The following is a 57671-nucleotide window of genomic DNA, read 5'->3' on the forward strand; positions in this document are numbered from 1 at the left end:
CAAAGGAACCTTGAACCCACAACCGTGGGCACGAGGTAAAACATCTGGCACTAACTTTCAAACACACTGTTGAGTTCTCAAACAACACACGCGCATCAGACCCGCCCGCTAAGGCTTCGCTGGGGCTTGCTTCTTCTTGGTTGGCTGCACTCGGTCGGATTCGCGTCGCGCTGGACTATCGTCCGCGCCGCTCCGCCCGCAGCAACCCCTCCAACCTAGCTCGGTCGGTCTCGCTTCGTCAACCCCGAACTTCGAAGAAGTTTTGGGGTGCTTCCGCAACCGCCCGATCCGGACCAGATTTCTACTGCTGTAGGTTTCCGATCCGCGTCGCGCTGGTGAATCTTGCGATTCGCTCCCGGCGACGGGTTGAACTTTAGGCAGGCGCCGTAGCGATCTGCAAATCGGCTGCTCAGGGCGGTGCGGGTCTCCTGTGGATAGCCTTCGGGGATGGCTGACCTACGCCCGTACGTCGATAGCGAAGTCGGACGGCTCCGCACGGTGATGCTGCACCGCCCCGGTCCGGAGCTGCGCCGGCTCACCCCCCGCAACAACGGATCACTGCTCTTCGACGGCATCCCGTGGGTTGCCCGAGCACAGGAAGAGCACGACGCGTTCGCCGAGGCGCTCCGGGCGCACGACGTGGAGGTGCTCTACGTCGATCGACTGCTCGCCGAGGCGTTGGCCGATCCGGGAGCACGCAAGGACATCACCGAGGTACTGCTGGCCGACCGCCGCTGGGGCGACACGCTCCGACGTCGGGTCGCCGCGTACCTCGACGACCTGGACGCGGAACACCTCGCCGAGGTGGTCATCTCCGGACTGGCCCACGAGGAGCTCCGCAACGGCGCCGGGCTCACCTACCGCCTGATGGATCAGCTCGACTTCGTGCTCGACCCGCTTCCCAACACGCTCTTCACCCGTGACTCCAGCGTGTGGATCCGCGACGCGGCCACGGTGACGAGCATGGCGATGCCTGCCCGCCTCCGGGAAAGTGCAATCACCGGGACGATCTACCGCTGGCACCCCCGGTTCGCCGGCTCCCCGACCCTGTACGGCCGTGAGCTCGAGCCGCTCGAAGGTGGCGACGTCCTCTTGCTCGCCCCGGGCGTTGTCGCGGTCGGCGTCGGCGAGCGGACGACGCCCGCCGGGGCCGAGCGCCTGGCGTCGCGGCTGTTCGCCGACACCGAGGGCGGCACCCACACGGTGCTCGCCGTCCCCATTGCTCAGCAGCGCGCGACCATGCACCTCGACACCGTCTGCACGATGGTCGACCTGGACGCGGTCGTCGCCTATCCCGCCGTCGCCGACACGCTCATGGCCTACCGGCTGACCAGAGGCGAGGACGGCGAGCCGAACGTGGCCGGGCCGACGACGTTCCTCACCGCGGCGGCCGAGGCCATGGGGCTGGAGCGCCTGCGCGTCATCCCCACCGGCCTCGACCCGGTCACCGCCGAACGCGAACAGTGGGACGACGGCAACAACACGCTCTGCCTCGCACCCAGGCTCGCCGTGGCCTACGAGCGCAACGTCGAGACGAACGCGCAGCTCGAGGACGCCGGGATCGAGGTGATCCGGATCCCCGGCAGCGAGCTCGGCTCCGGCCGCGGCGGACCCAGGTGCATGAGCTGCCCGATCGTGCGGGACCCGCTCAGCGCAGGGTGAGCTGCCGGCCCCGCAGGCCGTCACGGGCCCGGCGCTCGGCCGCACTCAACGGGTCGGTCACCGCCACCGCGTCGGCGTAGCGCTTGGCCAGGTCGGCCAGCGGCTGCTCGTACTCGGCCGCCTCCGGTTCGCGCGGCAGGTCCCAGACCGGGGCGAGCAGACCGTGGGCCCGGAACGCGCCGACGTACCGGCCGGTGGAACCGAGCGCGAGGTCACCCGCGGCTTGCAGCCGCGCCAGCGCGTCCAGAGCCGTGTCTTCCGGTTCGGGAAGCACCCATCGGAGGTGCGCCTTCTCGGTGACCTGGCACCAGTAGGCGGCCGGTGCCGAAGGCACCGCCACGGTCGGCAGGATCGACGCGTTCGCCTGCTCGAGGCTCGACGTCACTTCGGGGTCGTCCGGCCTGGGGTCGTCGAGCCAGTAGTCGAACGTGTCGTGGACGGTGACGTCGAGCGCCCCGCTGTCGGCGAGCAGATCCTGCAGCCGCGGCCCCGGCCCGGGCAGGCCGGCCGCGCCGACGTAGTTGCCCGGCTCGACCTGGAGCGTGTCTTCGAGTACCGCCGCCAGGTCACGGCTGAGGTCTCCCGACCGAGCCGGCAGCTGCACGGACAGGAAGATCCGGCCGTCCGGCTTGACCAGCGCGGGAAGCGCCATCGGCAGCACGGTCGTCAGGATCACCGGCCGATCGGGGTGCTCGGCGAGCTTGAGGGGTGCGGTCGCCGCCGGAACGAGTTCGCGCAGCGCCACCCACTCGGCTTCTCCGGCCAACCCCTCGAACGGACGCCCGACGAAGACGTCCCTGGTCTTTTCACGCCGCTCGCCGCGGCGTCCCCGCTTGCCCACGTCCCACTCCTCGTTGCTGACACCTGGGTCGGCAGCGAGCCTACGACGCCGCGTCCCGCGCCTCGATCCCGTCCACCCGGATTCGGTCAGAATCCTCGGCGCGGCGCAGACGGACCTCGACCACGGAGCCGCCCCCCTCGCGGGGGCGCAGCGACACCCATCCGCCCTGTCGGTCGAGCAGCTGCCGGATGATGTACAGCCCGAGTCCGACGCCGCCGAATCGGCGCTGATCACCCCGGTCGACCTGCCAGAACCGGCTGAACACCGACTCGACCTGATCGAGGGGGACGCCGATACCGCGGTCGGCCACCCGGAACCAGACCGCCGAACCGTCGGAGCCGGCCAGCACGTCGACCTCGCCGCCGTCCGGCGAGTACTTGTAGGCGTTCGTCAGCAGCTCGGTGACGATCGTCGGGATCGTGTCGGGCTCGCCGACCGCGGCCGGGAGCGTCGCCGGGATGCGGGTCCGGAGCCGATGACCGGCTTCGCTCGCCGGTGCGGAGGCCAGCGCGGAGGCCAGCGCCGACCGCAGGTCGAACGCGTTCGTCGGAGCCGGTCGGGTTCCCACCGCGCGGTCGCCGCTGAGCAGCCGGTCGACGAGTACGGCGAGCTGCCTGCTGCGGGCGACGATGACCTCGGCGGCCGCACGGCGGCCGCCGTCGTCGAGCTGGTCCCAGCGGGTGACGAGCGTTTCCGCGTAGCCGCGGACGATCGTCAGCGGGGTGCGCAGCTCGTGGCTGGCGGTGGCGAGGAACAGGTTCTGCGCCTCGTCGGCCTGCCGGGCCTCGCTGACGTCGTAGAACGTGACGACGCGGCGGGCGGCGTCGAGCGCGGCGCACCGCGCTTCGACCCAGCGGCCGTTGTTCAGCCGGTGCCGGCGGACTTGGCCGGGCACCGGGATCCCGAACGGCAGCGGCTGGTTGAGCATCTTCCCGGCGATGCCGTCGGTGATCTCCTCGGCGGCCGGGTTCCAGGCCTGGACGAGACCGGCCGCATCCACGACCGCGAGGCCCTCGGGCACCGCGGCCGCGACCGTGCCGATCGGCTCGGGTAGCGCGTCCGGACGCATCACGGCCAGCGCGCCGAGCCCGGACGCCAGACACTCCAGCACGGCACGCTCGGTCTCGTGGCCCTCGTCGCGGGGGGCGTCGAGCGCGACCGCGAGCGCGCCGAGCGGACCGAACCGGCGGGCCACCCGCGTCATCAGGATCCAGTTGCATTCGTATTCGCGCAGATCGTCGCGGACCACCGGGGTGGCGTCCCGGCGGGGGAACTCGATCGTCCGGTCGGCGCTGCCGAACAGCCGCGTGAACGACGATCCGGAGAGCGGTAACCGGCGGCCGGCCAGCCCGCCCAGCCGCTCGCTGGTCGCGACGATGCGCAGCGCGCCGGGCTCAGTGAGCAGGAACGCGGCGCCGACGCCGCCGACCAGTTGCGCGAGCGCGTCCAGCACCCGCCGGAGCGCCGGCTGTTCGACCGGCCGGCCCGCGATGTCGTCGATGATCCGCGTGACCGCCCGGAACGCCTCGGCCGCGTTCGGTGGCGGTAGCTGCATGCCCTCCATCGAACACGGTCAGGTCGTGCGCCGCAGGTGGTCGAGCAGGCGGGCCGGACGGTTCGTCGCGATGATGTCCGCGCCCAGGCTCGTCACGAACTCGATGTCCTCGGGCTCGTCCACCGTCCAGACGTAGAGCTTGTTGCCCGCGGCGTGGATCCGCTCCGCGAATCTGGGCCGCGAGCGCAGCACGTGGACGCCCGGACCGGCGATCGTCGCTCCGAACGGGAGCGTGCCTTCCCGGTAGAGCCGAGGGAGCCCGTCGAAGAGCATCACCGCGGGCAGCGACGGCGCGAGTTCGCGCAGGCGTCGCACGGCCATCGGCGAGAACGACATGACCACGACCCGTGACGTCTCGAGGTTGGGCGTCCGGGCCTCGTCGAGCAGGCCGAACCGGCGCAGGCTCGCGACGACCCGTTGCTCGACCAGGCCTCCCCACCGGGTGGGGTGCTTCGTCTCGACGTACAGCTGGACCTTCCGCCCGGAGTCCACGAGCAGTTCGAGTAGCCGGTCGAACGTCAGCACCCGCCGTTGGGCGTCCCTGACCTTGTCGTCGACCGGGTAGACGAGTGCGTCGGCCGAGTCCGGCAGCTCGACCTTCCAGGCACCGAAGTCGAGCGAATGCAGGTCCTGCAACGACCGGTCGCTGACCGCTCCGCGTCCGTCGGACGTCCGTTCCAGACGACGGTCGTGGACGCAGACCAGGTGCCCGTCGCGGGTCAGCCGGACGTCGCACTCGAGCCCGTCCGACCCCTCGGCGAGGGCCTGTTCGTAGGCCGCCAGGGTGTGTTCGGCGAGCAGATATGAAGAACCGCGATGGGCCACGACGAGTGGGCCGCCGACGTGCACGGAGGAAAGATAAACCGAGCAGGCGAGCCAGACCTAGCGGTGAACGGAAACGCTAGGTCATTTTCTGGTTAACGGGTCGGTTCACAGCACGCGGGCCGGTAGCCCGGTGTCAGCGACGACCGAGCGGCCGGAGGCCTCCCAGGCGAGCATGCCGCCGTCGAGGTTCGCGACGTTCTCCCAGCCCTGGGCGACCAGGTACGCGGCGACCTGGGCCGAGCGCCCGCCGACGCGGCAGACCACGATCACGTCGCCGACCGTGGGCACCTCGGCGAGCCGGCCCGGGATCTCCCGCATCGGGATGTGGTGGGCGTGCGGTGCGTGCCCGGCGTCCCACTCGTCCGGCTCGCGGACGTCGAGCAGATAGACGTCGTCACCGATCGAGTCGGGGCGGACGTCGGGGACATCGGCGGGAAGCGGCTGCACCATGGCGCCGACTTTAGCGGTGGATGAGCTCGCTGCCCGCACTGCTCGGATCGGCCTGCTGGCCCATCGCGTAGGAGGCGGCGAGACCGCCGAACCCGACGACGAGCAGCACGGCGCCGAGCACCAGGCAGACCTTCGTCCACATCGGGAGGCTGAGTTGCACCTTCGTCAGGCTGCTGGGCACCCGCACCGTCGGCGGCTCCATCGGGCCGGGCCGCTGCATCGGGCCGGGGCCCATCGGCCTCGGGGGGCCGGAGCGCGGGGTGGCCGGCATCGGCGGGGCGCTGCGCGGCATCGGGGGCGCCATCGCCACCCGGACGGCGGCCCGCGGCGCCGGGGCGGTGCCGGCCATCGCGGGTTCACGGCGCTGGGCCGGGATGACCGTGGTGCTGTCGGACGAGGGAGCGGCCGCCGTGGCCGGGAGGAACCCGGTATCGGCCGAGGGCGCGATCCGAGGGATCTTGCCCGTCTTCCGTCCACCTGCAGCCCGTCGGAACTTGGGGTCGTCAGGCTTGGTGAAAAGAACTCCGGTCGGCGTATCGCCGTTCGCGTGCCTACCCACGATTGACTTCGCTCGTCCTCTCAGGCGACTGTCAGCTGCTTGCCAGGACGGCAGTACTGTAACGAATCGGGTAACGGCGAGTACAGCTTTCGCTGAGACATCTGGCAGTTAGCTGGGCTCAGCTAGGCGAACGCCCGAATTGTCGATGCGTTCGGTTGATTAGTTGAACCGACAGGGGCCCACGTACGTGGGCCCCTGTCACGGTCAGCTACCGCGGGTTGCGTTGTTCCCGGGGTTGGCGGCCAGCCAGTCGCCGACGTCGTCCTTCTCCACCGCGCTCCAGAGCCCGATCGCCTTCTCCTTGTCGGAGACCACGACGCTCTGCCCGTCGACGTTCTGCGAGCCCAGGTGCGGCGAGGTGATGAACGAGATGTCGCTCGGACGCAGGGACCGGAACTCCAGCGCCATGTCCTTGAGCGAGAACGCGTTGTCGACGGTGAGCGACTCGGTCGCGGCGTCGAGGAACTTCTTGAGCTTGACCGGGTTCGTGAGCGTGCCGGTGTCGGTGGCCTTCTGCGCCAGCGCCCGCAGGAAGATCTGCTGACGCTGCACGCGGTCGAAGTCACCGCGGGGCAGCCCGTAGCGCTGGCGGACGTAGTCGAGCGCGGCGTTGCCGTCGAGGTGGTTGACGCCGGCCTTGAACGTCCGCTTGCTGCGCGGGTCCTTGACCGTCTTGTCGACGGTCACGTCGACGCCGCCCACCGCGTCGGTCATCGCCTTGAAGCCGTTGAAGTCGATCTTGGCGACGTGGTCGATCTTGACGCCGGTGAAGTTCTCGACCGTCTTCACGGTGAGCGGGATACCGCCCCAGGCGAACGCGGCGTTGATCTTGGCCTTCTGGCCGCCGTGCCCGTTCAGCTCGGGCACGAAGACGTAGGTGTCTCGGGGGATCGAGATCAGGTACGCCTTTTTGTGGTCCTTCGGGATGTGCAGGACCATGATCGCGTCGCTGCGCTCGTTCTTGACTGTGCCCTCTTTGGCGTTCGGCTTCGCCTTCGGGTCGTAGGCGCCGCCGTCGCGGGAGTCCGAGCCCAGGAACAGGATGTTCTGGGTGCCGTCCACGGTCTTGCCGGGCCGGTCGCCGAGGCCGGAGAACGCGTCGGTGCGGTGCAGTTTGTCGTCGAGGTTGCTGATGTAGGCCAGGCCGCAGCCGGCCGCCAGCAGCACGATCAGGGCCACTACGCCACCGACGACGAGCACGATGCGGCCCCAGCGCGGCTTGTTCTTCCGCGGGCCGCCGGGAGCGTAAGTGGTGCCGGCGCCGCCGGGGGTGCCGTACACGCCTTTCGAGCCGTAGACGTTGCCGCGCGTGACGCGTGGTTTCGACGCGGGGGGTTCGGTGCGCGCCACGGGGTTCGCTCCTCGCTGTGGGGGGTCGTCTTACGTGTTCTCGTCGGTATCGGACAAGATTCAGCGTATAGACGGACGTCGAGCGCAACTGTTGTGGTGACGACGTTCTGCTCTCGCCACCTGCCGCATCACCCCAGCTCAGAGACCTAGGGTCGGAGACCGGACAGTCTGCTCGGCGAACCAGTCGAGCGTGCGGCGCAGCCCCTCGGCCGGGCCGACCGACGGAGCGAACCCGAGCAGCTCGCGGGCTCGGGTGAGGTCTGGCCGGCGCAGTTCCGGGTCGTCGGTGGGGCGGGGCAGGTAACTGATCGTGGACCCGGAACCGGCCAGCCCGGCGATCGTCTCCGCGAGCTCGCGCATCGTCAGCTCGTGCTCGCTGCCCAGGTTGATCGGGCCCGGCTGGTCCGAGTCGAGCATCGCGAGGATGCCGTCGACCAAATCGGAGACGAAGCAGATCGACCGGGTCTGCGCACCGGTGCCGTGCACCGTGATCGGTGCACCAGCCAGCGCCTGCGACGCGAACGTCGGGATGGCCCGTCCGTCGTCGGGGCGCATCCGCGGACCGTAGGTGTTGAAGATGCGGACGATGCCGGTGTCGACGCCGTAGATGCGCCGGTAGCCGGCCGTCGCGGCTTCACCGAACCGCTTGGCCTCGTCGTAGACCGAGCGTGGGCCGACCGGGTTGACGTTGCCCCGGTAGGACTCCGGCTGCGGGTGCACCTCGGGGTCGCCGTACGCCTCGGACGTCGACGCCATGACGAACCGGGCACCCTGCTCGCGGGCGATGTCGAGGCAGTGGAACGTCCCCGCGGAATTGACCTTCATGACCTCGAAGGCGAGCTTCTCGAAGTCGGTCGGGGACGCCGGCGACGCGAAATGGAGCACGGCGTCGAAGTGGCCGCTGACCGGGATGCCCTCGGCGACGTCGGCCTCGACGAGCGTGAACCTCGGCTCGTCGATCAGGTGTGCGACGTTCTGGCGGCTGCCGGTGACGAAGTTGTCGACCGCGACGACCTCGCCACCCCGTGCGAGCAACGCGTCGCAGAGATGGGAGCCGACGAATCCGGCACCCCCGGTCAGCAAAGTCCGGTAGCCGGTTCCGTACCGCTGTGCCATCTGCGTGCGACCGCCCCGGGTGTGTCAGCTGTGGTTCCAGCAAGGGTACCCAGCGACGTCAGAGGTCAGACCTAGAGGCCGCCGACCGGCCCGGAGGGGTGGAGGGCCGGTCGGCGGCTGGGGGGAGGTTGGTCAGACGGCCCCGGACCCGGTCAGCGACCGGACCTCGAGCTCGGCCCACTTCTCCTCGTCGCGTTCCTTGGAGAGGTAGGTGCCGATGATCGCGCAGGCGAACCCGATCGGGATCGAGACCAGACCGGGGTTGTCCAGCGGGAACCAGTGGAAGTCGACGTCGGCCGGGAACAGCGACAGGCTCTTGCCGGTCGTCGGGCTGACGCCCTTGCCGGAGACCACCGGGGAGAAGAACACCAGCACGACGGCGGCGATCAGACCGCCGTAGATACCGGCGGTCGCTCCGGTGGTGTTGAACCGCTTCCAGAACAGCGAGAGCAGGATCGCCGGCAGGTTCGCCGACGCGGCCACCGCGAACGCCAGCGCGACCAGGAACGCCACGTTCAGCTGCTGGGCGAAGATCGCGAGGACGATCGAGATCGCGCCGATCACGAACGCGGCGATCTTGGCGACGTTGACCTCCTGCCGCTCGCTGACCTGCCCACGCTTGACGACGTTCGCGTAGAAGTCGTGCGCCAGCGAGGAGCTGGACGCGAGCGTCAGGCCGGCGACGACGGCGAGGATCGTGGCGAAAGCGACCGCGGCGATGACCGCGAGCAGGATCGCCCCGCCGCTGTTGCCCCAGTACTCCTTACCGAGTTCCTCGGCCAACTGTGGTGCGGCGGTATTGCCGGCCGCGTCCTGAGCCGCGATGGCCTTGCCGCCGACCAGTGCCGCCGCACCGAAGCCGAGCGCGAGCGTCATCAGGTAGAAGATGCCGATCAGCGTGATCGCCCAGTTGACCGACGTCCGGGCCGCTCGCGCCGTGGGCACGGTGTAGAAGCGGATCAGGATGTGCGGCAGACCGGCGGTACCGAGCACCAGCGCGAGACCGAGGCTGATCAGGTCGAGCTTGCTGGTCAGCGTCTTGCCGGCATCTCCGGCGGTGTCCACGCCGTAGCGCAGGCCCGGTTCGAGGAACGCCGTCCCCTTGCCGGACTTCTCGGCCGCCTGGCCCAGCAGCGACGAGAGGTTGAAGTTGAACTTCCACAGCACCAGGACGGTCATCAGCGCGGCGCCGGTCATCAGCAGCGCGGCCTTGACGATCTGCACCCAGGTGGTGCCCTTCATGCCGCCGATCGTGACGTAGACGATCATCAGCGCGCCGACCAGGACGATCGTCAGGATCTTCGCGGTGTCGGCGGTCATCCCGAGGAACGTCTCACCCTGCTTGATGCCCAGCAGCAGCGCGACGAGCGCACCGGCACCGACCATCTGCGCCAGCAGGTAGAAGATCGAGACGACGATCGTGGAAAGCGACGCCGCGGTGCGCACCGGACGCTGGCGCATCCGGAACGAGAGCACGTCGGCCATCGTGAACCGGCCCGAGTTCCGCAGCGGCTCGGCGACCAGGAGCAGCGCGACCAGCCACGCGACCAGGAACCCGATCGAGTAGAGGAAGCCGTCGTAGCCGTAGAGCGCGATGATGCCCGCGATGCCCAGGAAGGACGCGGCGGACATGTAGTCGCCGCCGATCGCCAGTCCGTTCTGGAACCCGGAGAAACCGCGTCCACCGGCGTAGAAGTCGGTGGCGGTCCGGGTCTGCCTGCTGGCCCAGATCGTGATCCCGAGCGTCGCGGCGACGAAGATCAGGAACAGGACGATCGTCAGCGTCCGTGCGCCGGAGCTGGTACCGCTCGCCTCGGCGGCGAGAAACGTTTCGATCCTCACTTCTTGGCCTCCGCGTCCGTGTCCGGCTCGGTCGAGGCCGGTGCGGTCGCCGCCGGCTCCGTAGCGGCCGTCGTGCTCGCCGCCGGCTCAGTGGCGGCCGGCGGCTCAGTGACGGCCGACGCCGGCGCGGGCGCGACCGGCTCGGACGCGGCGGGCGCGGCCAGGCCGGCCTCGGCGTCGAGTTCGGCCTTGATGCGCTCGGCCAGCGGGTCGAACCGCTGGGCCGCGTAGCGGGAGTACAGCCAGGCGATCAGGAACGTCGAGACGAACTGCAACACGCCGAAAACGAAGGCGATGTTGATGTTCCCGGCGACCTTCGTGCCCATGAAGTCACGCGCGTAGGCGGACATCACGACATAGAGCAGGTACCAGACCAGGAACGCCGCGGTCATCGGGAAGATGAAGCGGCGGATCGTGTGGCGGAGCTCGGCGAAGTCGTCGCTCGCCTGGGTCGCGACGGCTCGTCGGCCGCGCTCGTCGGGAATTTCGGCGTCCGTCTGATGGACATCGGTGGACATGCGGGCACCTCCCCTGAGGTCGATGGGGTGCCCGCACGCTAAGGGTGCTTGACCGTTCCGGACGCTCCGTGTGCAGCTCGCTGCGATGAGCGGTTGCCGAGGTGCGCTCAGTGGTGTACGTCACAGCGCCGGACGGTCGGTGGATTACCCGGAGCTCAAACCGGGAGCTTCTCGCGGGCCGACTTCGCCGCCTGCTCGGCGCTCTTCCGCGCGGATTTGGTGGTCTTGCGGGCGGATTTGGCCGCGTGTTCGGTGGCCTTCCGTGCGTCTTTGGCCGCGCGGCGGGCGCGCCAGGAGATGCTCGGGCGGCCCTGGGTGTCGACCGCGGCCAGCACCAGGCCACCGAGTACCGCGAGGTTCTTCTCGAGTTCGGCGCGCTGGCGGGCCTTGGTCTCGGGCGTCGCGTCGCCGCGGTGCGGCAGCAGGCCCCCACCGGGGATCAGCGTGCCGGCGAGCAGGAGCGCCGAGAGCCGCGGTGCGCGGCCGGTCGCGAGCGCGGCGCCGGCCAGGATCTGCGCGGCGGCGGTGGCCCGGACGATGGTCGCGGGATCCTTCGGTACCTGCGGGAACCGGGTGGAGACGCGCTCCACCAGCGGGCGGACGGCATCCGCCGACTCGCCCGGCTTGCGCAGCGCGGAGTAGCCGCCGCGCACGAACGTGTAGCCCAGCAACGCCCGGGCAGCGAACCGTACTGGAGTCATGCCCACCAGGATGCCCGCGAACCGGGCAGTTGAAGCACCCACCGGCGCTTCTCCTCAGCGAGCCGTGCCGTGGAAGAGGCCGGTATCGGTGGTCAGGGAGAAATGGCCGTCACGTTCGATCACGGCGGCCACCTCGGCGCGGATCTCGGCGGCGTGCGCGGCGGAGAGCTGCGCGCCGCACACCGCGATCAGCAGCCCGACGACCGCATCGGCGTCGGCGAGCCGGAAGCCCTCGGAGAACCGTTCCATCCGTACGCCGGCGAAGCGGTCGGTCAGCATCGTCGTCGCGTTGCCGAGGTGGTAACGCGGCACGTCCAGCGGACGCCAGCCCTCGACCCGCCCGGCGAGCAGCCGGTCGAGCTCGATCAGGTGCGTCGGGCCGTCGGCCGCGAGCAGGATCGAGCCACCCGGACGCAGCACCCGCTCGAACTCCTCGAGCGCGGGCGACGGGTCGTCGGTCATCTCGAGCAGGTAGTTCGCGACCACGGTGTCGAACGCCGAGTCACCCAGCGGCAGGTCGACGAACTCCCCCTGGGTCACCGTGACCTGCGGCGCGCCGTCGACCGCGTTGCGCAGCTCGGTCACGACGTCGGGCGAGAGGTCGGTGAGCCAGACCCACCACGCCATCGGCAGCCGGTCGTAGTTGTAGGTCCAGAGCAGGCCCGCGCCCGCGCCGACCTCGAGCACCGCCGCGACGTCGGGGGTGTGGGCGAGGATCCGGTCGAACAGCCAGCCGTACCAGGGCAGCCCGGCGGTCATCGGATCGTGCTGCGCGCGGATCCCCTCGGACAGATGGGAACGGCCGGTGCGCCGCACGGATCCACCCTGGGTGGCATCGCGGAAACGGTGCATTGTTCCCGTCCTCTCGGGTCGCGCGTCGCCACGACGTGAATGGTTCGGGTATAGCGTCTGCTCGCCGCGGTGCGGAAGAGGCTGCCCCGGACCGAGAACTCCATTTTGGGGTACAGGTGGCAATTACTCGAAACGATCCGGCAGATCGTGGAGCGTCGATAACAATTCGTAGATTGTCGATGACAATCAGTGACGTAAAGACTCTGGCGCGTGCAGACGAAGCATAGTTGCCCCTACGTCCGACGGAATGCGTCGGCGAGTCAGCATGGAGACCGTCACCATGACCGCGAACGCGAGCGGCACGGTCCAGGCGGCCGGCTGGGCCACCAGCGCGGCCGGCCACCCGGTGAACGGGGGGCCGGCGACGGCGAGCAGCACCGCGACGGCGGCCGCACCGCCACCGACCAGGAGCCCGGCCGCGGCGCCGACGTCGGTGAGCCCGCGCCACCAGATTCCCAGCACCAGCAGCGGGCAGAAGCTCGACGCGGCGACCGCGAACGCGAGCCCGACCACCTGCGAGACGTCCAAGCCGTGCAGTTGCAGCGCGAGCGCGGTAGGCACCACACCGGCCACCACCGCGGCCCAGCGGAAGGCGGCCACCGACCGGCCGGAGTCGGTGTGGCCGGCCCCGAAGACGTCGGTCGCCAGCACGCCGGAGATCGAGACCAGCAGCCCGGACGCGGTGGACAGGAACGCGGCGAACGCACCGGCCGCGACCAGGCCGCCGACCAGCGGCGCCGCCACGCCACCGAGCATCGCGCCGGGCAGCACGAGGATGACCGCATCGGTGTTGCCGGTCATGAACAGCTCCGGCGTGTAGATCCGGCCGAGCGCGCCGTAGATCGCCGGGAACAGGTAGAACGTGCCGAGCAGCGCGAGCACGACCAGCGTCGTGCGGCGGGCGGCCGCGCCGTCGGGGTTGGTGTAGAAGCGCACGAGGACGTGCGGCAGGCCCATCGTCCCGAGGAACGTCGCCAGGATCAGCGAGTAGACGCCGAACAGCGCGGTCTCGCCGGTGGTCGACGGGCGTAACCAGGAGGCTCCTTCGCGAGCGGCGAGGCCGACCAGGTGGGGCACCGGCGCGCCGGCCGGGAACGTGATCGTGCCGGGCCCGATCTCGTGTTCGCCGACGCCCAGCGCAACCGTACCGTCGCGGTCGGCGCCGTCGATCGAGCCGTCCATCCGCACCGACACCGGTTCCGCGACCTGCACCCGCACCGGCGTCCGGACCTCGACGTCGGTCGCGGCGCGGAACGTCGGTGCGCCCGGCGGGGCGAGGTCGGCACGCTGGTCGTGCTGCCAGGCCGTCAACAGGACGATGACCGGGAACACGATCGCGGTCAGTTTCAGCCAGTACTGGAACGCCTGGACGAACGTGATCGAGCGCATCCCCCCACCGGCGACGTTCGTCGTCACGACGATCGCGACTCCGACCGCACCGACCCAGTACGGCGCCCCGGTCACCGTGCCGAGCGTGAGGCCCGCACCCTGGAGCTGCGGTACCAGGTAGAACCACCCGATGAAGACGACGAACGCGGTGGTCAGCGACCGTAACCGGGGGCTGCGCAGCCGGGCTTCGGCGAAGTCGGGCAGCGTGTAGGCCCCCGACCGGCGCAGCGGCGCGGCGACGAACAGCAGCAGCGCGAGGTACCCGGCCGCGAAGCCGACCGGGTACCAGAGCATGTCCAGACCGTTCTTCATCACCAGACCGGCGATGCCGAGGAAGCTCGCGGCCGACAGGTACTCGCCGCTGATCGCGGCGGCGTTCCAGGTCGGGCTCACCGCGCGGCTGGCGACCAGGAAGTCGCTGGTGGTCCGGGCCAGCCGGACGCCGTAGAGGCCGAGCGAGATCGTCGCCAGCGTGACCGCGACGACCGCGACCAGCCCCGTCGGGTTCATCACGACCGTTCGACGAGTTCGACGAAGTCTCTCTCGTTGCGCTCCGCGCCCCGGGTGTAGATCCAGCCCGCCACGACGAACACCGGGTACGCGGCCACTCCCAGCAGCAGCCACGGCAGCCGCACACCCAGCACGGTCACGTCGCCGAGCGCTGGGAACAGCGCGAACAGGAGCGGCAGCGACCCGAGCGAGAGCGAGACCAGCGCGGCGATCCGCACCGCGAGGCCGAGCTGCGCTCGGACCAGCCCGCGGACGAGCACTTCACCGACGCCGGTCTGCTGGTCGAACTCGGCCCGGACCACCTGCTTGCGGCCGGCCTGGGGCTGGTCTCCCAGCACGATGCGGACGCGCTGCGGGCGGGTCGTCTCCTCCACGTCAGCGCCATCCCGTCTTCGCGGCCCGGACCAGCCGGTCCTTGAGCTCGCGGGTGTGCCGGCGGCTGACCGGCAGCTCGCGCCCGTCGACCACGACGACGTAGCCGCTCGATCCCAGCCGCAGCTCGGCGATCACCCGCAGCGCGACCAGGTACGACCGGTGGATCCGGACGAACCCCGCGTCGGCCCAGCGCTCGGCCAGCAGCGAGAGCGGCACCCGCACGAGGTGGTTGCCGTCGGAGGTGTGCAGCCGGGCGTAGTCGCCGTGGGCCTCCACCCAGCGCACGGCCGAGCGCGGCAGCATCCGGGTGGTGCCGGCGAGCTCGACCGGGATCACGTCGTCGGCAACCGGCTCCTCCCGGTGCTGGGGCGCGGCCTTCACCCGGGCCGCCCGCCGCACCGCCTCGGCCAGGCGATCCGCGCGTACCGGTTTGAGCAGGTAGTCGGCGGCGCCCAGGTCGAACGCGTCCACGGCCCGATCGTCGTGCGCGGTGACGAACACCACGGCCGGCGGCGACGCGAACCGTCCGAGCACCCGGGCCAGCTCCATGCCGTCCAGGCCGGGCATGCGGATGTCCAGGAAGACGACGTCGAATCCCCGGTCGCGCAACTGGCGCAGCGCCTCGGTGGTGTCGCCCGCGGTGACGACCTCGCCGACCCCGGCGTCGCCGCGGAGCAGGTAGGCCAGCTCGTCGAGCTGGAGCGGCTCGTCGTCGACCGCGAGCACGCGCAACTTCACGAGGCCCACCCACTCACCACTCGCACGCCGGGCTGAAACTTCGGAACTCGCATGCTCACCTTGGTGCCTGCTCCCGGCGCGGTCTCGACGACCAGCCCGCAGGCAGGGCCGAACACCGAACGCAGCCGGTCGTCCACATTAGTCAACCCGACGTGAGCGTTCTTCGCCTCGGGTGATTCGTCCGCGGCCGGTCGGCGCAGCTGGTCGGGGTCCATTCCCACGCCGTCGTCCTCGACGCTGATCAGGCACTCGGCCCCGGCGTCGGTCGCGACGATGCTGACCGTCCCGGTGCCGGCCTTCCCGGCCAGCCCGTGCCGGACCGCGTTCTCCACCAGCGGCTGCAGGCACAGGTACGGGACGACGACCGGCAGCACCTCGGGGGCGACCTGCAAGCGAACCTGGAGCCGTTCGCCGAACCGGGCCCGCTCGATCAGCAGGTAGCGGTCGATCGAGCGCAGCTCCTCGGCCAGCGTCGTGAACTCGCCGTGCGCCCGGACGCTGTACCGCACGAACTCGGCGAACTCCTCGATGAGCTCACGGGCCCGTTCCGGGTCGGTGCGCACCAGCGCCGAGATCGCGGAGAGCGCGTTGTAGATGAAGTGCGGGCTGATCTGTGCCCGCAGCGCGCGGAGCTGGGCCTCGGCCAGGCGTTCGCGGGACGCGTCCAGCTCGGCGAAGGCCAGCTGGGCCGAGACCCACTCGGCGGTCTCCACCGCGGCGCGGACCAGCCCGGGAACCGGATCGGAATCGACGACCGCGACCAGCGCACCGACCATCTCCTCACCGGTGGAGAGCGGCACCACCACCGCACCGCGGACCGGGCATTCGAGCAGGTCGCACGGCAGATCGTCGGCGTGCAGCGCGATCACTCGCCCGGTGGGTCCGTTCAGGGCCTCGAGCACGGCGGGCGCGTGGTGCTCCCCCGGGCCTTCCCAGGCCAGCACCCGGTCGGGTGCGACCAGCCCGAGCGCGGGACCGCCGAGCAACTGGTGCAACGGACGCACGGCCTTGGTCGCGGTGGCCTCGGTCAGCCCGGCCCGCAGCGGCGGCGCGGCCAGGCTGGCGACGTGCAGCACCTGGTAGGTCGCCCGCTGGGTCGGGGTCGCGATCACCCGCCGTTTACGCGAACGTAAGACGACGACCACGCCGAGTGACACCGCGGCCAGCACGACGAGAACGAGAGTCGTCGTGATCGGAGCGGCGTTGCTCATCCGCCCATTCTGGCGAACTAATAGGCGCCGTCGCTCTTCAGAACGGCAAAGAGAGTTTTGTACAGAATCATGAAGTCGAACGCGAGCGACCAGTTGTCGACGTAATAGAGGTCGAGCCGGACCGCGTCCTCCCAGGAGAGGTTCGAGCGCCCGGAGACCTGCCAGAGCCCGGTGATACCCGGCCGCACCAGCATGCGGCGCCGGCTGTCGCCGTTGAACTGCTCGTTCTTCACCGGCAGCGGCCGCGGACCCACCAGCGACATCTCGCCGAGCAGGACGTTGATCAGCTGCGGCAGCTCGTCGATCGAGGTCTTGCGCAGGAAGTGCCCGACCCGGGTGATCCGCGGGTCGTTCGCCATCTTGAACAGCAAGCCGTCGGTCTCGTTGCTGCCCAGCAGCTCGGCCAGGCGCTCTTCGGCGTCGACGTACATCGTCCGGAACTTCCAGACCCGGATCGTCGTGCCGCCGCGTCCGGCGCGGGCCTGGCGGAAGAACACCGGGCCCGGGTCGGAGATCTTGATCGCGAGCGCCGCGATACCGAGAATCGGCGAGATCAGCAGCAGGCCGAAGAACGCCGCGAGCCGGTCGAACAGGCCCTTGAGCAGCCAGCCGACGCCAGAGATCGTCGGTTCTTCGACGTGCAGCAGCGGCAGGCCCTCGACCGGGCGGATGTGCACCCGCGGGCCGGCGATGTTCGTCAGCGCGGGCGCGACGACGAGTTCGATGCCGCTGCCCTCCAGCTGCCAGGCCAGCCGGCGCAGCGCGTCCGGGGTGACGCCACGGGCACCACAGACCGCGATCGTGTCGGCGCCGACCTGCCGTACCCGGTCGAGCGGTTCGACCTTGCCGTTGAACACCGGGATCGGCAGCGCGGCCCGCTCACCGGTGGGCTCGGTCAGGCAGATCCCGACCGGCACCAGCCCGGCGTTCGGGTTGCGCGTGGTGATGCGGTACACCGACAACGCCTCGCCGAGCGTCCCGACCAGAAGAATGCGCTGCGAGGCGCGGCCGCGCTTACGGACGACGTGCAGCGTCTTGCGGGCGATGAAACGCACGGCGAGCGTGACCGCCGCGGTCAGCGGCAGCACGGTGCCGACCGACAGACGGGACAGGTCGGCCTTCTGGGTGAAGGCCAGGAAGCAGACGACGGCGGTGAGCGAGATGATCGCCTTGAAGACCCGCTTGAACTCGTCCGGGCCGAGGCCGAGGTACCGGCTCTCGTAGGCACCGTGCACCCAGAGCGAGAAGACCCAGGCCAGCGGCAGGATGCCGAGCCCGACCCAGTTCAGCACGTCACGGTCGAAGAAGCCCGATCCGGCCTGGTCGTAGCTGTTGATGACCGTCCAGCCGGCGGCCGAGCAGCTCAGGAAGTCGAGCGCCAGGAGCAGCAGGCGGTAGCGGAAGGCCCAGCGCGGCTGGCGCGGGCCGCTGCGCGTGCGGGGCGAGCGCTGCACGCCGCCCGGCTCGAGTGCCAGTCTGCTCTCCAGGCTCGGCGCCAGCGCGTTCACCACCGCTTCGGGCGCGTCCACCGGCGCAGCCGAGGTGGTCGGAGGGGCGGCGGCGGGCGGTGCAGCGACGACGTCTTGCATGCGGCCATTCCGTTGAGGGTTTCCGGGGGAAGCCGAGGACGGGGGTATGGGTGCCGCGGCCGCTCGCTCAGCGCGTTGGGTCACGACAGTCGCTCCGACCGCACGAAGGTCCACTCCCCACTCCGGTCGCCCCTCAGATAGGGCACGGTAGCGCTCCTTCTCCCGGTGCGAAACCAGGGACGCGGGTGGCTGGTGGGACTGAACACGGACTTCATCGGATCAACTTGGACATTCTGCGATCAGCGAGAGGCTTGCCGCCCGTCTGACAAGTCGGGCAGTACTGCAACGACCGGTCGGCGAACGACACCTCGCGCACCAGGTCGCCACAGACCGGGCACGGCAGCCCCGTCCGAGCGTGGACCCGCAGTCCCGAACGCTTCTCCGCCTTCAGCGTCGCGGAACCCTGGCCGATGCTGCGTTCGACAGCGTCGGTCTCGACCGAACGAAGAGCACCGTACAACCGAGTGACGTCCGCGTCACTCAAGCGGTACGCGAGAGCGAACGGCGAAAGCTTCGCGACGTGCAGGATCTCGTCGGAATAGGCGTTCCCGATCCCGGCGATGACGGTCTGGTCGGTGAGCACGCCCTTGATCTGGCCGCGGTGGGAGCGGATCCGCTCGGCGAACTCGTCTTCGGTGACGGCCAGCGCGTCCGGGCCGAGCCGGGCCACCCCCGGCACCTCGGACGGGTCGCGCACCAGATAGACCGCGAGGCTCTTCTTGGTGCCGGCCTCGGTGAGGTCGAACCCCGACTCGTCGTCGAGGTGGACGCGGAGCGCGATCGGCCCCCGGCCGGGCTTCGGCGGTGCGGGCGGCAGCTTGTCGCGGAAGTGCAGCCAGCCGGCCCGCGCCAGGTGGGTGACCAGGTGGATGCCGTCCACGTCGAGGTCGAGGAACTTCCCGTGCCGGGTCGCGCCGGTGATCATCGCGCCGTGCAGCGACATCGGTGACGGGTCGTACGTCTTCAATACGCCGATCGCGGCGACGTCGATCCTGGTGATGGCATGGCCGACGGCACGCTCGCGCAGGTACGCGGCGAGCGCCTCGACCTCCGGAAGCTCGGGCACGTACCCCAGTCTGCCCGCGCGAATCCACTCACCGCGCGCGGACCCCTACGGCGTGTCCGAATCGGTGCGCTCGGCCTCGCCGGTACGGATGAGGTGCGTGGGCGCGTCCGTCGGCACGGCCGGGAGCTCGGTGGGGAGCGTTTCGACCGGCTGCGGCACCACCTGGGGCTCCGGCGACGCCGTCGGCGACCCGGTCTCGTCCACGTCGACCGGTGCCGGCTCGGTTGAGCCGACGTTAAGGACGATCTCCCCCGCCCGGGTCTCGGTCCGGCCGTGGCAGTCGGCCGTCGTCACGCTCATCCGGACGCGGTACCGGCCGGCCGGGAAGCGGTGGGTGCTTTCCAGGTCGCCGCGGTGGGCACCGGGAGCACCGCGGCAGGAGACGGCTCGGAGCGAACTGGAGGCGGTGCCGTCGCCCCAGTCCTCGGTCAGCCCGGCGTAGCGCCCGCTGCCGTCGCGCCACCGGATCCGGAGCCGCACGTCCTGACCGGTGCTCGGCGCCAGGTCGGACGCGCTGACCGTGACGGTCAGGGGACCCTCGGACGGCCGCGGCGGACCCGGCGTCGTCGCGGGCTCGTGGGGGCCGCTGGCCGCGGCGGGTGACACGTCGTCGGCCTCGGCCGGCCGCTCGGCGGCGGCGGCCCGGCCCGGGGCCCGGTTCGGCCCGGTCACGTGCGACGCCACCGGTCCCGGTCCGGCGAGGGCGGCGCCGAGCAGGAACGCGGACACGGCGAGCACTCCGAGGGCGCCGACCGCGACCGCTCGGCGGGTGTCTTGGTTCGTCCGCCGCACGCCCGGCCCAACGCTCGAACATTCGGCTGGTGACGCGACACGACCACCCAGTTACGGATAGTGGCGGAAAGTCTGTCGTGAACTCCGTCAATATGGTACGCATCGGACGGCCAACACCGACTTCCACGGGGGTGACCCAATCGCTGCGCCGGTGATGCCACGCGCCCGGCCTGCGGAGCGCTTCCGGGCACGGATCGCCGTGGTCGGCGGCGACCGGGACCCGGGCCTGCACCGCACCACCGGAGTACTCGAATCGGAGCCGAGCTTCGACGTCCTGACCGACCACTCGATCGGCCGTGACCGGCTGAGTCTGCTCGACCGGGCCCAGCCGGACGTCGTCCTGGTGGGGCGGTTCCCGGGGCGCCCGGACCTGACCGCGCTGATGGCCCGCGAGGTGTTGGACACGCTCGGGCACCCGAGTCGTCTCGTGGCGCTCGCCACCGGCACGCCCGACGCCGAACTCCGTGCGGTGCTCCGCGCCGGGGCGATCGGCTTCCTCCGCGCCGACGCCCGCCGGGCCACCGTCGTCGAGGTGATGCTGCGCGCCGCCGAGGGCGCCGTACCGTCCGGCTCGACCGCGGCCAACACGCTGGCCTCGGCGTTCGCCGCACCGCCCAGACAGCCGGGGTCGAGCGTCCGGCTCGGCCAGCTGACCCGGCGCGAGCGGGACGTACTGCGGCTGGTGGCCAAAGGGTTGTCGAACGGCGAGATCGCGGCTCAGCTGGTCGTGACGACCAGCACGGTCAAGACGCACATGAACGCGATCCTGGGCAAGCTCGGGCTGCGCGACCGGGTGCAGGCCACGGTGTTCGCGTACGAGAGCGGGCTGGTGCGGCCGGGCGGGCCGTGACCTACGGCTTCCGCCCGAAGATCTTCACCGGGGTGCCGTACTTCGTGTACTTGAACAGCATCCGGGCGTCGACCGGCAGCAGGTTGATGCACCCGTGCGAGCCCGGCGACCCGCCGTCGTAGAGGTACGTCGTCGTCTGGTGGAAGCCCATGTCGGCGTAGAAGCGCTCCCAGTACGGCAGCTTCACCTTGAAGATCGTCGAGACCGTCGAGACCTTCTTGTCCTGGATCCGGAACAGCCCGGCCGGGGTCGCGAGGCCGGCCCGGCCGGTCCGGATCGGGGCCGGGCCGTGGACCCGCTTCCCGTTCCGCAGCACCCAGAACACCTGGTGGGTGAGGTCGACGCAGACCCGGATGCCGCTCGAGGAGCCGCACTTGCCGTACGAGGCCCCGGACAGGCGGGACATGATCTTCGACGTCAGCGGACCGGCGTAACCCGCCGCCGGCCGGATGCCCATCCGCTGCTGGAAACGCTGGACGGCGACGCAGTCCGAGTGGCCGGCTTTGCCGTCGACCTTGAGCCCGAGGTACTTCTCCGCCTGACGCTGGGCCGGGCCGGTACGCGGCGAGCACCCCGCCGCCTGAGCCGAAGACGGAATCAGTACGCCCAGACCGGCTACGAGAGCAACGGCCACCAGGGCAGCGACACGACGAATCATGTTTGGGGGGCCTTCGCTCGGGGGTATGGCCATTCATTTATCGAACGCGCGTTAGCCCCGTCAATCGGAGAGTCAGTTACTCGTCACGCACGGCACGATGGACGCGTTGCCGGACGTCGTCCCAGGCCTCGGCCAGCCGCATGCGCCGGGTGACCCCGTCGGCATCCGTGCGGTGCTGGTACGCGCGGCGCTCGCGGCCCAGCAGCAGCGCGAGGTTGACCAGGAACGGCGCGAGCGCGGGCGGCCCGTCGTCGTTGACCAGGTCTTCGATCACCCGCCGGGGCCCGTGCAGGTCGCCGAGCAACACCCAGAGCTGGGCCAGGTCGAACCCGGCCAGGTAGAGGCCGACGGTCGCCCAGTCGAGGAAGACGTACCCCTCGCGGGTCTTGAGCACGTTGTCGAGCACCAGGTCGCCGTGGGCGAGCTCCCACCGCCCGGCCGCGCGGCGGGCCAGTTCGGCGACCGCGGCCCGGTCGGCGTCGTCGAACATGCCCTGCCTGCGGGCCCGGTCTATCCGCGGGGTGTAGTTCACGATCCAGGACTGGCCCACCGGCGGCTGCCACTTGGCCAGCTGCCGTAACTCGGTCAGCGCACCGGCCAGCTCGTCGGCCGGGATCGCCACGGACGGGTGCCGGTCGTAGGCCAGCGGACGCCCGAACACCCGCTCGAGCAGCAGCACCCCGCGGCCGGTGTCGGCGCTCAGCAGGCGGGCCGTGCGCACCGGCGGCGGTGAAGTCTCGAACACCCGGTAGGCCTCGACCTCGCGGAGGAAGTGCTCACGCCAGAACGGCGACCCGCCGGCCTGCACCTTGGCCACGACCGGGCTCAGGTCGACGCTGCCGGCCACCACGAACGACGTCGAGCTGCGATGCAGCACCGTGCCGGGCACGAAGCGTGGACAGACCTCGTAGACGAGGCCCAGCAGGGCGTCGTCCGAGACCGGATCGGTATCGGTGAACAGCATCGCCGCAGATCCTGCCACGGAGTAGCCCGGGCCATCCCGGGTAAGGCGGCTCCCATGGTGGAATTCGGATACACGCTCATGTGCGAACAGGCCGGCCCGGAGGCACTCGTCCGGGACGCCGCCCGGGCCGAACGGTCCGGCTTCGCGTTCGAAGTGATCAGCGACCACTTCACGCCCTGGCTGACCGAGCAGGGTCACTCGCCCAACGCCTGGTCCGTGCTCGGCGCGGTCAGCCAGGTCACCGAACGCGTCCCGTTGATGACCTACGTGACCTGCCCCACGATGCGGTACCACCCGGCGGTCATCGCCCAGCAAGCCGCGACGATGGGCCTGCTCACCGGCGGGCGCTTCTGGCTCGGCCTGGGAGCCGGCGAGAACCTCAACGAGCACGTGGTCGGACGGGGCTGGCCGCCGGCCAACGTCCGGCACGAGATGCTCAGCGAAGCGGTGGACGTCATCGCCGCGCTGTTCACCGGCGAGTACGTGAACTACGTGGGTGAGCACTTCCGGGTGGACTCGGCGAAGCTCTGGGACGTGCCGCAGGCGCCGCCGCCGATCGGGATCGCGGTGTCCGGTGTGCAGTCGGCCACGCTGGCCGCGGAGAACGCGGACTTCCTGGTCGCGGTCGAGCCGGTCGGCGACCTGATCGACCAGTTCGACCGGGAGAGCGGCAAGCCTGCCGCGCCGAAGGTCGGCCAGTTGCCGATCAGCTTCGACCACGACGAGGGCGCCGCGGTGACCCGCGCCCACGAGCAGTTCCGCTGGTTCGGGAACGGCTGGAAGGTCAACGCCGAGCTGCCGGGACCGGCCGGGTTCGCCGGGGCCAGCCAGTTCGTGCGGGAGGAAGACGTTTCTGAATCGATACCGTGCGGGGACGACGTCGACGCGGTTCTCGACGCCGTGCGGCCCTACGCGGAGGCCGGCTTCACCCATCTCGCGTTCGTGCAGATCGGCGGCGACCACCAGGACGGCTTCCTGGACTGGTCCGAGAAGACGCTCCTGCCCGCCCTGCAGGACGCGTTCGGATGACCGAACACCCGAGCGGTTCTCCGAACAGGTGGTGACGTAGCGCACATGCGGGCCCGACGAGGCCCGATAGGGATGCGCTCGGACGGCGGGAGCGCAACGATTTCGACACCGGAGGCTCCCGGTAGTAGCGTTCCGCGCTCCGAGGACTTGCGAGGAGGGGATGCTATGAGAACCGCCGGGAACACGGAAAAGGCCGGGTCTGAAAAAAACTTATCCCCGCAGGCCCGAATGGGCCGGCGGGGAAGCCGGAAGGAGATGTTGTGGGCAAGGGGGGAGTTGAACCCCCACGTCCTTTCGGACACACGGACCTGAACCGTGCGCGTCTGCCATTCCGCCACTTGCCCGGCGAAGACTTGGGAACTCTAACACGTGCCGGATGCTCCCCTCTCGGGGGTTAGCAGCGGCCGATACGATCATGCGGAACCGAGGACAGGAGGAACCGGTGGGCGTTCTGCAGCGCTTCGAGAAGAGGTTGGAGAACCTCGTCGAGGGGGCGTTCGCCAAGGTCTTCAAGGGAGTCGTGCATCCCGTGGAGATCGCTAGCGCGATGCAGCGCGAGGCGGATGCGCACAAGTCCATCTTGGGCGGTGGGCGCACACTGGTTCCCAACCGCTACATCATCGATCTGAGTCCAAGCGACCACGATCGGCTGGCGCAGTACGCGGCGCCGCTGGCACAGGAACTGGCTCAGGCTCAGGCCGAGTACATCGGTGAGCAGGGGTGGACGGTCTACGGCGACGTCATCGTCGAGATCGAGCGGGGTGACGGTCTCGACACCGGGATGTTCCGGATCGCGGCCGAGGTCTACACCGGCGGAGTCGAGCCGGCTCACAACCCGAACCCGTACCAGAACCCGCCGCCGCAGGGCTACAACATGCCGCCGGCCAGCGCGCCTCCGGGCCCGCCGGTCAGCGGCCCGCCCGGATACGGCGGTCCGGTGAGTGCTCCCCCGATGCACTCCAGCGGCGCTCCCTACGGTGCGCCCGGCCCGCAGGGTGGCGGCTACGGCGCCCGGCAGGCCCGTCTGATCACCTCGGACGGCCGGCAGTTCACGATCGTGATCGGCTCGACCGTGATCGGTCGTGGCGAGGGCGCGCAGGTGCGGCTGGCCGACGTCGGCATCTCCCGGCAGCACGCCCGGGTCGATTTCGACGGGTCCCGTGTGGTGCTGACCGACCTCAGCTCCACCAACGGCACCACGGTCAACGGCAACCGCATCAACGCCGCGGCGCTCCAGCACGGCGACGTCGTCCAGCTCGGAACCACGTCGCTCACGTTCCGGCTGGATGGCTGATGCCGGAAGTCGTTCTCGCGGTCGCCCGGTTCGGCTTTCTCGCGCTGCTCTGGGTGTTCGTTTTCGCCGTCGTCGGGGTCATCCGGCGCGACCTGTCCGGGGCTCGTCAGCCCCGGCTGGTCGCGGCTCCCCGGGGGATCCCGCTGGCGCCCCAGGGGCGTCCGGCGAAGGCGAAGCGTGGCGACCGCGGCGACCGCGGCGTGCCCCGGACCATGGTGGTCACCGAAGGGGCACTGGCCGGAACCCGAATCACGTTGGGCGACTCCCCGATCACTCTCGGACGAGCCGACGACTCCACACTGGTACTGAATGATGACTATGCGTCTGCGCAGCATGCACGTCTGGTGCCGCGTGCGGGCGAGTGGCTGATCGAGGACCTCGGGTCGACCAACGGCACGTATCTTGGCCCAACCAAGATTTCCGGCCCGACCCCAGTTCCGCTGGGCGCGCCGATCCGGATCGGGCGCACGTCGATCGAGTTGCGCTCATGAGCCTGCGAAGCGAGCTAAGCATGTCGTCGATTAGGTACCTCCACTGCGAGGACCGCGAATGAGCCTCACGCTGCGCTACGCGGCCAAGTCCGATCGAGGACTCATCCGTGAGGGAAACGAGGACTCGGTCTACGCCGGTCCGCGGCTTCTCGCCGTCGCTGACGGTATGGGCGGCATGGCTGCCGGTGAGGTGGCATCGAACATAGTCGTCCGCGCGCTGGAGCCGCTGGACGAGGACGTCTCCTCCAGTGACCTGGTGGACGCATTGCGCGCGGCGATCGGGCACGCGAACCAGCAGCTCCGGGACGCGGTGGACGCCAACCCCGCGCTGGAGGGCATGGGCACGACGCTGACCGCGCTGTTGTTCAGCGGCACGCGTCTGGCACTGGCCCACGTCGGCGACTCGCGGGCCTACGTCATGCGCAACGACGAGCTCCACCAGATCACCCGGGACGACACCTACGTCCAGATGCTGGTGGACGAGGGCCGCATCACCGCCGACGAGGCGAACACCCATCCCCAGCGCTCCCTCCTCACTCGCGCGCTCGACGGCCGCGAAGTGGAGCCGGAGTTCTCGGTGCGGGAAGCGCGCCCGGGAGACCGGTACCTGCTCTGCAGCGACGGGCTCTCCAGCGTCGTCTCGATGGAAACGATCGCGGACGCGACCCGGATCGACGATCCGGCCCAGGTGGCCAATCGGCTGATCCAACTCGCGCTGCGCGGCGGCGGCCCCGACAACATCACGGTCATCGTCGCCGACATCCTCGACGACCGGCTGGCCGACAACGCCCCGGTGGTCGGCGGCGCGGCCGCCCGAGATCGCACCACGTCGGCGACCGCGGACACCGCGGCCGGACGGGCGGCACTGGCCACCCCACCCCGGCCGGCCCCCGCCGAGGAATACGCGGTCGAGGAAGAGCCGGAACAGGTCGAAGCCGGCGGCAGGCACCGCAAGCGCACCACCGCACTGCTGACCGTGCTGGCGCTGGCGGCCCTGGCCGCCGGCGGTTACGCCGCCTGGCACTACACCCAGCAGCAGTACTACGTAGGAACCTCGGCCGGACACGTTGCGATATACCGCGGCGTGTCCGGCTCTCTTGCCGGCGTCAAGTTCTCCAAGCTGCAGGATGACACCGATCTCCAGCTGGACGACCTCGAGCAGGTCGCACGCGATTCGGTGCAAGACACCATCCCGGCCGAGAACCGTGAGGACGCATACACCATCGTGGACAACCTGCGGCGGGAGAAGGTGCTCCCCTGGTGCCACGGCGACGTGGCCCCCACGCCGTCCGCACCGGTCAGCCCCTCGGCTCCGGTCTCCGGATCCCCCTCCGGCTCCCCCGGCACCGTCGTGAGCCCCAGCACTTCGGCGACGCCCTCCGGCGCGCCGTCCCCGACCCCCACCGCCTCTCGGCCGTCGGGGGAGGTTCTACCAGCCACCGACACTGACGATCCCGGTGTGAACTGTCGGGAGAAGCGGTGACGGCTTCGGCCGCTCCGCGCCCCGCAGGCGGCGCCGACCCCGCTCTCACCAGCGTGATCGGTCGGCCCGACCGTCCGCTGGCCAACAACTCGCGCAATACCGAACTGATCCTGCTGATCGTTTCCCTGGTCGTCGTGTCCGGGATGTCGCTCGCGGTTCAAGGTTCGGTGCTCGGCGAGATCAGCCTGAGCGCACTGGCGCTCCCCGGTCTGCTCGCCCTCGTGTTCCTCGGTGCGCACCTGGCCGTGCGTGTGCTGGCGCCCTACGCCGACCCGCTGCTGCTGCCCGCCGTCGCGACGATCAACGGCATCAGCGTCGTGTTCATCCGCCGGCTCGACCTGGGCCGCCTGACGCCGGACGAGCGCATCGCCGCCGGCGTGCTGGGCGGCGAGGGCAGCGAGGCGCTCAAGCAGTACATCTGGGCCGTCGTCGCGATCCTCGGCTTCGTGGCCCTGCTCGCGGTGGTCCGCGACCACCGGACGCTCGCCCGGTTCGGGTACATCGCGCTGTTCACCGGTCTCATCCTGGTGCTGCTCCCGGCGGTACTGCCGTCGTCGCTGAGCGAGATCAACGGCGCGAAGCTGTGGATCATCATCCCCGGTATCGGGCAGATCCAGCCCGGTGAGTTCGCGAAGATCGCGCTGCTGCTGTACTTCGCCCGGATCCTCGTCGACAACCGGGACTTCCTGCAGATCGTCGGCAAGTTCTCGACGCTGAAGGCCACCCCGCGGTTCCTGTTCGACGCGTACGCGCCGATGGTCAGCGCCTGGCTGGTCAGCCTCGGCGTCCTGATGTTCGAGAAGGACCTCGGCACCTCGCTGCTGTACTTCGGTCTGTTCCTGGTGATGATCTACATCGCCACGAACAAGGCCCGCTGGGTCGCGATCGGGCTGGTCATGTTCATGATCGGTGCCTACGCCGCCTATCTGGTCGTCAGCCGTGTCCAGTTGCGCGTCGAGGTCTGGCTGCACCCGTTCGACGATCCGTTCGACAAGGGCTACCAGATCGTCCAGTCGCTGCTCGCGCTCGGCAGCGGCGGCCTGTTCGGCGCCGGGCCCGGCGCCGGGTCGCCGAACATCCTCAGCCTCTACGCCAGCACCGACTTCGTGTTCGCGGCGATCGGCGAGGAGATCGGCCTGTTCGGGCTGACCGCGCTGCTCGTGCTCTACGCGCTGATCGCGTCGCGGGGCATCCGGGCCGGTCTCGACGTCCGCGACTCGTACGGCAAGCTGCTCGCCGGCGGGCTGGCGTTCTCGATCACCTTGCAGACGTTCGTCATCGTGGGCGGAGTGACCAAGCTGATCCCGTTGACCGGTCTCACGACCCCGTTCCTGGCCTACGGTGGCTCGTCGCTGATCGCCAACTGGCTGATCATCGGCCTGCTGATCCGTATCTCGGACGCGGGACGACGTCCGGCGAAGGTGAAGGCGCCGCCGTTGCAGTTGCGGGACGCACCGACCGAGGTGGTCCGGCTGTGAACGCTCCGCTCCGACGAGTAGCGGTCGCGGTTTTCGTGCTGTTCGCGCTGCTCTTCGTCAACTTGAACTACGTCCAGGTGGTGAAGGGCGACGACTACCGCAACAGCGACCTGAACGAGCGCGTCCGCATCTCCAGCTACGAGCGGCCGCGCGGGCTGATCATGGTCGAAGACCAGGCGATCGCGCAGTCGGTCGAGACCGACGGCCGCTACAAATTCCAGCGCAAGTACCCCCAGGGCGAGCTGTACTCGCACGTCACCGGCTTCCAGTCGATGATCTACGGCACGTCGGAGATCGAGTCGGCCGAGAACGAGGACCTGTCCGGCCAGTCCGACAAGCTCTTCGTCCGCCGGATCACCGACATGATCACCGGCAAGAAGAGCAAGGGCGCGAACGTCATCCTCACGCTCGACAAGGAAGTCCAGCAGGCGACGGCCAACGCCCTCGAGGGTCAGAAGGGCGCCGCGATCTCGCTGGACCCGAAGACCGGCGAGATCCTGTCGCTGGTCTCGCTCCCGACCTTCGACCCGAACCCGTTCGCGTCGCACACCGACAAGCCGCAGAAGGACGCCTGGGCGAACCTCAACGGCGACAAAGAGAACCAGCCGCTGCTCAACCGCGCGCTGCGTCAGACCTACCCGCCGGGTTCGACGTTCAAGGTGATCATGTCGACCGCGCTGGTCGAGGACGGCTTGACGGCCGACTCGGAGGTCGACGCGCCGAACCAGTACACGGCGCCGCAGACCACCAAGTACATCGAGAACTTCCACGGCGAGACCTGCGGCAACGGCGTGAAGGTGACGCTGGAGTTCGCGCTGCAGGAGTCGTGCAACACGGTCTTCGCGAAGCTCGGGGTCGAGAAGCTGGGCGCCGAGAAGATCAAGGAGAAGGCCAAGGAGTTCGGCTTCGGCAGCCCGATGAAGGTGCCGACCGACGTGGCCGCCAGCCAGACCGGCGACCTGCCCGACCCGCCGTCGGTGGCCCAGTCGAGCATCGGCCAGCGTGACGTCCGGATGACGCCGCTGCAGGGCGCGATGATCGCTGCGGCGGTGGCGAACAACGGCAAACTGATGACGCCCTACCTGGTGAAGAAGGTCGAAGCGGCCGACTACACCACGCTCTCCACCACCCGGCAGAAGACGCTCTCGACGCCGATGAGTGACTCCACCGCGGGCGAAGTCCAGAAGATGATGCACGCGGTGGTGCAGGACGGCACCGGCAAGCGGGCCCAGATCGACGGGGCCGACGTCGGTGGGAAGACCGGTACCGCGGAGGACGGCGACGAGCGTCAGGACCATGCCTGGTTCATCGGTTATGCGATCGTCGACGGGCAACCCGTAGCGGCGGTGGCAGTGGTCCTGGAGAACGCGGGCAAGTCCAGCGCGTCCTCCGCGGAGATCGCCGGAACGATCATGAAATCGATCATCCAGCAGCGAGCGAATCGATGAACCGCAGCAAGGGTCCGGAGAGGCCCGCGAATCCGAGGACTAGGCGATGACGGACGCCCGCCTGCTTGGCGGCAGGTACGAAGTCGGCACCGTACTGGGCTACGGCGGTATGGCCGAAGTCCACCTGGGACGTGATCACCGGCTCGGCCGGGACGTCGCGATCAAGGTGCTGCGGTCCGACCTGGCCCGCGACCCTGGATTCCAGGCGCGGTTCCGCCGCGAGGCCCAGAACGCCGCGGCGCTGAACCACCCCGCGATCGTCTCGGTCTACGACACCGGCGAAGACATGAACACCCGGGACGGCGTCCCGGTGCCGTTCATCGTCATGGAGTACGTCGAGGGCCAGACGCTCAAGGAGGTTCTGCAGGCCGAGGGCCCGATCAGACCGCAGCGGGCGATGGAGATCGTCGCGGACGTCTGCGCGGCGCTCGACTTCAGTCACCGGCACGACATCATCCACCGCGACATCAAGCCCGGCAACGTCATGCTGACGCCGCAGGGCGCGGTGAAGGTGATGGACTTCGGCATCGCCCGGGCGCTCTCGAGCGCGTCGGCCCAGATGACCGCGACGTCCGCGGTGATCGGCACGGCTCAGTACCTCTCGCCCGAGCAGGCCCGCGGCGAGACCGTGGACGCCCGCTCGGACGTGTACTCGACCGGCTGCCTGCTCTACGAGCTGCTGGTCGGAGAGCCGCCGTTCACCGGTGACAACCCGGTGTCGGTCGCCTACCAGCACGTCCGGGAAGACCCGATTCCGCCGAGCCACCGCAACCCCGAGGTCACCGCGACGATCGACGCGATCGTGCTGAAGGCGATGGCGAAGAACCCGGCGGCGCGGTACCAGAGCGCCGGCGAGATGCGTGCCGACCTGCTGCGCGCGGCCGCCGGGCGTCCGGTGGCGGCGACCGCCGGGATGACCGGTGCCGAGCGCACCGCGGTACTGGGCGGCGCGGGCGCGACCCGGGTCGTTCCGAGCGCGGCCGGCGGCGGCTACCAGACGTCGGTCGGCGGTGCGGCCGGTGGCGCGCCGCCTCCCCGGAAGCGTGGTGCGGCGGTCGCGGTCGGCATCCTCGCCGTGGTCGCGCTCATCGCGGTCGTCGCGTTCGCAGCCAGCAAGCTCGGCGGCGGCGGCGGCAAGAACGTCGAAGTCGAGAACGTCGTCAACGCGAACGTGATCTCGGCGACGAAGACGCTCCAGGCCCAGGGCCTGAAGGTGCGCACCAAGAAGGTCGAGAGCACCGACGCCCAGAAAGACAAGGTCACCGAGCAGAACCCGGCCGCGGGCGCGACCGCCAAGGAAGGCGACACGGTCGAACTCTCGGTCGGTGCCGGTCCGGGTCAGGTCAAGGTGCCGAAGCTGACCGACGGCGACCAGGACGGCGCCGAGCAGCAGTTGAAGACGCTCGGCCTCGACATCAAGATCGAGCAGGACAACAACAGCGACGAGCCCGAGGGCGCGGTCACCCGGCAGGACCCGGCGGCCGGCAAGGAGGTCCCGAAGGGCACCGTCGTCACGGTCTACGTCTCCAAGGCCAACCTGGTGCTGGTGCCGGACGTACGCGGCGCCCCGGTGGCCGAGGCGACCGCGACGCTGAAGGGCAAGGGATTCAACGTCAGCGTGCGGAACCAGCCGTCCGACGACCAGCCGGCCGGGACCGTCATCAGCCAGACGCCGGGCCAGGGCAGCAAGCGGAGCCCGAACTCGACGATCACGATCACGGTGTCGACCGGTCCGTCGAACTCGCCGAGCCCGTCCGACGACCCGGGTGAATCACCGGGTGACGGCGAGACCAGCGAACCGCCGGATACGACCGAGAGCACCGGCGCCACCGCGTCACCGGACGCCGGAGCGACGCCGCAGCGGGGAACCAACTCGCTGATCCGCTGAGACCACGGCGGGGCCTTCGGGCCCCGCCGTTTTCAGACGTGGCGGTCGATTTTCAGACGTAGGCGGCCAGGCGCCGTTCTTCCACCTGTTCGACGAGCGGGATCGAGCGCTCGACGGCGCCCTCGTCGCCGCAGATCGCGAGCCAGTTCGCGAGCATCCGGTGACCGCCCTGGGTCAGCACCGACTCGGGGTGGAACTGCACACCCTCGACGGCCAGCTCACGGTGGCGCATCGCCATCACGACGCCCGACGGCGTGCGCCCGGTGATCTCGAACGACGCCGGGATCGTGTCTTCGACGACCGCCAGCGAGTGGTACCGGGTGGCCGTGAACGGATCGGGCAGCCCGGCCAGCACCCCGGCATCCGCATGATGGACCTCGCTGGTCTTCCCGTGCAGAAGCTCCGGAGCGCGGTTCACGGTGGCGCCGTAGGCGACGCCGATGGCCTGGTGGCCGAGGCAGACGCCGAACAACGGCAGACGGCCGGCCAGCTGCTCGACCATCGGAATGCAGACCCCGGCCTCCTCGGGCGTGCCCGGGCCGGGCGAGAGCAGGACCCCGTCGACCGGGGCGCCGTCGACGTCACCGGCGAGGACCTCGGCCGGCTCGACCGCGTCGTTGCGCCGGACGACGCAGTCGGCCCCGAGCTGGCCCAGGTACTGCACGAGGTTGTAGACGAACGAGTCGTAGTTGTCGACGACCAGGATCCGCATGGGTGGATTATCCACCGTCCACGGTCACGTCTCCGAACGGAAGCAGTGGTTCGGCCCACGGGAACACGTAGAACCAGAGCAGCAGGATGATCGCCGCGACGAGCACCAGGGTCAGAAACCCCTTCACGGCCGCGTTGCCGGGCAGGTGGTCCCAGAGCCATCCGTACACGGCTACTGCACCTCTGCCGGAGTGCCGGCCGAATGCGGCTGGGTCTTGGTCTGCTCGGCCCAGACGATCATCCGCTCGTAGTTGTCCCACTTCGGGTTGCACGTCGTGAGCGTCAGCAGTTTCTCGGTCGGCTTCTGCCCCGGCTCCTGCGGGTTGGCGCTGACCACCGAGACGTTCGTGGGCTTCGTGATGAAGTTCTTGGTGACCGCGTACACGAACCAGTCGGTCTGCGTCTCGACGACGATCGTGTCGCCGGCCTGCAGCTTGTCGAGGTCCCAGAAGATCGACGGCATCCGGTGCCCGGCGACCGCGAAATTGCCGACCTGCCCCGGCATCTCGCTGTCCGGGTAATGGCCGGGCGCGAGCTTGATGTCGGCCTGGGTGACCCCCTGCACCACGACCCACTTCTTGCCGAGCTTGGGGATGTAGAGGCGCGCGACGCCCTCGCCGGGCAGCGGATCGACCGCGGCGGCCTTGCTCGGGGTGCCCGTCTCGGCCGGCGGAGCCTGCGCCGCCCACTGCTGGTCGAGCTGCGAGTTGAGCCGGTCCTGGTCGGCGTTGACCTGGTACGCCTTGCCGTAGACCTCGTAACCCGCGAACAGCAGAACGACGAGCCCGACCGTGATCAGGAGCTCTCCGAACGTCCGGATGGAGCGGCGGATCAGCGATTCGGGTTCGTCGCGTGGGTCAATCCGGTGGGTCCGTCGTACGCCGGCAACGTGACTTCTTGGGGGTCGCCCTCCGTATACCCCAGGTTCCACACGCGCGCGGCCTGGCGGAACAGCGACACCCCTGGGGACGCTTCGAGGGCGGCCCGCATCGACGAGACGTTGCCAATCGCGGTGATCACGAACGCCGGGGAGAACGTCCGGCCGTGGAGGAGGAGGGTATTGCCGACGCACCTCACGGCGCTGGTGGAGATCACCCGGATCCCCATGATGGTCATCGCTTCCGCGCCGCCCGCCCATAGTGCGTTCACCACCGCCTGCACATCCTGTTGGTGCACGACCACGTCGTCCGCGGTGGCGCCGACGGGCAGTACGCCGCCGGGCCGCCGTGGGGCGTCGTCGAGCTTGACCGTGAGCGACGGTCCGCGGACTTTCCCGAGCCCTGCCGGCCCGGTGAGTTCGTCGACATCCCGTTGCGGGCCTTTCAGCCTGGCGTCCGTTCGCGTGTACGCACGTGTGGCCTCATCAACTGAACGACGAAGCTCAGCGGCTCGGCGTTCAGATGTACCGACATCAGAATTACCGCGCCGGATCAACTCGGCCAGTTGCTCGCGCCGCCCGCCCCGCAGATCGGACCCCTGAGAGGTCTCCGCGCTGGTCGCGAACAGGACACCGGCCGCGAGAAGGACGACGGGCAGCGCCAGACGCCAGCCGAGGGAGCCCCTTCTCTCCTCCGGACGGGTCGCGCGATGACGCGGAGAACGACCGCGCGGCCACCGCCGTGCCACATCGCCTCCTCGCCGGATGTCTTCGGCGACTACGCTAACCCGGGAACCCCGTATCAGGAGAAACCCGTGCCGAAGTCACGCGTACGTAAGAAGAAGGTCTACACAGCGCCGACCGGCGTCAGGTCGAGCACTGCCACCACCGCGAAGCGGGCGAAACCCAGCCCGCGGTGGGTGCCCGGAGTAGCCGTCGGCTTGATCGTCGCCGGGATCGCGTGGCTGGTGACCTACTACATGACCCAAGGCGAATACCCCGTCGCCGAGCTGTCAGCCTGGAACCTCGCCATCGGTTTCGGCATGCTCGTCGCGAGTCTGGGCGTCTTCACTCAGTGGCGGTAAGACTCCCCCGTCATCCACAGATCGACGCCAAATCGGCGCCTTAGCCTGTGGATACTGTGGATAACTCGCTCAGATTGTGGGGCACGGCACCGTCAGCCTGTGGAAAACCCGGGGACAACCGGTGACTGCGGGCGCGGTGCGTCAGTGGCGTGTGCCGATCGCCGTTCCCGGTGCGAAGTGGGCCGTCGCCGTCGTACTGCTGGTGGCGACGGTGACGGTCGCGGGCGACCTGACCGGAGCGCTGCTCGGCCTGGTGGTGGCGGCCGGACTCGGCCTGTCCGGCGTCCGCGACGTCGTGGTTCCGGTCCGTCTCCAGGCGGACGACGAGGGGCTGACCGTCGTCTCCGGGCTCGTCGGACGTCGTCGCCGCTACCCGTGGGCCGCGATCGAACGAGTCCGGGTGGACGACCGGCGCCGGTTGCTGGGCCGGTCGACGCTGCTCGAGATCGACGTCGACAGCGACCTGTACTTCCTCGGCCGACACGAACTCGGTGCTACGCCCGCTGAGGTGGCCGAGGAGCTCACATCGCTGCGAACCGGCCGCTGAGTCAGAGAATGCCGAACGACGCCGTCCTGAGCGCTATCAGTGCCACGAGGGCCACCCCGACGCCGACGAGGGCGAGCACCTGCAGCTTCGCCCGGTTGGGACCGGCCGGCAGGTAGGCCATCAGCGCACCGACGGCCGCGCCGACGACGAACCCGCCGATGTGGCCCCAGATGCTGATGTTCGCGACCACGAAGCCCAGGCTGAAGTTCAGGATGATCAGGAACACCAGCCCGCGCGGGTCGGCACGCAGCCGGCGCAGGAAGAAGAACATCGCGCCGAGCAGGCCGAAGATCGACGCCGACGCACCGGCCGACGCTTCGTTCAGCGGCGAGAACAGGTAGACGGCGACCGAGCCGCCGACGCCGGCGAACAGGTACAACGCCAGGAACCGCCCGCGGCCGAGCAGTCGCTCGCACTCGCGGCCGAGAATCCACAGGGCGTACATGTTGAAGGCCAGGTGGATCAGGCCGTAGTGCAGGAAGTCCGCGGTGAGCAGCCGCCAGAACTCACCGGACGCGATGCCGCCGGTGACGCCGCCCCCGAAGTACGAGTACGCCGGAACCGCCGCGCCCCAGTCGGTGACGCCGGTGACGCCGCCGAAGATCACGAACCGGCCCAGTTCCCGGACCGAGACCTCGCTGGTGAGTACCGCGGCGACGACCGTGAGCAGCCAGGCCGCGATGTTGATGCCGATCAGCGCCCGGGTGACCGTCCCCTGCTCGCCGGAGAGGCTCCCGCCGAACACCGTGCGGGCCGGAATCGTCGTCCGCCGGCCCTCGCGGATGCACTCCGGGCACTGGAAGCCCACCGAGGCCGGCTGCATGCAGTCGGGGCAGATCGGCCGGTCACAGCGGACGCACGTCACGTACGTGCCGCGATCGGGGTGCCGGTAACACACCGGTGTGGCGGTGGTCGACGCGCTTTCCTCGGTCACTGCCCATCCTCTGCTTGCTTCGTCTTCAAAAAACGGCGCGCCCGGGAAACTAGTTCCCGGGCGCGTCCAGTTGGCCGGTTCAGGCCGGGCGCTGCTCGATCGTGACGCTCTCGATCACCGCGTCCTGCACCGGACGGTCCTGACGACCGGTCGGCGCCTTGGCGATCGCGTCCACGACCTTCTTGCTCTCGGCGTCTGCCACCTCGCCGAAGATCGTGTGCTTCCGGTTCAGGTGCGGCGTCAGGCCCACCGTGATGAAGAACTGCGAGCCGTTCGTGCCGGGCCCGGCGTTCGCCATCGCCAGCAGGTACGGCCGGTCGAACTGCAGGTCAGGGTGGAACTCGTCGGCGAACTGGTAACCCGGACCACCGGTACCGGTACCGATCGGGTCGCCGCCCTGGATCATGAACCCGTCGATGACGCGGTGGAACACGGTGCCGTCGTAGAGCTTCCGCTGGCCACGCTCACCGGTGCGAGGGTGGGTCCAGTCGATGCTGCCTTCAGCCAGGCCCACGAAGTTGCGCACGGTCTTCGGCGCGTGGTTCGGGAACAGCTTGATCGCGATCGGCCCGAAATTCGTGTGCAGAGTGGCGTAAAGATCGTCGGCCACGGGGTAGTTCCTCTCTATCGTGTAAGCCCCATCCTGCCACGGTGGTACGAGCTTGGACCGACGTGCAGGATAGGGACATCGAGACCCACATAGAGGGGGCAAGATGGTGTTCCGTCGCAAGAAGGCCTCGACGCTTGATCAAGCGTCGGCCAAGGCCAAGGAGATCGGTGCGGAGGTCGGTGCGGGGGTAGAGCACCTTCGCAACGCCGCCGTGGCGACCGCCGGGGCGGCACGGGACGCGGTCAAGCCGGCGGTTGGTAGCGCTCGTGACGCGCTCGGGCCGAAGGTCGACGCCGCGCGGGTAGCCGTCGCCCCGAGGGTCGAGGCGGCACGGGTGGCCATGGCTCCGAAGCTGGAGCAGGCTCTGGAGACCGCCAGGGAGACCGTGGGGCCGCGGGTCGGATCGGCTCGCGACACCGTGGTCAGCACGGCGAAGCCGAAGGTGGACCAGGTTCTGGTCGCCCTCGCGCCGCTGGTCGCGGCCGCCTTGGAGGCGCAGAACACCTCCAAGAAGCAGGTCAAGAAGTCGGCCAAGAAGTTCGAGAAGCAGACTCGCGGCCAGCGCAAGGAAGCGGCCAAGCGGGCGCACGAGACCGCGCTGGCACTGCGGGGCCAGCGTCGTCGCCGGTGGCCGCTCATGCTCGGTGCGCTCGCGGCCGGTACGGCGGTCGGTGCCGCGGCGGCGCTCGCCGCCCGGCGTAACCGCCAGCCGGAGTGGGAGGAGTACGACCTGATCGAGCCCGACACCCGGAACTCGGTCAAGGCCAAGGCCGACCACGTGGCCGACCGCGTGTCGGGTGCCGCCACGTCCGCCAAGGACGCGGTGAGCAACGCGGCCGACAAGGCGGCGGACGCGGTGAAGTCGAAGGCCGACACGGCCGCCGACACCACCACGGACAAGGCGGACGACGCCGCGAACGCAGTCAAGAACACCGCGGACGCGAACACGCGCCGTCTCTGACCGGCCGCTTCCTCGAGTGGCGAGGGGCCCGCGACCAATGACGGTCGCGGGCCCCTCGCCTGCGCGAAGTCAGAGCCAGCCGGATTTCTTGAACAGTCGGTGCAGCGAGAAACAAATGATGAAGATCACCGACAGCACCATCGGATAGCCGAACCGCCAGGTCAGCTCCGGCATGTAGCGGAAGTTCATGCCATAGATGCCGGCGACGGCGGTCGGCACGATGCCGATCGCGGCCCAGGCCGAGATCTTCCGCATGTCGTTGTTCTGCTGGATCCCGGCCTGCGCCAGGCTCGCCTGCAAGATCGAGTTCAGCAGGTCGTCGAAGCTCGCGATCTGGTCGACGACCCGGCTGTGGTGGTCGGCGACGTCCCGGATGTAGCGCCGGATCTCCTGCGGGACGTTCATCACCGCGCCGCTGACCAGGCTCTCCAGCGGGCGGGCCAGCGGCAGTACGGCCCGCTTGAGCTCGACGACCTCGCGCTTGAGCTGGTAGATCCGCGGGATGTCGACGTTCGTGCTGTTGAAGACGCTCGCCTCGAGTTCGTCGATGTCGTCCTCGATCGCGTCGACGACCTCGACGTAGCGGTCGACGATCTGGTCGACGACCGCGTGGAACACCGCCCACGGCCCCTGTTTGATCAGGTCGGGACGCTGCTCGAGGTTGGCGCGCACACCGCGCAGCCGACAGGCGTCGCCGTGGCGGACGGTGATCGCGAAGCGCTCGCCGAGGAACAGCATCACGTCGCCGGTCTCCACCACCTCGCTGGTGGCGGTCAGTTCGCCGGTGCGGACGTACCGGGCGGTCTTGATGATGACGAACGAGACGTCGGCGTACCGCTCAAGCTTCGGGCGGGCGAACGCGACGATCGTGTCTTCGACCGCCAGTTCGTGCAGACCGAACGTCTTCGCGATGTCGGCGAACTCCTCGGCTGTCGCGTCGTGCATGCCGAGCCAGACGAACGCGCTGTCGTTGCGCTTCGCGGCCTCGAGCGCGGCGACGTAATCCATCCGGCCGGATTTGCGTTCGCCGTCGATGTAGAGCCCGCAGTCGACGATCGCCGAGCCGGGGGTACGGGCGGGGTGGGAATCGGGGGCGGTGGTGGGGCCACCGAGCGGCCTCGGCAGCACCTTTCCCAGGGTGCGGACCGGCGCGGCCAACGCGCGCGCCATCGGGCCCGATCGGTTTTCCGTGTTGACCATGCCGTCACCTCCCGGTGGAGAGCTACTGCCATCGTCCGCCCAACCGTCCAAGGATAGGCCGCTGTGACTCGGTACACGGCGCCAACCCGTTGAGCAACTGGATCGATCCAGTAGGCTGGTAAGCGTACGAACACACCGCAGACGACCCCGAAGGAGAGAGTGAAATGCCCGTTCTGTTGGCTCCGAGCCGACTCACGGTCGCGACGATCCGCGCCCTCGCGCGGCGCTTCGACGAGTGGACGCTGCACGCGTTCAACGCCTGACGTAGTACTGGGCGGCCAGACGTCTGACGTCTGGCCGCCCAGTGGTTTCCGGCTGCGGTCAGGCGTCCGGAGAACGTTCTTCGGACCGGGCGGCCACCGCCTTGGGCGCGTTCGGGCGCAGCGGCCGCAACCAGGACCAGAGCCCGAAGAGGGCTCCCAGCACGAACATGCCGATGCCGGTCCAGAGGTTGATCCGGATGCCGTCGGCCTTCTGCACGGCGGAGTCGGAATCGATGATTCCGAGCACGATCAGGACGACGCCGTACAGCAGGAACAGGCCGGCGATGAGCCAGCGCAGGTCGAACAGACCGCGTGACCCGGACTTCGAGTGGACTTCCTCGTCGGTTTCGGCCATGGCGAGACTCCTAACTCAGAGGAAGATGATCGACAGGACGGCCGTGATGCCCAGGGCGGTGTAGCCGAGGACCTTCGGCGACTCCCACCAGGCCCGGACGTTCTGCGCGTCGGCGGCATCCGGGTTGTCGGGGTCCGGCACGCCCCAGACCAGGCCCTTGACCTCCTCCAGCGGCTTCGGCCTGGTCACCATCGTGACGATGACCGTCACCAGGACGTCGACGACGAACGCCGCGATCGCGCCCCAGAAGTTCCGGCTCTGCACCGACTCGATGTGCACGATCGCCGGGATGCCGAGTTTCTCGTTCAGGCTGAGGTAGGCGAACACGGCCGCGGCCGTACCCGAGACCAGACCCCAGAAGCCGGCCCAGGCCGTCATGCGCTTCCAGAACACGCCCACGATGAACGTCGCGAACAGCGGGGCGTTGAAGAACGAGAACAGCGCCTGGACGTAGTTCATGATGTTCTCGAAACCGGCCGCGATGAACGCGGTGCCGATGCCGATCACGATGCCGACCACCGTGACGATCCGGCCGACCTGCAGGTAGTACCGGTCCGGCCGGTCCTTGGCGACGTAGGGCCGCCACAGGTCGTAGGTGAAGACCGTGTTGAACGAGCTCACGTTCGCCGCCATGCCGGCCATGAACGCGGCCAGCAGACCGGTCAGCGCGATGCCCAGGACGCCGTTGGGCAGGAATTTCGCCATCAGCTCCGGGATCGCGTCGTTGTAGGTCGGTCCGCCGCTCTCGCCGAGCTTGGGGATCAGGACGAGCGCGACCAGGCCGGGGATGATCGTCAGCGCCGGGATGAAGATCTTCGGGAACGCGCCGATCAGCGGGGTGCGCTGGGCGGCGGAGAGGTCCTTGGCACTCAGGGCCCGCTGCACCTCGGCGAAGTTCGTCGTCCAGTAGCCGAAGCTCAGCACGAAACCGAGGCCGAAGACGATGCCGATCCAGTCGCCGAGCGGGTTGGTGGCGTTGCCGACCGCCGTGCCGCCCCACTGGCTGAACGCCGCACCACCGATGTCGGTGTTGTTGGTGACCTTGTCCTTCAGCCCGTCCCAGCCGCCGACCGCGGACAGACCGACGATCACCAGCGGAATCAGACCGGCCAGGATCACGAAGAACTGCAGGACCTCGGTATAGATCGCGCCGGACAGGCCGCCCAGCGTGATGTAGACCAGCACGAAGCCGGCCGAGAGGAGGATCGCCACCCAGAGTGGCCAGCCGAGCAGGCTCTGGATGATCAGACCGAGCGCGTAGAGGTTGACGCCCGCGGTGAGCACCGAGGCGACCGCGAACGTGAGCGCGTTGAACGCGTGCGTCGGGCGGTTGAACCGCCGACGCAGGTATTCGGGCACGCTGTGGACGCGGGTCGAGTAGTAGAACGGCATCAGTACCAGGCCGAGGAAGATCATCGCCGGTACTGCGCCGATCCAGTAGAAGTGCACGGTGGCGATGCCGTACTCGGCGCCGTTGGCGGCCATGCCGAGGATCTCCAGCGCGCCCAGGTTGGCGGCGACGAACGCCAGCCCCGTCACCCACGCGGGCAGCGCCCGGCCGGAGAGGAAGAAGTCTTCACTGGTCGCGACCGCTCGCCGGGCGAGAAGACCGATCGCGATGACGATGGCGAAATAGATCCCGAGGATCGTGTAGTCGATGCCGTTGACGTCCAGCGTGGCTGCCAGATCGGTCGTCATACGACCCACCCCTTTCCGCTGGAGTCGGCCGGAGGGGGCCTGGAGCGGGTGCGACGGCGCGGCCCAGCGGAGGGCTTGTACCCCCTGGTATGGCTGTCGAATCCCATGGTCAGGGGATGTCGACTATGGCCTTCGAAAGGGGTGACAGCGCGTTCAGGGCGAGCTTCGTAAGCAGGGAGGCGGCGGCCATCTCGTCGAGGTCGCCCGGGAGGTAGTGGGTGGAGTTCAGCAGGCCGAAGGTGGCGTGCGCGGCGGCCCTGGCCTCCTCTTCCGACCACTCCGGCCGGACCTTCGTCAGAACCTGAACCCACTCTTCGACGTACTGACGCTGCAGTCGCCGGACCGGTTTCCTGGTTTCGGGGGGTAACCGGTCTATCTCGTGCAGGTAGAGGCTCAGCACGGCCGGGCTGCCGAACGCGAACGACACGTGGAAGTCGACCAGCGCGCGCAGGGCGGACTCGGCATCGGGACTCTTCGCGACCCGCCGGCGCCCCTCGTCGCGCAGGTGCTTGCAGATCGGGGTGAACGCGGCCGCCAGCATCGCCTCTTTACCGGCGAAGTGGTGGTAGAGCGCCGGGCCGGTCACGCCGACCGCGGACCCGATGTCGTCCATCGAGACACCGTGGTAGCCGCGGCGGGCGAACAGGTCGATCGCGATCGTCAGGATCTCGTCCCGCCGGGTGGTGCAGTTCGGGGGCATGCGCTTGTTACGAGCAGGCGCCGGACTGGCCGGCGTCGGCGGGCGGGTTCGCGGCGAGGTACGCGTCCATCGTGTCGTCGCGGAGGGCCGCGTAGAGCTGTTCGCCCTTGACCGGGTCGAGCTCGACCGAGCTGCCGGCCGGCGTCTGCAGATCGTCGGTCGTGAACGGGAGCGTGGTGCACCGCAGGTTGTTCGGCCGCAGGTTTTTCAGACCGAGCGCCAGGTCGGGAAGGTCGACGCTCTCGTCGACGGTCACCGACTCGGCGACGGTGCTCAGCAGCTTGTCGAGCTTCTGGGGGTTGGCGAACACACCCTTGGTCGTCATCTTCTTGGCGACCGCGAGCAAGACCCGCTGCTGGTTCTGCATCCGGCCGAAGTCACCACCGGGGACGGTCTTGCGCTGACGCATGAAGTCTTGCGCTCCGTCGGCGGTGAGGTAGTTGCAGCCCTTCTTCCACTTGCGCTCGGTGTGGATCGAGGACATGGAGAACGGAATGCAGACCGTGACGCCACCGACGATGCCGACGAGCTTGCGCACGCTGTTGAAGTCGAGCAGGAACGCGCCGTTGAACTCGACGCCGGTGAGCTGCTGGACGGTCTTCGCGGTCAGCGCCGCACCGCCGTGCACGAAGGCGGCGTTGATCTTGTCTTTGCCGCCCAGATACTTGCCGTCGTCGGACGCGGGGATGTCGACGTAGCTGTCACGCGGCACGGAAACGATGTATGTCTTGCTCAGCGTCTTGTCGACGTGGGCGATCATGATCGTGTCGGACCGCAGACCGTCGGTCTTGGCAAAGCTGGCGTCGGTGACCCGGTTGTCGGAGCCCAGGATCAGGAAGTTCAGCGGGCCCTCGGTGTACGAGGACTTCTTGTCCGACAGGTCACCGAGGATGTCGACCCGCTTGACCTTGCTGTTGTATCGGCTCGTCAGGCCGTAGCCAGCGGCGAGCGTGCCGCTGGCGAGAATCACCAGCACCATGCCGAAAACGATGCACGCCTTGGCCCACGGCGGCGCCTTCGGTGCGCGCGGCGCCGTGGTGGAGCGGACCGAGGCCGGACCCGGCGGTTCGGCCGGCGTGCCGGACCGGGCCTCCTTCAGGCCTACTGCCATTCCGCTCCTCAGCGTCAGTCGTACCGCCCGGGCGGTACGAGAAACAGCCAGAAGTTAGGAGCGCCGCACTCCGACGAGCGGCACTGAGTTCCGGCGGTTCAAAGCCTGATCGGGTTTTGTCGGCCAAGCCGTATACCGCGACCAGTCGACTGGGAGCATAGCCAAGGAACTGAAGAATTCGGCTGGTGAACGGAAGCTTGTGGACGGATCCGCCCGAAGGGATGAGTAGGCGATTACCCTGCGCAGCATTTTGTTACCAGGTGTAATTGACACCGGGCATTAGTGCACGTCGGCCTCGCAAATGACACAGAGCGGGAGTGATTCGCCGCGAGGAAAGACGCATTTTTCGTTATTGCAGGGATAGGAATCGCTCGACCCACCAAAGCGGGCTATTCGGGAGCAGACGATGAAGGCCCGGCGCTGTGCGCCGGGCCTTCGGGTCAGTCTTGATGGCGGGACCTAGCCCGTCTCGGTGGAGACGAGGGGAATCGAACCCCTAACCCCCGCCTTGCAAAGGCGGTGCTCTGCCAATTGAGCTACGTCCCCCAACTCGCCGCCGGCGGACCGAAGGACGCCGTCGTGGCGAGCGTTGCTGTTAGCCTCTTCAGCGGTGGTCGGGCGCCGTCGTGGCCTCGTGCCACAACTCCCGCTCGTCGCTGGCTTCCTTGAACTTCTTCGCAGCCACAACGGCGACGCCTGCGAGAACCGCAAGCACGAGCGCCTTCTTCCACATGGAGAGTGCTCCTTCCCGAAGTTATTGCCGGTTGCTGGTGGGGCTAGCTGGAATCGAACCAGCGACCTCATCGTTATCAGCGATGCGCTCTAACCGACTGAGCTATAGCCCCGGACGCGAGACAGAACGTTACCCTACCGATCTGCCCCGCCCCAAACCGCGTGCCTACTGGTTGCGCTCCGCGAGCGTCAGCTCGATGCCGCCGACCAGGTCTGCACAGACGTTGTAGATGAATGCGCCGAGCGTGGCCAGAGCCGTGAACAGAACCATGTTCACGGCGCCGAGCAGCGCGGACCCACCGATCACCATCTTCGCGGTGATCGCCAGGTCGATGCCCTGGCTACCGTCCTGCCCCGCGGTGACCGTGCTGATCGTCTCGTTGAGGCTGTCCCACACGCCGAGCGCGCCGAGCACCATGTACAGGATCGACGTGGCCACCACGGACGCGATGAAGAGCACCAGCGACACCGCGAACGAGAACTTCATCACCGACCACGGGTCGACCTTCTTGAGCTGCAGCCGGGCCCGGCGAGGGCCCCGGCTCGCGGCCGCGGAGACCGTCTGACGCGCGGACCGCACGGCGTCGCCGACCTGGACGCGCGGCGGCGCGGTGCCTGCGGCCTGACCGGGCTGGCCGACCTGACCGGGCTGGCCGACCAAGCCGGGCTGGGCGGTCTGGCCGAACTGGCCGGGCTGACCCAACTGGCCCGGCTGGGGTGCGCCGCCGGAGACCGGAGCGGTGCCCGCGGGCATCCCGACGTGCGCCGAAGCAGCCGGCGGACTACTGACGGCGTGCGGGCTACTGACGGCGTGGGCGGCCGCCGGGCTGACCGACGCGGCGCCCGAGCGGCCCGGGTCGCGGTCGAACGACGGCATCGCGGCCGTCGCCGGGGCGGGTGCGGGCGTCGGCGGCTTGACCGACGCCGTGCTGCGGGCCGAGGCGCCGGACGCACCGATCGAGCCCCCGGACGTGGGGGCTGCGGAAACCGGGGCGCCTCCGACGGCCGACTTGCCGTACGTCGTACCGGTGGCCTTGGACGCCTGACGGGCCGCCGCACCGTTCTGCGCGCCGGACGTCGGCATGGCCGACGTGGGCGCCGCCGACGACGGAGGCGCGGAGGCCGGGGTGCTCTTCGCCGCGGGCGGCTGAGCCTTGGCCGACACGGTCGTCGGCGTGGCTGCGGCCGAGCTCTTCGGCGTCGGCGGGGCCGCCTTCGCCGCACCGGCACCGGTCTGGGGAGCAGCCGGGCGGGTCGCGCCCTGCTGCGAGCCGTTGGTGCCGTTCTGAGCACCCGGGCCCGACGGCCCGCCACCCGGCTTCGGGGTGGCGGACGGGTCCGTCGTGTTGGGCTTGGGCGGCTGCGCCGGCGCGGCCGGCTTGGCCGAGGGCGCAGTGGCGCCGCTCCGGCTGGTGTCTCGGGCCGGCGTGCCCGAGCCCCCGACGGTGGCTCTCCCCACGGTGGCCTTACCCACCGCGGCGGACGCCCGGGCGGAGGCGCTCGAATTCTGAGCGCCCGGCCCGTCCGTGTTCTCGGAGTCAGTCATCAGCCGTCCTGTCCGTCAGGTTCGTCCTCGTTGCGCGCGATCGCCACCAGTGTCACCCCGGCTGGGAGCTCCATGAGCTTCACCCCCATCGTGTTCCGGTCGCGAGTGCGGCGAACTTGCCGCACCGGCGTCCGGATCACGCCTCCGTTGGACGTGATGGCGAAGAGCTCATCATCGGTGGTAACCGCAAGTGCCGCGATGAGACGTCCGCGCTTGGAGACGATCCTGGCAGTGACGACCCCCTTACCACCACGACCTTGGACCGGATACTCCTCGATCGGCGTCCGCTTGGCGAAGCCGCCCTCGGTCGCGACGAGCACGTCCATGCCTTCGCGGGCGACGTGCATCGAGAGCAATTCGTCCTCGCCGGTGAACCGCATACCGATAACGCCCGAGGTCGCGCGGCCCATCGGGCGCAGCATCTCGTCGTCGCCCTTGAAGCAGATCGCCTGGGCCTGCTTGCTGATCAGCAGCAGGTTGTCGGATTCGTTGATCAGTTCGGCGCCGACCAGTTCGTCGCCGTCGCGCAAGTTGATCGCGATGACGCCGCCCTGGCGGTTCGAGTCGAACTCGGTGAGCTTGGTCTTTTTCACCAGGCCGGTGCGGGTCGCGAGGACCAGGTACGGCGCGTCCTCGTAGGTGCGGATCTCGATGACTTCGGCGATCTGCTCGTCGGGCTGGAACGCGAGCAGGTTCGCGACGTGCTGGCCGCGGGCCGTCCGGGTCGCCTCAGGTAGCTCGTACGCCTTCACGCGGTAGACGCGGCCCTTGTTCGTGAAGAACAGGATCCAGTCGTGCGTCGAGCAGACGAAGAAGTGCGCGACGATGTCGTCCTGCTTGAGCGCGGCGCCCTGCACACCCTTGCCGCCGCGGCGCTGCGACCGGTAGAGGTCGACCTTCGTCCGCTTGGCGTAGCCGGTGCGGGTGATCGTGACGACCACCGGCTCCTCGGCGATCAGGTCTTCCATCGAGACGTCGCCGTCGAACGGCAGGATCGTCGTCCGCCGGTCGTCGCCGTACTTCTCGACGATCGCGGCCAGCTCTTCGCCGATGATCTGGCGCTGACGCTCGTCGCTGGCCAGGATCGCCTCGAGTTCGGCGATGTCGGTCATGATCTGGTTGTACTCGTCGATGATCTTCTGGCGCTCGAGAGCCGCCAGCCGGCGCAGCTGCATGTCGAGGATGGCGGTGGCCTGCAGCTCGTCGATCTCCAGGAGCTGCATCAGGCCGGTCCGCGCGACCTCGACCGTCTCGGACGCCCGGATCAGCGCGATGACCTCGTCGAGCGCGTCGAGCGCCTTGAGGTAACCACGCAAGATGTGGGCCCGCTCCTCCTTCTTGCGGAGGCGGTAGCGGGTACGACGGACGATGACCTCGATCTGGTGCGCAACGTAGTACCGCAGCATCTGGGCGATGTTCAGCGTCCGCGGGACGCCGTCGACGATCGCCAGCATGTTTACGCCGAACGAGTCCTGCAGCTGGGTGTGCTTGTACAGGTTGTTCAGCACGACCTTGGCGACCGCGTCCCGCTTGAGGACCAGCACCAGACGCTGACCGGTACGGCCGGAGGACTCGTCGCGGATGTCGGCGATGCCGGCGAGCTTGCCCTCCTTGACCAGCTCGGCGATGCGCTCGGCCAGGTTGTCGGGGTTCACCTGGTAGGGCAGCTCGGTGACGACCAGCATCTGCCGGCCCCGGCGGTCTTCCTCGACCTCGACGATCGACCGCATGCGGATCGAGCCGCGGCCGGTGCGGTACGCGTCCGCGATTCCTTCGGAGCCGACGATCAGCGCACCGGTCGGGAAGTCCGGGCCCTTGATCCGCGACATCGCCGCGACGATCGTCTCTTCCTCCGGCGCGTCCGGGTTGTCGAGACACCACTGGACGCCGGCCGAGACCTCGCGCAGGTTGTGCGGCGGGATGTTCGTCGCCATCCCGACCGCGATGCCGGCCGATCCGTTGACCAGCAGGTTCGGGAACCGAGCGGGCATGATCGCCGGCTCGGTCGCCCGCCCGTCGTAGTTCGGGTTCATATCGACGGTGTCTTCGTCGATGTCCCGAACCATTTCCATGGCCAGCGGGTCGAGGCGGCACTCGGTGTACCGCATCGCGGCGGCCGGGTCGTTGCCCGGCGAGCCGAAGTTGCCGTTGCCGTCGATCAGCGGATAGCGCAGTGACCAGGGCTGCGCCATCCGGACGAGCGTGTCGTAGATCGAGGAGTCACCGTGGGGGTGGTACTGCCCCATCACGTCGCCGACGACCCGGGAGCACTTCACGTACCCCCGGTCGGGCCGGTATCCGCCGTCGTACATGCCGTACAGGACCTTGCGGTGCACGGGCTTCAGGCCGTCCCGCACGTCCGGCAGCGCACGACCGACGATGACGCTCATCGCGTAGTCGAGGTAGCTGCGCTGCATCTCCACTTCGAGCCCGACGGGCTCGACGCGGTCGCCGGAGGGTGGCGGGGTCGTCGTCTCGGTCACGAACTGCCTTCCGGTGTGGATATCGTGCCCGCGAGCGGGATTTTTGCACGATATGCCGTTTTACGATGTGGATGAGGCTGTGAACAGTGTGGACAACTCCGGGCAGGCGTTTTTGTGGCCCCTAGCCAGCGTCTCCACTCGCCAAACGTCTAGATATCCAAGAAACGAACATCTTTCGCGTTTTGCTGGATGAACGAGCGGCGAGCTTCGACGTCTTCACCCATGAGGACGCTGAACAGGTTGTCGGCCGTTGCCGCGTCGTCGAGAGTGACCTGCAGCAGCGTGCGGGTCGCCGGGTTCATCGTGGTTTCCCAGAGCTCGGGGTAGTTCATCTCGCCGAGACCCTTGAATCGCTGGATGTCGTCCGGCTTGGCCTTGGGGTTCTTCTCCTGGCGGAGACGGATCAGGCCGTCGCGCTCACGGTCGGAGAACGCGTACTGGGCGTCGTCGCCCTTCTTGTTCCACTTGACCTTGTACAGCGGCGGCTGCGCCAGGTACACGTGACCGAGCTCGACCAGCGGCTTCATGAAGCGGAACAGCAGCGTGAGCAGCAGCGTGCGGATGTGCTGGCCGTCGACGTCGGCGTCGGCCATCAGCACGATCTTGTGGTACCGCAGCTTCTCGATGTCGAACTCGTCGTGGATACCGGTGCCCAGCGCGGTGATCAGCGACTGGACCTCGTTGTTCTTCAGCACCCGGTCGATGCGGGCCTTCTCGACGTTCAGGATCTTGCCGCGGATCGGAAGGATCGCCTGGAACCGCGGGTCTCGCCCCTGCTTGGCCGAGCCGCCGGCGGAGTCACCCTCGACGATGTAGAGCTCGCACTCGCGCGGGTCGGACGACTGGCAGTCGGACAGTTTGCCGGGCATCGCGTTCGAGTCGAGCGCGCTCTTCCGGCGGGCCAGCTTGCGGGCCTGCTGGGCGGCGATGCGCGCGCGGGAGGCCGCCGACGCCTTCGTGATGATCGCGCGCGCCTCGCTGGGGTTGCGCTCGAACCAGTCGTTGAGCCACTCGTTACAGATCTTCTGGACGAACGACTTCACCTCGGTGTTGCCGAGCTTGGTCTTCGTCTGACCCTCGAACTGCGGGTCGGCGATCTTGACGCTGATGATCGCGGCCAGGCCTTCGCGGATGTCGTCGCCGGTGAGGTTGTCGTCGTTGCCGCGGAGAAGCTTCTTCTCCTTGGCGTACCGGTTGACGATGCTGGTCAGCGACGTGCGGAAACCCTCGTCGTGGGTGCCGCCCTCGTGCGTGTTGATCGTGTTCGCGAACGAGTGGATCGACTCGCGGTAGCTCTCGTTCCACTGCATCGCGACCTCGACCGACAGGTTCGGACCCTCGCCGGCGAACTCGATGACGCTCTTGTGGATCGGCGTGTTCTTCTCGTTGAGGAACCGCACGTAGTCGGCGATGCCGCCCTTGTACTGGTAGTTGTACTCGCGCGGCTTGTCACCACGATCGCCGTCGGGGTCGCGCTCGTCGCGCAGGACCAGCGTCAGGCCCCGGTTGAGGAACGCCATCTCCTGCATGCGACGGCGGATCGTCTCGAGGTTGTAGACCGTGGTCTCGAAGATCGTCGGGTCGGCCCAGAACGTGATCGCGGTGCCGTGCTCGCTGGTGGCGTTGCGCCTCTCGAGCTTCGCGGCCGGCTGCGTGTTCGCGTAGGGCTGGTACCAGACGTAGCCGTCGGTCTTGATCTCGACCTCGAGCCGGTGCGAGAGCGCGTTGACGACCGAGACGCCGACGCCGTGCAGACCACCGGAGACCGCGTAGGACTTGCCGTCGAACTTGCCGCCCGCGTGCAGCACGGTGAGGACGACCTCGACGGCCGGGCGCTTCTCGACCGGGTGCATGCCCACCGGGATGCCACGCCCGTTGTCGACCACTCGGACGCCACCGTCGTCGAGCAGCGTCACCTCGACGGTGTCGCAGTAGCCGGCGAGTGCCTCGTCGACCGCGTTGTCCACCACCTCCCACACCATGTGGTGCAGGCCGCGCTCACCGGTGGAGCCGATGTACATACCTGGACGCTTGCGAACTGCTTCGAGGCCTTCGAGGACGGTGATGGAGTTGGCGTCGTAGCCGGACTTCTTCTTTTCTGACACGGACGGGCCTCGGCTGCTCTCTCCACCGGCGGTCCGGCGGCGTCGGGCGCGCACGCAGAGCATCACGCGCGCGGGTACGGCTTCAGTCTAGCCGTGTCGTCCGACAGGAAGTTGCAGCGGCGCGGCCTGTGGACGAGCTGACGCGCTCGAACCCCCTCCGCGTGGGTACCTACCGGGGCTACGTGCCGACTTCGTACGACCGATTTCCCGGCGCGAATCGTGCCGCTGTGGTAGTCGGATAACGACCGTACCGTGGCCGGGCCACCGAGCCGGACTCGTGGGGCTCCGGGGGCATTTCGCGCGTCGGGTAACTGGACCTCCGGTCGGCCTTCAGCCCGGGGCGCGCCGGGTCGGACGCCGAGGGCGGGGCGTCGGTCGTGGAGCCGGCCGGCTCGTAGTCTTCGGCCGGCTGGGGTTCACCGGTGCGAGCGCCCGACATGCCGGTCGCCAGCCGGGACGCGAACATGCTCAGCAGCTCGGCGGTCTCGCCCAGTGAGCCGACGACGTCCTTGGCCGACTTCGACGCGTCGGACAGCTGGGTGGAGACGTCGGCCGGGACGGCTTCCTTGCGCCCGTCGTCGTACTCGATCTCCAGGTGCCGGACGGCGCCGGCCGCGGTGGCGAGCTTCTGTGAGGCGCCGACCAGCGGACCGCGTTGCTGACGTACCTGCTCGGCGAGGAACCGCAGCTGGCTCGCGAGCCGCTCCAGCTCAGAAGCCATCGGGCCGCCTCCAGGAACCGTTGGTACTGGTGCGCGTGCTCTCCGTATTCATTCTTCCACTGTTCGGAGGATCGGACAGGTGTATGGCGGAACCGAATCAGGTCCTGCCCACGAACCGCCGACCTTCGGCGACCGCGTTGTGCATCGCGGCGAGCGAGCGCTCGATCTCTCCGAGGTTCATCTGGAGCTGGCCGAGGATCCGCTGGTCGTCACGGGACGCGCTACCACCGATCGCGGACTCGACCTGTGCGATCGCTTCCTCGATCCGCTGCTTGAGCCGGCCGAGATTGGTGGATTGCCGCTCGACCTCGTGCAGCTGAGTGCGGAGCAGCCCTTTTACGGCGTCCGGAGTGGCCACGGCGGATCACTTTAGCGGTCCCGCGAGCGTCCGAGTTCGACGGTGAAGCGAACGGGAACGCTGTGCCAACTGAGTCGTCCGATACATAGTCGATCCACATTGATCGATGTAGATCCTGCTGTATCCACATATCCACAGGTGCCCTGTGGATAACTTCGATAGGTGCATCGAGGTTGATATATGTTTATCAACATTAATCGACATTGAGGGCGAATGTATAGGCGGCGGTAACTCGTGTGAGTCGGGTGACCTGTGACGATGGGGGTATGTCGCCTGACGTGCAGATCATTGGCGCCGGGATCGCGGGGCTCGCGTGTGCGCGCGCCCTGGCGAGCGCCGGCCACGAGGTTGTTGTCCGGGAACGGGGGGCCGCGATCGGCGGCCGGTTGGCGACGCGGGAACTGGACGGCCGTCCGGTGGACCTCGGCGCGTCGTACCTGACCTGTCGGGACGAAGCGTTCCGCACGCTGGTCGACGACTGGGTGCGCCGTGGTCTCGCCCACCCCTGGACCAGCTCGTTCGCCGTCCACAACCGGCTCGGGCTCAGCCGCAGCGAGGACGGACCGATGCGTTACGGCGCCGGCCGGGGGCTGGCCGCGCTGGTCGAGGACCTGGCCACGGGTATCCCGGTCCGCCTGGGCGACCCGGTCACCGACGTCGGGCCCGGCCCGGTGGTCGACGGGGTCGAGGTCGACGCGGTCGTGCTCGCGATGCCCGATCCGGAGGCACACCAGCTGCTCGACCCGGCCTGCGAGGCCGAGCGGGCGGCGGTGAGTTCGGCCTGGTCACCGGTGATCGCAGTGGCTGCGGCCTGGTCGCGTCGCCGGTGGGACGTCGAGGGGGTGTTCGTGCACGACGACCCGGTTCTGGACTGGATCGCCGACGACGGCCGCCGACGCGCCGACTCCGCGCCGGTCCTGGTCGCGCACAGCACGACCGGGTACGCGTCGGAGCACCTGGACGAGGTCGACAAGAACCCGGAGGAGGTCGTCCACCAGGTCGTCGACGCGGTCCGGGCGATCCTCGACGTCGACGAGCCGCCGCGCTGGACGTACGCGCAGGCCTGGCCGTATGCGAAGCCACTCGCTCCGCGGGCGTCGCCGTTCTTCCTGGGCGACGGCGGAATCGCGATCTGCGGTGACGCGTGGGGCTCCCCGCGCGTCGAGAACGCCTGGCTCTCGGGCCACAAGCTCGGCACGGAGCTCGCCCGCCGCCTGGCCTGACCCTCTCTGATGTGGGTCGATCGATATTGATCCACATATCCACAAGACACCTGTGGATACCGTCAGCCCGCTAGGACGCGGCCTCGATACATTGATCAATGTGGCCGAGTCCGGGCGAGACGGGAGGTGAGGGATGACTGGTGAAGTCCCCTTGCTTTCCACCGCCGAGGCGGCCGCGCGTCTCGGCGTCAAACCCTCGACGCTCTACGCGTACGTGAGCCGCGGCCTGATCTCACGGATTCGCGGGGCCGACGGGCGGGCCAGCTTCTTCGATGCGGACGAGCTCGACCTGATGGCCCAGCAGCCGCGCAGCCCCATCGCGGTTTCCGGTACCGGGTTGTCGATCCCGTTCACGGTCAGCGAGATCCGCGAGCAGCGTCTCTGGTACCGGGGCCTGGACGCGTGCGTGATGGCCCGTACGGAGTCGTTCGAGGCGGTCGCCGTCTGGCTGTGGACCGAAGGGCGCCTCGCGCTGTCGTTCGCCTGCCCGCCGGAGTTCCTTCCCCCGGCGCGGGCCGCGGCCGCCGCGCTGCCGCCGACGGTCCGGCTGCTCGATCGCCTCCGCGCGATCGTGTCGGCCGTCGGTGCCGTCGATCCGCTCCGTGCCGATCTTCGTCCCGACGCGGTCCATGTCACCGCTGCCGCGCTGATCGGCGCCATGATCGAAGGCCTGCCCGGCGTGGGCGATCGGCCCGACGGTGCCGGCGTGCCCGGCGGTGCCGGCGTGCCCGGCGGTGCCGGCGTGCCCGGCGGTGCCGGCGTGCCCGGCGTGGGCGAGCGGGCAGACGTGGGCGGTTCGGTGGCCTGGCGGCTGTGGGTGGCGCTCACCGGCAGGGAGCCGGAGCCGGGCCAGGTGGCGGCACTCGAGACGGCGCTGGGGTTGCTGGCCGATCACGGGGTGACGGCGTCCACGGTGGCGGCGCGGGTCGCGGCTTCGGCCCGGGCCCATCCGTACGCAGCAGTCGGCGCGGCCCTGGCCACGCTCGACGGACCGGTCGAGAGCGGCAGCAGCTCGCTCGTGCACCGCACGCTCGTCGAGGCCGCGCGCGACGGCAGCGTCGCGGTGGTCGGACGCGTGCTCGACCAGTCGAACCACCTGCCGGGGTTCGGTCACCCGCTCTACCCCGACGGTGATCCACGCGGCCGCACGCTCATCGACGTGCTCGCGGCCGACCCACCGCACAAGGGGCGCTGGGAGGCCGTCGAGCAGTTCATGGCCACCGGCCGCCGCGGGCGCCCGCTCGACCCGACGGTCGACTTCGGGCTGGGGGCACTCACGTTCACCGCCGGGATGCCTTCCGATGCCGGCCTGGCCATCCTCGCCGTCGCGCGCTGCGCCGGTTGGGTCGCGCACACGCTGGAGGAGTACACCCACGAACTGGACCGCTTCCGCCCCTCGGATCCGGCCCGCCGACGCACCGCCCGCCCGTAGGACGCTCGGCCCTGACGCGCCTCGGCGACGGGGTCGGGTTCTGGGCTGGGCCGGAGTCGGGCCGGACGCCGGACGGGCGGCAGACGGGCGCCGGACCCGGGGGCCGGGCGGAGGTCGTGCGGCCCGAAGGCCGGGCTGCCGGGACCTAGGACCCAGGAGCCGAGGCCGGGACCCAGGAGCCGCCCCCGTTGGGCGAGCGCCCCCGCCCCCGTTTAGTGCGCCCCGCCCCCGTTCGGCAAGCCCCGCCCCGTCGGCACGCGGCGCTCGCGGTGGGCATTCAGCACGCGGCGCTCGCTGTGGGCGTTTGGCGGGCAGCGCGGGCGTTCGGCGAGCGGCGCTGGCGGTGGGCGAGCAACGCTCTCGCGGTGGGCGAGCGGCTGGTGCTCAGCCGTACGTGTCGCGGGGTCCGCGGCCGCGGACGGAGATCGGGCCCCGTTTCCAGCTCGGTGCCGCCGGTCCGTGTACCCGAATCTTGCGGACGACATTGGGGCCGATCTCGGAGGAGAGCAGGCCGAGGATCTTCGTGGACAGCAGCCTCAGTTGAGTGGCCCACGCGGTCGATTCGGCCTGCAGAGTCAGCTCCCCGTCTTTGAGCTGCACCGGACGCGACTTCGAGGCGATCTCGGGGCCGACCAGGCTCGGCCAGTCGCCCAGTACGCGTGCTTCGGCGGTTGCGCGGTCCCAGCCGCGGTCGGCGACCATGCGACTCACCAGGCGTCCGAGCGGCTGCGGGTCGCGCGGGTCGGGGCCTGCGCTGCTCCAGCGGCGCCGCTTCGGGCTCTGTCCGTCGCCGGCCTGGCGCGGTTTCGGCCCGCCCGGTTTGGTCGTGTAGGTGCGCCCGGCCGCGCGGGCGGCGTCCAGGGCGGCTCGCGCGAGCTGGGCTCCGCCCAGCGGCTTCCCGCCCTTCCCACCCTCGCCGGCGGCTCCGCCGCTCGACGCCCCTCCGGCCTGCGCCCCATCTGTAGGCGCTCCGCCCCTCGGCGCCCCGCTGCTCGGCGCCCCGTTGCTGGACGCCCCGCCGCTCGCAGGCGCCCCGCTCGCAGGCGCCCCGCCTGACGGCGCCCCACTGCTCGACGCCCCTCCGGCAGGCGCCCCATCCGTCCGCGCCCCGCGAGTCGACGCCCCGCGGGTCGACGCACCTCCGGTAGGTCGCCGGGCTTGAGGAGACCCGTTGGGTGGGGGTTGGTCGGATACACCGTTTCCCGTGAAACGGTCGGCGGGCGGACCGGCGCTCGACGCAGCGGTGGTCGGGTGGCCGTCGCCCCGGGCGGTGGGCTTCCCGCCCACGGCATCGGGGTGCATGGCGTCAAAAAAATCATCGGTCACGAGTGACCTCCCCCGCCGCGACATCAAAACGTGCGCCCTGCAGTGCCTGCGGAACATCCGCGGCGACAGCCGCGGTCACCAGTACCTGGGAAGCATCGTGCACCAGACCGGCCAGCCGGTCTCGACGTTGGGAATCCAGCTCGGCGAAGACGTCGTCGAGGATCAGCACGGGCTCGCCCCCGTCTTCGGTGAGCAGGTCGTAGCAGCCGAGGCGGAGCGCGAGCGCGTACGACCAGCCTTCGCCGTGGCTGGCGTAACCCTTCGCAGGCAGGTCGCCGAGCCAGAGCACGACGTCGTCGCGGTGCGGGCCGACCAGCGTGATGCCGCGCTCGATCTCCTGGCTGCGGGACGCGGCGAGCGCCTCGAGGATGCGCTGGGTGAGCTCGGGGCCGTCGACGTTGAGCTCCGGACGGTCGGCGACCGGCTCGGGGTTGTCGGTGGACGCGTCGCCGTGCGTGGACGACCGGTAGGCGAGCCGGGTGCGGCCCTTACCGGCGCTGACCGCGTCGTAGGCCTTGGCGACGTACGGCTCCAGGGCAGCGAGCACCTCGAGGCGGGCAGCCAGCAACTCGGCACCGTGCGCGGCCAGGTGGCCGTCCCAGACCTCGAGCGTCCGCAGGTCGCCCGCGCCCTTGGCCGCCCGGCGCGCGGACGCCGCGGTGCGCAGGAGCGCGTTGCGCTGCTTGAGCACGCGGTCGTAGTCGGCGCGGACCCCGGCGAAGCGGGGAGACCGGGCGACCAGCAGGTCGTCGATGAAGCGACGCCGCTCGGACGGGTCGCCACGGACCAGCGCGAGGTCTTCGGGAGCGAACATCACGGTCCGCAGAGCGCCGAGGACGTCACGCGGACGGGTCACCGGCGAACGGTTGAGCCGGGCGCGATTCGCCTTGCCGGGCACGATCTCGATCTCGACGAGCAACTCGCGGGCATCCCGGACGACCGCCGCGCGGATCACCGCGCGCGAGGCACCGGCCCGGACCAGCGGGGCGTCGGTGGCGACCCGGTGGCTGTCGAGCGTGGCGACGTAGCCGACGGCCTCGACCAGGTTGGTCTTGCCCTGGCCGTTGGGGCCGACGAGCACGTTCGGGCCGGGTTCCAGGTCGACCGACACCGAGGCGTAGCTGCGGTAGTCGACCAGGGACAGGTGGCGGACGTGCGTGCCACCCTGCCGGTGAGGGGTCCCGGCCCGATCCGTGTCCATCTGTCCCTTAGCTGTCGATCGTGTCGCCCGGCCCACCGAGGTCGGCAGCGGTCGCGACCTGGCCCACCTTCGTGGTGGCGTGACCACCGAACTGGTTGCGGAGCGCGGCGACGGCCTTCATCGCCGGCGAGTCTTCCTGACGGGAGCTGAACCGGGCGAACAGCGCGGCGGCGAGCACCGGCACCGGGACGGCGTGGTTGATCGCCTCCTCGATGGTCCAGCGGCCCTCGCCGGAGTCGTTGACGTAGCCCTTGATGTCGGCGAGGTCCGGGTCTTCCTGCAGCGCGTTGACGAGCAGGTCGAGCAGCCAGGACCGGACGACGGTGCCTTCCTGCCAGCTCTTCAGCACGCCCGGCACGTCTTGGACGACGTCGGCGGCCGTGAGCAGCTCGTAGCCCTCGGCGTAGGCCTGCATCATCCCGTACTCGATGCCGTTGTGAACCATCTTCGCGAAGTGGCCGGCCCCGACCGGGCCCGCGTGCACGTAGCCGTAGTCGCCCTCGGGCTTGAGCGCCTCGAAGAACGGCTTCACCTTCGCGATGTCTTCTTCGGAACCGCCGACCATCAGCGCGTAGCCGTTCTTCAGGCCCCAGACGCCGCCGGACACGCCCGCGTCGACGTAGCCGATGCCCTTCTCGGCGAGGTGATCGGCGTTGATCTTGTCGTCGGTGAAGCGGGAGTTGCCGCCGTCGACGACGACGTCGCCGGACGAGAGCAGCCCGCCCAGCTCCTTGACGGTTTCCCGGGTCGGGTCACCCGCGGGAACCATGACCCATACGACCTTCGGCGACGTCGTGAACGCGTCGACGAGCTCGGTGAGGCTGCCGACGTCGGCGATCTCGTGGTTCCGGTCGTACCCGATCACGGTGTGGCCGGCGCGGCGCAGGCGTTCGCGCATGTTGCCGCCCATTTTCCCGAGCCCGATGAGGCCGATCTCCATGCTGCTCTCCCCTGCGTTCAGCTCGCTCAGTCTCGCGTGGCGGTGCGGCTGCCGTACCCCCGCTGGGCCGCCTTTGGCCGGACACTTCCTGATCGATTCTTCCCCGTGACGGCGAGGGGGATGTCAACCGGGCTCCGGCTATTCGTCGACGGGCCGGAGAAGAGCGCGTGACCGGGCCGCTCACCAGCTTGTTTACTGAGAGACGCGAACCGGCATCAGCAGGTAGCGGTAGGCGCTCTCGTTCACCGGCTTGGACTCGGCGTCGGCCACCTCGCCGGTCAGCACCGCGGGCTTGAGCGGGGTGGTGCAGGAGAGCACGGCCACCTCGGTACCCAGTGCGTTCAGACCGTCGAGCAGGAACTGCGGGTTGAACGCGATCTCGATGTCGTCACCGTCGAACACCGCGTCGGTGGACTCCGAAGCGCGGGCGTCTTCGGTGCCGCCCGCCTCGACCGTGAGCATTCCGCTGGTGAACGCCAGGCGGACCGGGGTGTTCCGCTCGGCGACGAGCGAGACGCGCTTGACGACCTCGATCATCGTCGCGGTCGGCACCTTCGCCTGGATCGCGTGGCTGTCGGGGAACAGCGAGCGGACGGGCGGGAACTGACCGTCGAGGAGACGCGTGGTCGTGCGGCGGCCGGCGCCGGAGAAACCGATGAGGCCTTCGCCGGTGGCGCCCTGGCTCAACGCCAGGGTGACCTCTGTGCCGGACGACATGGCCCGGGCGGTGTCGGACAGTGTGCGGGCCGGAACTAGGGCGTTCTGGCTCACGTCAGCGGCCCCGGGACGCCACGTGAGCTCACGCACGGCCAGCCGGTAGCGGTCGGTGGCGAGCAGCGTCAGCCGATCGCCTTCGAACTCGAGCCGGACGCCGGTGAGGACCGGGAGCGTGTCGTCCTTGCCGGAGGCGACGACGACCTGGGCGACGGCGGTGGCGAACTCGTCGGCATCGACGGCGCCGGCGACCGTCGGCATCTCGGGCAGCGTCGGGTAGTCCTCCACCGGCATCGTCGGCAGCGTGAAGCGGG

Annotated in this window: 54 protein-coding genes, 3 tRNA genes and 1 pseudogene (1 of these 58 running past the window's edge); 14 read left to right on the plus strand and 44 right to left on the minus strand. The window is 69.4% G+C overall.

The annotated features are described in order from the left end of the window. The first annotated feature begins 447 nt into the window (after window positions 1-447). On the plus strand, window positions 448-1662 hold the full coding sequence (locus tag ACIBZJ_RS37820) for an arginine deiminase (protein WP_395938447.1): 1215 nt from the start codon (window positions 448-450) through the stop codon (window positions 1660-1662). Here the strand turns inward: ACIBZJ_RS37820 and ACIBZJ_RS37825 are convergent. From ACIBZJ_RS37825 to ACIBZJ_RS37910, 18 genes and pseudogenes are all read right to left on the minus strand, one after another. Beyond that, entirely contained in the window at window positions 1649-2503 is an 855-nt protein-coding gene (locus ACIBZJ_RS37825; RefSeq protein ID WP_395938448.1) for a DUF5926 family protein, read from the minus strand. The genes ACIBZJ_RS37820 and ACIBZJ_RS37825 overlap by 14 nt on opposite strands. A gap of 40 nt (window positions 2504-2543) precedes the next feature. Further along, window positions 2544-4058 (minus strand): ATP-binding protein, encoded by a 1515-nt coding sequence (locus ACIBZJ_RS37830; protein ID WP_395938449.1) that lies wholly within the window; start codon window positions 4056-4058, stop codon window positions 2544-2546. An 18-nt stretch (window positions 4059-4076) separates the two neighbouring features. After that, window positions 4077-4907, minus strand: coding sequence for a glycerophosphodiester phosphodiesterase (locus tag ACIBZJ_RS37835; protein ID WP_395938450.1), 831 nt, complete (start codon window positions 4905-4907; stop codon window positions 4077-4079). 81 nt (window positions 4908-4988) lie between these two features. Next, window positions 4989-5333, minus strand: coding sequence for a rhodanese-like domain-containing protein (locus tag ACIBZJ_RS37840; RefSeq protein WP_395938451.1), 345 nt, complete (start codon window positions 5331-5333; stop codon window positions 4989-4991). Between the two features lie 10 nt (window positions 5334-5343). Then, window positions 5344-5892, minus strand: coding sequence for a hypothetical protein (locus ACIBZJ_RS37845; RefSeq protein WP_395938452.1), 549 nt, complete (start codon window positions 5890-5892; stop codon window positions 5344-5346). 204 nt (window positions 5893-6096) lie between these two features. Then, the gene (locus ACIBZJ_RS37850; RefSeq protein ID WP_395938453.1) at window positions 6097-7242 is read right to left on the minus strand and encodes an LCP family protein; all 1146 of its coding nucleotides are present in this window, start codon (window positions 7240-7242) and stop codon (window positions 6097-6099) included. Between the two features lie 138 nt (window positions 7243-7380). After that, window positions 7381-8358 (minus strand): NAD-dependent epimerase/dehydratase family protein, encoded by a 978-nt coding sequence (locus ACIBZJ_RS37855; protein WP_395938454.1) that lies wholly within the window; start codon window positions 8356-8358, stop codon window positions 7381-7383. A gap of 132 nt (window positions 8359-8490) precedes the next feature. Beyond that, the gene (locus ACIBZJ_RS37860; protein WP_395938590.1) at window positions 8491-10194 is read right to left on the minus strand and encodes a cation acetate symporter; all 1704 of its coding nucleotides are present in this window, start codon (window positions 10192-10194) and stop codon (window positions 8491-8493) included. A gap of 185 nt (window positions 10195-10379) precedes the next feature. Beyond that, window positions 10380-10718: pseudogene (locus ACIBZJ_RS37865) on the minus strand (DUF485 domain-containing protein); the annotation flags it as partial. 155 nt (window positions 10719-10873) lie between these two features. Continuing rightward, window positions 10874-11461, minus strand: coding sequence for a DoxX family membrane protein (locus tag ACIBZJ_RS37870; protein WP_395938455.1), 588 nt, complete (start codon window positions 11459-11461; stop codon window positions 10874-10876). Between the two features lie 12 nt (window positions 11462-11473). Next, window positions 11474-12271, minus strand: a complete 798-nt coding sequence (locus ACIBZJ_RS37875; RefSeq protein WP_395938456.1) for a class I SAM-dependent methyltransferase — start codon at window positions 12269-12271, stop codon at window positions 11474-11476. 186 nt (window positions 12272-12457) lie between these two features. Beyond that, entirely contained in the window at window positions 12458-14170 is a 1713-nt protein-coding gene (locus ACIBZJ_RS37880) for a cation acetate symporter (protein WP_395938591.1), read from the minus strand. Then, window positions 14170-14544: a cofactor assembly of complex C subunit B gene (locus ACIBZJ_RS37885; RefSeq protein ID WP_395938457.1), complete on the minus strand. Its 375-nt coding sequence runs from the start codon at window positions 14542-14544 to the stop codon at window positions 14170-14172. Before ACIBZJ_RS37885 ends, ACIBZJ_RS37880 begins: the two co-directional genes overlap by 1 nt. 1 nt (window position 14545) lies before the next feature. Then, window positions 14546-15283: a LytR/AlgR family response regulator transcription factor gene (locus tag ACIBZJ_RS37890; RefSeq protein WP_395938458.1), complete on the minus strand. Its 738-nt coding sequence runs from the start codon at window positions 15281-15283 to the stop codon at window positions 14546-14548. Beyond that, window positions 15280-16494, minus strand: coding sequence for a sensor histidine kinase (locus tag ACIBZJ_RS37895; protein ID WP_395938459.1), 1215 nt, complete (start codon window positions 16492-16494; stop codon window positions 15280-15282). Before ACIBZJ_RS37895 ends, ACIBZJ_RS37890 begins: the two co-directional genes overlap by 4 nt. Window positions 16495-16511: 17 nt before the next feature. Continuing rightward, window positions 16512-18083 (minus strand): sugar transferase, encoded by a 1572-nt coding sequence (locus ACIBZJ_RS37900; protein ID WP_395938460.1) that lies wholly within the window; start codon window positions 18081-18083, stop codon window positions 16512-16514. Between the two features lie 211 nt (window positions 18084-18294). After that, window positions 18295-19149 (minus strand): Fpg/Nei family DNA glycosylase, encoded by an 855-nt coding sequence (locus ACIBZJ_RS37905; RefSeq protein WP_395938461.1) that lies wholly within the window; start codon window positions 19147-19149, stop codon window positions 18295-18297. 45 nt (window positions 19150-19194) lie between these two features. Next, window positions 19195-19941, minus strand: coding sequence for a hypothetical protein (locus ACIBZJ_RS37910; RefSeq protein WP_395938462.1), 747 nt, complete (start codon window positions 19939-19941; stop codon window positions 19195-19197). A gap of 154 nt (window positions 19942-20095) precedes the next feature. On the opposite strand from ACIBZJ_RS37910, the gene ACIBZJ_RS37915 reads away from it, so the two are divergent. After that, window positions 20096-20791, plus strand: a complete 696-nt coding sequence (locus ACIBZJ_RS37915; RefSeq protein WP_395938592.1) for a LuxR C-terminal-related transcriptional regulator — start codon at window positions 20096-20098, stop codon at window positions 20789-20791. A gap of 1 nt (window position 20792) precedes the next feature. Here the strand turns inward: ACIBZJ_RS37915 and ACIBZJ_RS37920 are convergent, their stop codons facing one another. Both ACIBZJ_RS37920 and ACIBZJ_RS37925 read right to left on the minus strand, forming a co-directional pair. Next, window positions 20793-21449, minus strand: a complete 657-nt coding sequence (locus tag ACIBZJ_RS37920; RefSeq protein WP_395938463.1) for a L,D-transpeptidase — start codon at window positions 21447-21449, stop codon at window positions 20793-20795. A gap of 76 nt (window positions 21450-21525) precedes the next feature. Next, the gene (locus ACIBZJ_RS37925) at window positions 21526-22413 is read right to left on the minus strand and encodes a 3-hydroxyasparagine phosphotransferase (RefSeq protein ID WP_395938464.1); all 888 of its coding nucleotides are present in this window, start codon (window positions 22411-22413) and stop codon (window positions 21526-21528) included. A 54-nt stretch (window positions 22414-22467) separates the two neighbouring features. Between ACIBZJ_RS37925 and ACIBZJ_RS37930 the strand changes: the two genes are divergently transcribed. Further along, window positions 22468-23442, plus strand: coding sequence for a TIGR03557 family F420-dependent LLM class oxidoreductase (locus tag ACIBZJ_RS37930; protein WP_395938465.1), 975 nt, complete (start codon window positions 22468-22470; stop codon window positions 23440-23442). A 261-nt stretch (window positions 23443-23703) separates the two neighbouring features. Here ACIBZJ_RS37930 and ACIBZJ_RS37935 read toward each other — a convergent pair. Continuing rightward, window positions 23704-23786 (minus strand) — tRNA-Leu (locus tag ACIBZJ_RS37935). Between the two features lie 71 nt (window positions 23787-23857). Between ACIBZJ_RS37935 and ACIBZJ_RS37940 the strand changes: the two genes are divergently transcribed. Genes ACIBZJ_RS37940 through pknB form a run of 6 tightly spaced genes read left to right on the plus strand, consistent with a single transcriptional unit; the run spans window position 23858 to window position 31524 of the window. Next, the gene (locus ACIBZJ_RS37940) at window positions 23858-24736 is read left to right on the plus strand and encodes an FhaA domain-containing protein (RefSeq protein ID WP_395938466.1); all 879 of its coding nucleotides are present in this window, start codon (window positions 23858-23860) and stop codon (window positions 24734-24736) included. After that, the gene (locus ACIBZJ_RS37945; RefSeq protein ID WP_395938467.1) at window positions 24736-25227 is read left to right on the plus strand and encodes an FHA domain-containing protein; all 492 of its coding nucleotides are present in this window, start codon (window positions 24736-24738) and stop codon (window positions 25225-25227) included. Before ACIBZJ_RS37940 ends, ACIBZJ_RS37945 begins: the two co-directional genes overlap by 1 nt. A 58-nt stretch (window positions 25228-25285) precedes the next feature. Further along, entirely contained in the window at window positions 25286-26710 is a 1425-nt protein-coding gene (locus tag ACIBZJ_RS37950; protein ID WP_395938468.1) for a protein phosphatase 2C domain-containing protein, read from the plus strand. Continuing rightward, window positions 26707-28188: an FtsW/RodA/SpoVE family cell cycle protein gene (locus tag ACIBZJ_RS37955; protein ID WP_395938469.1), complete on the plus strand. Its 1482-nt coding sequence runs from the start codon at window positions 26707-26709 to the stop codon at window positions 28186-28188. The genes ACIBZJ_RS37950 and ACIBZJ_RS37955 overlap by 4 nt, the downstream gene beginning before the upstream one ends. Continuing rightward, complete coding sequence (locus tag ACIBZJ_RS37960; RefSeq protein WP_395938470.1) at window positions 28185-29636, plus strand: peptidoglycan D,D-transpeptidase FtsI family protein; 1452 nt, start codon at window positions 28185-28187, stop codon at window positions 29634-29636. Before ACIBZJ_RS37955 ends, ACIBZJ_RS37960 begins: the two co-directional genes overlap by 4 nt. Before the next feature lie 46 nt (window positions 29637-29682). Beyond that, complete coding sequence (pknB, locus tag ACIBZJ_RS37965) at window positions 29683-31524, plus strand: Stk1 family PASTA domain-containing Ser/Thr kinase (protein WP_395938471.1); 1842 nt, start codon at window positions 29683-29685, stop codon at window positions 31522-31524. Window positions 31525-31576: 52 nt separating this feature from the next. Here pknB and ACIBZJ_RS37970 read toward each other — a convergent pair whose 3' ends face one another. Genes ACIBZJ_RS37970 through ACIBZJ_RS37985 form a run of 4 tightly spaced genes read right to left on the minus strand, consistent with a single transcriptional unit; the run spans window position 31577 to window position 33861 of the window. After that, a complete protein-coding gene (locus tag ACIBZJ_RS37970; protein ID WP_395938472.1) occupies window positions 31577-32236 on the minus strand; it encodes an aminodeoxychorismate/anthranilate synthase component II in 660 nt (219 codons plus the stop codon). Window positions 32237-32243: 7 nt separating this feature from the next. After that, complete coding sequence (locus ACIBZJ_RS37975) at window positions 32244-32405, minus strand: hypothetical protein (RefSeq protein WP_395938473.1); 162 nt, start codon at window positions 32403-32405, stop codon at window positions 32244-32246. 2 nt (window positions 32406-32407) lie between these two features. After that, entirely contained in the window at window positions 32408-33166 is a 759-nt protein-coding gene (locus ACIBZJ_RS37980) for a class E sortase (protein ID WP_395938474.1), read from the minus strand. After that, complete coding sequence (locus ACIBZJ_RS37985) at window positions 33067-33861, minus strand: DUF881 domain-containing protein (RefSeq protein ID WP_395938475.1); 795 nt, start codon at window positions 33859-33861, stop codon at window positions 33067-33069. Before ACIBZJ_RS37985 ends, ACIBZJ_RS37980 begins: the two co-directional genes overlap by 100 nt. A 66-nt stretch (window positions 33862-33927) precedes the next feature. On the opposite strand from ACIBZJ_RS37985, the gene ACIBZJ_RS37990 reads away from it, so the two are divergent. After that, on the plus strand, window positions 33928-34197 hold the full coding sequence (locus ACIBZJ_RS37990; RefSeq protein ID WP_395938476.1) for a cell division protein CrgA: 270 nt from the start codon (window positions 33928-33930) through the stop codon (window positions 34195-34197). 121 nt (window positions 34198-34318) lie between these two features. Beyond that, complete coding sequence (locus ACIBZJ_RS37995) at window positions 34319-34744, plus strand: PH domain-containing protein (protein ID WP_395938477.1); 426 nt, start codon at window positions 34319-34321, stop codon at window positions 34742-34744. Window position 34745: 1 nt separating this feature from the next. Here the strand turns inward: ACIBZJ_RS37995 and ACIBZJ_RS38000 are convergent, their stop codons facing one another. Next, window positions 34746-35678 (minus strand): rhomboid family intramembrane serine protease, encoded by a 933-nt coding sequence (locus ACIBZJ_RS38000; protein ID WP_395938478.1) that lies wholly within the window; start codon window positions 35676-35678, stop codon window positions 34746-34748. A gap of 79 nt (window positions 35679-35757) precedes the next feature. Continuing rightward, entirely contained in the window at window positions 35758-36288 is a 531-nt protein-coding gene (locus ACIBZJ_RS38005; protein WP_395938479.1) for a peptidylprolyl isomerase, read from the minus strand. A gap of 103 nt (window positions 36289-36391) precedes the next feature. Here ACIBZJ_RS38005 and ACIBZJ_RS38010 point away from each other — a divergent pair, with 103 nt between their 5' ends. Further along, window positions 36392-37249 (plus strand): hypothetical protein, encoded by an 858-nt coding sequence (locus ACIBZJ_RS38010; protein WP_395938480.1) that lies wholly within the window; start codon window positions 36392-36394, stop codon window positions 37247-37249. 69 nt (window positions 37250-37318) lie between these two features. On the opposite strand, the gene corA is transcribed toward ACIBZJ_RS38010, so the two are convergent. The 13 genes from corA to ACIBZJ_RS38075 all read right to left on the minus strand — a co-directional run bounded on the left by corA (window position 37319) and on the right by ACIBZJ_RS38075 (window position 50521). Then, window positions 37319-38449, minus strand: coding sequence for a magnesium/cobalt transporter CorA (gene corA, locus ACIBZJ_RS38015; protein ID WP_395938481.1), 1131 nt, complete (start codon window positions 38447-38449; stop codon window positions 37319-37321). 321 nt (window positions 38450-38770) lie between these two features. Continuing rightward, window positions 38771-39067, minus strand: a complete 297-nt coding sequence (locus ACIBZJ_RS38020; protein WP_395938482.1) for a hypothetical protein — start codon at window positions 39065-39067, stop codon at window positions 38771-38773. Window positions 39068-39082: 15 nt separating this feature from the next. Beyond that, on the minus strand, window positions 39083-40765 hold the full coding sequence (locus tag ACIBZJ_RS38025) for a sodium:solute symporter family protein (RefSeq protein ID WP_395938483.1): 1683 nt from the start codon (window positions 40763-40765) through the stop codon (window positions 39083-39085). A 109-nt stretch (window positions 40766-40874) separates the two neighbouring features. After that, complete coding sequence (locus ACIBZJ_RS38030; protein ID WP_395938484.1) at window positions 40875-41465, minus strand: TetR/AcrR family transcriptional regulator; 591 nt, start codon at window positions 41463-41465, stop codon at window positions 40875-40877. Between the two features lie 7 nt (window positions 41466-41472). Continuing rightward, window positions 41473-42576 carry an LCP family protein gene (locus ACIBZJ_RS38035; protein WP_395938485.1) on the minus strand — a complete coding sequence of 368 codons (1104 nt, stop codon included), beginning with the start codon at window positions 42574-42576 and terminating at the stop codon, window positions 41473-41475. Between the two features lie 473 nt (window positions 42577-43049). Further along, a tRNA-Ala gene (locus tag ACIBZJ_RS38040) sits at window positions 43050-43122 on the minus strand. Between the two features lie 58 nt (window positions 43123-43180). Then, complete coding sequence (locus ACIBZJ_RS38045) at window positions 43181-43309, minus strand: DLW-39 family protein (protein ID WP_395938486.1); 129 nt, start codon at window positions 43307-43309, stop codon at window positions 43181-43183. A gap of 35 nt (window positions 43310-43344) precedes the next feature. Further along, window positions 43345-43421, minus strand: a tRNA-Ile gene (locus ACIBZJ_RS38050). 53 nt (window positions 43422-43474) lie between these two features. Continuing rightward, a complete protein-coding gene (locus ACIBZJ_RS38055; RefSeq protein WP_395938487.1) occupies window positions 43475-44854 on the minus strand; it encodes a DUF3566 domain-containing protein in 1380 nt (459 codons plus the stop codon). After that, window positions 44854-47337, minus strand: coding sequence for a DNA gyrase subunit A (gene gyrA / locus ACIBZJ_RS38060; protein WP_395938488.1), 2484 nt, complete (start codon window positions 47335-47337; stop codon window positions 44854-44856). The genes ACIBZJ_RS38055 and gyrA overlap by 1 nt, the downstream gene beginning before the upstream one ends. Window positions 47338-47486: 149 nt before the next feature. Further along, complete coding sequence (gyrB, locus tag ACIBZJ_RS38065) at window positions 47487-49505, minus strand: DNA topoisomerase (ATP-hydrolyzing) subunit B (RefSeq protein ID WP_395938489.1); 2019 nt, start codon at window positions 49503-49505, stop codon at window positions 47487-47489. Window positions 49506-49620: 115 nt separating this feature from the next. After that, window positions 49621-50163, minus strand: a complete 543-nt coding sequence (locus ACIBZJ_RS38070; protein WP_395938490.1) for a hypothetical protein — start codon at window positions 50161-50163, stop codon at window positions 49621-49623. A gap of 97 nt (window positions 50164-50260) precedes the next feature. Next, window positions 50261-50521 carry a hypothetical protein gene (locus ACIBZJ_RS38075; protein ID WP_395938491.1) on the minus strand — a complete coding sequence of 87 codons (261 nt, stop codon included), beginning with the start codon at window positions 50519-50521 and terminating at the stop codon, window positions 50261-50263. A gap of 266 nt (window positions 50522-50787) precedes the next feature. On the opposite strand from ACIBZJ_RS38075, the gene ACIBZJ_RS38080 reads away from it, so the two are divergent. Both ACIBZJ_RS38080 and ACIBZJ_RS38085 read left to right on the plus strand, forming a co-directional pair. Beyond that, on the plus strand, window positions 50788-51744 hold the full coding sequence (locus ACIBZJ_RS38080) for an NAD(P)/FAD-dependent oxidoreductase (RefSeq protein WP_395938492.1): 957 nt from the start codon (window positions 50788-50790) through the stop codon (window positions 51742-51744). A gap of 133 nt (window positions 51745-51877) precedes the next feature. Continuing rightward, complete coding sequence (locus tag ACIBZJ_RS38085) at window positions 51878-53176, plus strand: citrate synthase (RefSeq protein WP_395938493.1); 1299 nt, start codon at window positions 51878-51880, stop codon at window positions 53174-53176. 384 nt (window positions 53177-53560) lie between these two features. Here the strand turns inward: ACIBZJ_RS38085 and ACIBZJ_RS38090 are convergent, their stop codons facing one another. From ACIBZJ_RS38090 to dnaN, 4 genes are all read right to left on the minus strand, one after another. After that, entirely contained in the window at window positions 53561-54067 is a 507-nt protein-coding gene (locus tag ACIBZJ_RS38090; protein ID WP_395938593.1) for a DUF721 domain-containing protein, read from the minus strand. Between the two features lie 424 nt (window positions 54068-54491). Then, complete coding sequence (recF, locus tag ACIBZJ_RS38095) at window positions 54492-55703, minus strand: DNA replication/repair protein RecF (protein ID WP_395938494.1); 1212 nt, start codon at window positions 55701-55703, stop codon at window positions 54492-54494. 7 nt (window positions 55704-55710) lie between these two features. After that, window positions 55711-56643, minus strand: coding sequence for a phosphogluconate dehydrogenase (NAD(+)-dependent, decarboxylating) (gene gnd / locus ACIBZJ_RS38100; protein ID WP_395938495.1), 933 nt, complete (start codon window positions 56641-56643; stop codon window positions 55711-55713). A 192-nt stretch (window positions 56644-56835) separates the two neighbouring features. Then, window positions 56836-57671: the 3' portion of a DNA polymerase III subunit beta gene (gene dnaN, locus ACIBZJ_RS38105; protein WP_395938496.1), read on the minus strand. 304 nt of this gene lie beyond the right edge of the window; the window shows 836 of its 1140 coding nt (coding positions 305-1140); its start codon lies beyond the right edge, outside the window; it ends in the stop codon at window positions 56836-56838.

The organism is Cryptosporangium sp. NPDC051539, assembly GCF_044454545.1.
GTDB lineage: Bacteria > Actinomycetota > Actinomycetes > Mycobacteriales > Cryptosporangiaceae > Cryptosporangium.

Coding starts and splice junctions, on each gene's coding strand:
- ACIBZJ_RS37895 (WP_395938459.1), bottom strand. CDS start 16,494: ATGAGCAACGCCGCTCCGATCACGACGACTCTCGTTCTCGTCGTGCTG.
- ACIBZJ_RS37970 (WP_395938472.1), bottom strand. CDS start 32,236: ATGCGGATCCTGGTCGTCGACAACTACGACTCGTTCGTCTACAACCTC.
- pknB (WP_395938471.1), top strand. CDS start 29,683: ATGACGGACGCCCGCCTGCTTGGCGGCAGGTACGAAGTCGGCACCGTA.
- ACIBZJ_RS37900 (WP_395938460.1), bottom strand. CDS start 18,083: ATGCAAGACGTCGTCGCTGCACCGCCCGCCGCCGCCCCTCCGACCACC.
- ACIBZJ_RS37925 (WP_395938464.1), bottom strand. CDS start 22,413: ATGCTGTTCACCGATACCGATCCGGTCTCGGACGACGCCCTGCTGGGC.
- ACIBZJ_RS37875 (WP_395938456.1), bottom strand. CDS start 12,271: ATGCACCGTTTCCGCGATGCCACCCAGGGTGGATCCGTGCGGCGCACC.
- gnd (WP_395938495.1), bottom strand. CDS start 56,643: ATGGAGATCGGCCTCATCGGGCTCGGGAAAATGGGCGGCAACATGCGC.
- ACIBZJ_RS37945 (WP_395938467.1), top strand. CDS start 24,736: ATGCCGGAAGTCGTTCTCGCGGTCGCCCGGTTCGGCTTTCTCGCGCTG.
- ACIBZJ_RS38010 (WP_395938480.1), top strand. CDS start 36,392: ATGGTGTTCCGTCGCAAGAAGGCCTCGACGCTTGATCAAGCGTCGGCC.
- ACIBZJ_RS37950 (WP_395938468.1), top strand. CDS start 25,286: ATGAGCCTCACGCTGCGCTACGCGGCCAAGTCCGATCGAGGACTCATC.
- ACIBZJ_RS37940 (WP_395938466.1), top strand. CDS start 23,858: ATGCGGAACCGAGGACAGGAGGAACCGGTGGGCGTTCTGCAGCGCTTC.
- ACIBZJ_RS38045 (WP_395938486.1), bottom strand. CDS start 43,309: ATGTGGAAGAAGGCGCTCGTGCTTGCGGTTCTCGCAGGCGTCGCCGTT.
- recF (WP_395938494.1), bottom strand. CDS start 55,703: ATGGACACGGATCGGGCCGGGACCCCTCACCGGCAGGGTGGCACGCAC.
- ACIBZJ_RS38080 (WP_395938492.1), top strand. CDS start 50,788: ATGTCGCCTGACGTGCAGATCATTGGCGCCGGGATCGCGGGGCTCGCG.
- corA (WP_395938481.1), bottom strand. CDS start 38,449: ATGGTCAACACGGAAAACCGATCGGGCCCGATGGCGCGCGCGTTGGCC.
- ACIBZJ_RS37840 (WP_395938451.1), bottom strand. CDS start 5,333: ATGGTGCAGCCGCTTCCCGCCGATGTCCCCGACGTCCGCCCCGACTCG.
- ACIBZJ_RS37820 (WP_395938447.1), top strand. CDS start 448: ATGGCTGACCTACGCCCGTACGTCGATAGCGAAGTCGGACGGCTCCGC.
- ACIBZJ_RS38085 (WP_395938493.1), top strand. CDS start 51,878: ATGACTGGTGAAGTCCCCTTGCTTTCCACCGCCGAGGCGGCCGCGCGT.
- ACIBZJ_RS37930 (WP_395938465.1), top strand. CDS start 22,468: ATGGTGGAATTCGGATACACGCTCATGTGCGAACAGGCCGGCCCGGAG.
- ACIBZJ_RS37915 (WP_395938592.1), top strand. CDS start 20,096: ATGCCACGCGCCCGGCCTGCGGAGCGCTTCCGGGCACGGATCGCCGTG.
- ACIBZJ_RS38025 (WP_395938483.1), bottom strand. CDS start 40,765: ATGACGACCGATCTGGCAGCCACGCTGGACGTCAACGGCATCGACTAC.
- ACIBZJ_RS38070 (WP_395938490.1), bottom strand. CDS start 50,163: ATGGCTTCTGAGCTGGAGCGGCTCGCGAGCCAGCTGCGGTTCCTCGCC.
- ACIBZJ_RS38030 (WP_395938484.1), bottom strand. CDS start 41,465: ATGCCCCCGAACTGCACCACCCGGCGGGACGAGATCCTGACGATCGCG.
- ACIBZJ_RS38020 (WP_395938482.1), bottom strand. CDS start 39,067: ATGGCCGAAACCGACGAGGAAGTCCACTCGAAGTCCGGGTCACGCGGT.
- ACIBZJ_RS38035 (WP_395938485.1), bottom strand. CDS start 42,576: ATGGCAGTAGGCCTGAAGGAGGCCCGGTCCGGCACGCCGGCCGAACCG.
- ACIBZJ_RS37830 (WP_395938449.1), bottom strand. CDS start 4,058: ATGCAGCTACCGCCACCGAACGCGGCCGAGGCGTTCCGGGCGGTCACG.
- gyrB (WP_395938489.1), bottom strand. CDS start 49,505: ATGCTCTGCGTGCGCGCCCGACGCCGCCGGACCGCCGGTGGAGAGAGC.
- ACIBZJ_RS37920 (WP_395938463.1), bottom strand. CDS start 21,449: ATGATTCGTCGTGTCGCTGCCCTGGTGGCCGTTGCTCTCGTAGCCGGT.
- ACIBZJ_RS37880 (WP_395938591.1), bottom strand. CDS start 14,170: ATGAACCCGACGGGGCTGGTCGCGGTCGTCGCGGTCACGCTGGCGACG.
- ACIBZJ_RS38055 (WP_395938487.1), bottom strand. CDS start 44,854: ATGACTGACTCCGAGAACACGGACGGGCCGGGCGCTCAGAATTCGAGC.
- ACIBZJ_RS37855 (WP_395938454.1), bottom strand. CDS start 8,358: ATGGCACAGCGGTACGGAACCGGCTACCGGACTTTGCTGACCGGGGGT.